The organism is Streptomyces sp. Y20 (assembly GCF_043195475.1).
Classification (GTDB): domain Bacteria; phylum Actinomycetota; class Actinomycetes; order Streptomycetales; family Streptomycetaceae; genus Streptomyces.
Window position 1 is genome coordinate 170,804 of record NZ_JBIDDP010000006.1, and the last position, 55,852, is coordinate 226,655.

Annotated in this window: 54 protein-coding genes (2 of these 54 cut by a window edge); 29 read left to right on the forward strand and 25 right to left on the reverse strand. The window is 72.9% G+C overall.

All coding sequences use genetic code 11. The annotated features are described in order from the left end of the window. Positions 1–27 carry the 3' end of an FAD-binding oxidoreductase gene (locus ACGFT1_RS17490; RefSeq protein ID WP_373909847.1) on the forward strand. Its footprint begins 1,566 nt before the window's first position, so 27 of the gene's 1,593 nt are visible here — the last part of the coding sequence; its start codon lies beyond the left edge, outside the window; the stop codon is at positions 25–27. Positions 28–65: 38 nt separating this feature from the next. Next, positions 66–947: a YegS/Rv2252/BmrU family lipid kinase gene (locus tag ACGFT1_RS17495; RefSeq protein WP_373909848.1), complete on the forward strand. Its 882-nt coding sequence runs from the start codon at positions 66–68 to the stop codon at positions 945–947. 113 nt (positions 948–1,060) lie between these two features. On the opposite strand, the gene ACGFT1_RS17500 is transcribed toward ACGFT1_RS17495, so the two are convergent. Beyond that, positions 1,061–1,423 (reverse strand): STAS domain-containing protein, encoded by a 363-nt coding sequence (locus ACGFT1_RS17500; protein ID WP_373909849.1) that lies wholly within the window; start codon positions 1,421–1,423, stop codon positions 1,061–1,063. A gap of 215 nt (positions 1,424–1,638) precedes the next feature. Here ACGFT1_RS17500 and ACGFT1_RS17505 point away from each other — a divergent pair, with 215 nt between their 5' ends. Then, positions 1,639–2,025, forward strand: a complete 387-nt coding sequence (locus tag ACGFT1_RS17505; RefSeq protein ID WP_373909850.1) for a CARDB domain-containing protein — start codon at positions 1,639–1,641, stop codon at positions 2,023–2,025. A gap of 218 nt (positions 2,026–2,243) precedes the next feature. Next, complete coding sequence (locus tag ACGFT1_RS17510) at positions 2,244–3,929, forward strand: LCP family protein (protein WP_373909851.1); 1,686 nt, start codon at positions 2,244–2,246, stop codon at positions 3,927–3,929. A gap of 82 nt (positions 3,930–4,011) precedes the next feature. On the opposite strand, the gene ACGFT1_RS17515 is transcribed toward ACGFT1_RS17510, so the two are convergent. Continuing rightward, positions 4,012–4,857 (reverse strand): DUF1206 domain-containing protein, encoded by an 846-nt coding sequence (locus tag ACGFT1_RS17515; protein WP_373909852.1) that lies wholly within the window; start codon positions 4,855–4,857, stop codon positions 4,012–4,014. A gap of 65 nt (positions 4,858–4,922) precedes the next feature. Continuing rightward, positions 4,923–5,792, reverse strand: a complete 870-nt coding sequence (locus ACGFT1_RS17520; protein WP_373909853.1) for a class II glutamine amidotransferase — start codon at positions 5,790–5,792, stop codon at positions 4,923–4,925. A 207-nt stretch (positions 5,793–5,999) separates the two neighbouring features. On the opposite strand from ACGFT1_RS17520, the gene ACGFT1_RS17525 reads away from it, so the two are divergent. The 6 genes from ACGFT1_RS17525 to ACGFT1_RS17550 all read left to right on the forward strand — a co-directional run bounded on the left by ACGFT1_RS17525 (position 6,000) and on the right by ACGFT1_RS17550 (position 13,718). Then, positions 6,000–6,845 (forward strand): RNA polymerase sigma factor SigF, encoded by an 846-nt coding sequence (locus ACGFT1_RS17525; RefSeq protein ID WP_373909854.1) that lies wholly within the window; start codon positions 6,000–6,002, stop codon positions 6,843–6,845. Between the two features lie 279 nt (positions 6,846–7,124). Then, positions 7,125–7,787: a ScbR family autoregulator-binding transcription factor gene (locus ACGFT1_RS17530; protein ID WP_373909855.1), complete on the forward strand. Its 663-nt coding sequence runs from the start codon at positions 7,125–7,127 to the stop codon at positions 7,785–7,787. A gap of 438 nt (positions 7,788–8,225) precedes the next feature. Continuing rightward, a complete protein-coding gene (locus tag ACGFT1_RS17535; protein WP_373909856.1) occupies positions 8,226–10,409 on the forward strand; it encodes an MMPL family transporter in 2,184 nt (727 codons plus the stop codon). A gap of 391 nt (positions 10,410–10,800) precedes the next feature. Next, positions 10,801–11,550: an FAD binding domain-containing protein gene (locus tag ACGFT1_RS17540; protein ID WP_373909857.1), complete on the forward strand. Its 750-nt coding sequence runs from the start codon at positions 10,801–10,803 to the stop codon at positions 11,548–11,550. A gap of 197 nt (positions 11,551–11,747) precedes the next feature. After that, positions 11,748–13,187 carry an MFS transporter gene (locus tag ACGFT1_RS17545; protein ID WP_373909858.1) on the forward strand — a complete coding sequence of 480 codons (1,440 nt, stop codon included), beginning with the start codon at positions 11,748–11,750 and terminating at the stop codon, positions 13,185–13,187. Between the two features lie 66 nt (positions 13,188–13,253). Beyond that, the gene (locus ACGFT1_RS17550) at positions 13,254–13,718 is read left to right on the forward strand and encodes an AAA family ATPase (RefSeq protein WP_373909859.1); all 465 of its coding nucleotides are present in this window, start codon (positions 13,254–13,256) and stop codon (positions 13,716–13,718) included. Between the two features lie 141 nt (positions 13,719–13,859). Here the strand turns inward: ACGFT1_RS17550 and ACGFT1_RS17555 are convergent, their stop codons facing one another. The 3 genes from ACGFT1_RS17555 to helR all read right to left on the reverse strand — a co-directional run bounded on the left by ACGFT1_RS17555 (position 13,860) and on the right by helR (position 19,208). After that, the gene (locus ACGFT1_RS17555; protein WP_373909860.1) at positions 13,860–15,896 is read right to left on the reverse strand and encodes a cellulase family glycosylhydrolase; all 2,037 of its coding nucleotides are present in this window, start codon (positions 15,894–15,896) and stop codon (positions 13,860–13,862) included. A gap of 130 nt (positions 15,897–16,026) precedes the next feature. After that, complete coding sequence (locus ACGFT1_RS17560; RefSeq protein ID WP_373909861.1) at positions 16,027–16,455, reverse strand: septal ring lytic transglycosylase RlpA family protein; 429 nt, start codon at positions 16,453–16,455, stop codon at positions 16,027–16,029. A 605-nt stretch (positions 16,456–17,060) separates the two neighbouring features. Further along, entirely contained in the window at positions 17,061–19,208 is a 2,148-nt protein-coding gene (gene helR, locus ACGFT1_RS17565) for an RNA polymerase recycling motor ATPase HelR (protein WP_373909862.1), read from the reverse strand. Positions 19,209–19,655: 447 nt separating this feature from the next. On the opposite strand from helR, the gene ACGFT1_RS17570 reads away from it, so the two are divergent. From ACGFT1_RS17570 to ACGFT1_RS17590, 5 genes are all read left to right on the forward strand, one after another. Continuing rightward, positions 19,656–20,108, forward strand: a complete 453-nt coding sequence (locus tag ACGFT1_RS17570; RefSeq protein ID WP_373909863.1) for an SRPBCC family protein — start codon at positions 19,656–19,658, stop codon at positions 20,106–20,108. A 153-nt stretch (positions 20,109–20,261) separates the two neighbouring features. Next, a complete protein-coding gene (locus ACGFT1_RS17575) occupies positions 20,262–20,546 on the forward strand; it encodes a hypothetical protein (RefSeq protein WP_373909864.1) in 285 nt (94 codons plus the stop codon). Positions 20,547–20,709: 163 nt separating this feature from the next. After that, complete coding sequence (locus tag ACGFT1_RS17580; protein ID WP_373909865.1) at positions 20,710–21,138, forward strand: phage holin family protein; 429 nt, start codon at positions 20,710–20,712, stop codon at positions 21,136–21,138. Next, positions 21,135–21,617 carry a DUF3618 domain-containing protein gene (locus ACGFT1_RS17585; protein WP_373909866.1) on the forward strand — a complete coding sequence of 161 codons (483 nt, stop codon included), beginning with the start codon at positions 21,135–21,137 and terminating at the stop codon, positions 21,615–21,617. Before ACGFT1_RS17580 ends, ACGFT1_RS17585 begins: the two co-directional genes overlap by 4 nt. A gap of 406 nt (positions 21,618–22,023) precedes the next feature. Further along, the gene (locus ACGFT1_RS17590; RefSeq protein WP_373909868.1) at positions 22,024–22,884 is read left to right on the forward strand and encodes an oxygenase MpaB family protein; all 861 of its coding nucleotides are present in this window, start codon (positions 22,024–22,026) and stop codon (positions 22,882–22,884) included. Positions 22,885–22,905: 21 nt separating this feature from the next. On the opposite strand, the gene ACGFT1_RS17595 is transcribed toward ACGFT1_RS17590, so the two are convergent. The 5 genes from ACGFT1_RS17595 to ACGFT1_RS17615 form a co-directional block, all read right to left on the reverse strand. Beyond that, positions 22,906–23,079, reverse strand: a complete 174-nt coding sequence (locus tag ACGFT1_RS17595; RefSeq protein ID WP_373909869.1) for a hypothetical protein — start codon at positions 23,077–23,079, stop codon at positions 22,906–22,908. 24 nt (positions 23,080–23,103) lie between these two features. Continuing rightward, positions 23,104–23,460 carry a PRC-barrel domain-containing protein gene (locus tag ACGFT1_RS17600; RefSeq protein WP_373910103.1) on the reverse strand — a complete coding sequence of 119 codons (357 nt, stop codon included), beginning with the start codon at positions 23,458–23,460 and terminating at the stop codon, positions 23,104–23,106. Between the two features lie 77 nt (positions 23,461–23,537). After that, a complete protein-coding gene (locus ACGFT1_RS17605; protein WP_373909870.1) occupies positions 23,538–24,758 on the reverse strand; it encodes a spore photoproduct lyase family protein in 1,221 nt (406 codons plus the stop codon). A gap of 73 nt (positions 24,759–24,831) precedes the next feature. Then, entirely contained in the window at positions 24,832–25,173 is a 342-nt protein-coding gene (locus ACGFT1_RS17610) for a DUF3140 domain-containing protein (protein WP_373909871.1), read from the reverse strand. A gap of 7 nt (positions 25,174–25,180) precedes the next feature. After that, entirely contained in the window at positions 25,181–25,420 is a 240-nt protein-coding gene (locus ACGFT1_RS17615) for a DUF2945 domain-containing protein (protein WP_373909872.1), read from the reverse strand. A 309-nt stretch (positions 25,421–25,729) separates the two neighbouring features. Between ACGFT1_RS17615 and ACGFT1_RS17620 the strand changes: the two genes are divergently transcribed. The 3 genes from ACGFT1_RS17620 (at position 25,730) to ACGFT1_RS17630 (ending at position 31,143) form a co-directional block, all read left to right on the forward strand. Further along, complete coding sequence (locus ACGFT1_RS17620; protein ID WP_373909873.1) at positions 25,730–26,926, forward strand: glutamate--cysteine ligase; 1,197 nt, start codon at positions 25,730–25,732, stop codon at positions 26,924–26,926. Positions 26,927–27,091: 165 nt separating this feature from the next. Then, positions 27,092–28,873, forward strand: coding sequence for an N-acetylglutaminylglutamine amidotransferase (locus ACGFT1_RS17625; protein WP_373909874.1), 1,782 nt, complete (start codon positions 27,092–27,094; stop codon positions 28,871–28,873). Next, positions 28,849–31,143 (forward strand): prolyl oligopeptidase family serine peptidase, encoded by a 2,295-nt coding sequence (locus ACGFT1_RS17630; RefSeq protein WP_373909875.1) that lies wholly within the window; start codon positions 28,849–28,851, stop codon positions 31,141–31,143. The genes ACGFT1_RS17625 and ACGFT1_RS17630 overlap by 25 nt, the downstream gene beginning before the upstream one ends. A gap of 216 nt (positions 31,144–31,359) precedes the next feature. On the opposite strand, the gene ACGFT1_RS17635 is transcribed toward ACGFT1_RS17630, so the two are convergent. Next, on the reverse strand, positions 31,360–31,932 hold the full coding sequence (locus ACGFT1_RS17635; protein ID WP_373909876.1) for a Dps family protein: 573 nt from the start codon (positions 31,930–31,932) through the stop codon (positions 31,360–31,362). Between the two features lie 151 nt (positions 31,933–32,083). On the opposite strand from ACGFT1_RS17635, the gene ACGFT1_RS17640 reads away from it, so the two are divergent. Together ACGFT1_RS17640 and ACGFT1_RS17645 are read left to right on the forward strand one after the other, a co-directional pair. Beyond that, positions 32,084–34,321 carry an FUSC family protein gene (locus ACGFT1_RS17640; RefSeq protein WP_373909877.1) on the forward strand — a complete coding sequence of 746 codons (2,238 nt, stop codon included), beginning with the start codon at positions 32,084–32,086 and terminating at the stop codon, positions 34,319–34,321. Positions 34,322–34,453: 132 nt separating this feature from the next. Beyond that, entirely contained in the window at positions 34,454–34,600 is a 147-nt protein-coding gene (locus tag ACGFT1_RS17645) for a hypothetical protein (RefSeq protein ID WP_373909878.1), read from the forward strand. Positions 34,601–34,706: 106 nt separating this feature from the next. Here the strand turns inward: ACGFT1_RS17645 and ACGFT1_RS17650 are convergent, their stop codons facing one another. Continuing rightward, positions 34,707–36,083 (reverse strand): hypothetical protein, encoded by a 1,377-nt coding sequence (locus ACGFT1_RS17650; RefSeq protein ID WP_373909879.1) that lies wholly within the window; start codon positions 36,081–36,083, stop codon positions 34,707–34,709. Positions 36,084–36,197: 114 nt separating this feature from the next. On the opposite strand from ACGFT1_RS17650, the gene ACGFT1_RS17655 reads away from it, so the two are divergent. Further along, positions 36,198–37,427, forward strand: a complete 1,230-nt coding sequence (locus ACGFT1_RS17655; RefSeq protein WP_373909880.1) for a molybdopterin-dependent oxidoreductase — start codon at positions 36,198–36,200, stop codon at positions 37,425–37,427. 310 nt (positions 37,428–37,737) lie between these two features. Here ACGFT1_RS17655 and ACGFT1_RS17660 read toward each other — a convergent pair whose 3' ends face one another. From ACGFT1_RS17660 to ACGFT1_RS17670, 3 genes are read right to left on the reverse strand one after another with little or no spacing between them, the layout of a single operon-like run. Next, complete coding sequence (locus ACGFT1_RS17660) at positions 37,738–38,484, reverse strand: class I SAM-dependent methyltransferase (protein ID WP_373909881.1); 747 nt, start codon at positions 38,482–38,484, stop codon at positions 37,738–37,740. After that, on the reverse strand, positions 38,481–39,098 hold the full coding sequence (locus tag ACGFT1_RS17665; protein WP_373909882.1) for a DUF2064 domain-containing protein: 618 nt from the start codon (positions 39,096–39,098) through the stop codon (positions 38,481–38,483). The genes ACGFT1_RS17660 and ACGFT1_RS17665 overlap by 4 nt, the downstream gene beginning before the upstream one ends. Beyond that, positions 39,095–39,838, reverse strand: a complete 744-nt coding sequence (locus ACGFT1_RS17670; protein ID WP_373909883.1) for a glycosyltransferase family 2 protein — start codon at positions 39,836–39,838, stop codon at positions 39,095–39,097. The genes ACGFT1_RS17665 and ACGFT1_RS17670 overlap by 4 nt, the downstream gene beginning before the upstream one ends. A gap of 114 nt (positions 39,839–39,952) precedes the next feature. Between ACGFT1_RS17670 and ACGFT1_RS17675 the strand changes: the two genes are divergently transcribed. Both ACGFT1_RS17675 and ACGFT1_RS17680 read left to right on the forward strand, forming a co-directional pair. Next, entirely contained in the window at positions 39,953–40,693 is a 741-nt protein-coding gene (locus ACGFT1_RS17675) for a response regulator transcription factor (RefSeq protein ID WP_373909884.1), read from the forward strand. Positions 40,694–40,695: 2 nt separating this feature from the next. Beyond that, positions 40,696–41,805, forward strand: a complete 1,110-nt coding sequence (locus ACGFT1_RS17680; protein ID WP_373909885.1) for a sensor histidine kinase — start codon at positions 40,696–40,698, stop codon at positions 41,803–41,805. A gap of 6 nt (positions 41,806–41,811) precedes the next feature. On the opposite strand, the gene ACGFT1_RS17685 is transcribed toward ACGFT1_RS17680, so the two are convergent. From ACGFT1_RS17685 to ACGFT1_RS17700, 4 genes are all read right to left on the reverse strand, one after another. After that, positions 41,812–42,813 (reverse strand): NAD-dependent epimerase/dehydratase family protein, encoded by a 1,002-nt coding sequence (locus ACGFT1_RS17685; RefSeq protein WP_373909886.1) that lies wholly within the window; start codon positions 42,811–42,813, stop codon positions 41,812–41,814. A gap of 90 nt (positions 42,814–42,903) precedes the next feature. Continuing rightward, entirely contained in the window at positions 42,904–44,067 is a 1,164-nt protein-coding gene (locus tag ACGFT1_RS17690) for an oxygenase MpaB family protein (RefSeq protein WP_373909887.1), read from the reverse strand. Positions 44,068–44,104: 37 nt separating this feature from the next. Then, positions 44,105–45,160, reverse strand: coding sequence for a polyprenyl synthetase family protein (locus ACGFT1_RS17695; protein ID WP_373909888.1), 1,056 nt, complete (start codon positions 45,158–45,160; stop codon positions 44,105–44,107). Continuing rightward, a complete protein-coding gene (locus ACGFT1_RS17700; protein WP_356945649.1) occupies positions 45,150–45,428 on the reverse strand; it encodes a polyprenyl synthetase in 279 nt (92 codons plus the stop codon). The genes ACGFT1_RS17695 and ACGFT1_RS17700 overlap by 11 nt, the downstream gene beginning before the upstream one ends. 356 nt (positions 45,429–45,784) lie before the next feature. Here ACGFT1_RS17700 and rpmG point away from each other — a divergent pair, with 356 nt between their 5' ends. From rpmG to ykgO, 3 genes are read left to right on the forward strand one after another with little or no spacing between them, the layout of a single operon-like run. Beyond that, positions 45,785–45,949 carry a 50S ribosomal protein L33 gene (rpmG, locus tag ACGFT1_RS17705; protein ID WP_373909889.1) on the forward strand — a complete coding sequence of 55 codons (165 nt, stop codon included), beginning with the start codon at positions 45,785–45,787 and terminating at the stop codon, positions 45,947–45,949. 47 nt (positions 45,950–45,996) lie between these two features. Continuing rightward, a complete protein-coding gene (locus ACGFT1_RS17710; RefSeq protein WP_373909890.1) occupies positions 45,997–46,257 on the forward strand; it encodes a type B 50S ribosomal protein L31 in 261 nt (86 codons plus the stop codon). 35 nt (positions 46,258–46,292) lie between these two features. After that, positions 46,293–46,415, forward strand: a complete 123-nt coding sequence (ykgO, locus tag ACGFT1_RS17715) for a type B 50S ribosomal protein L36 (RefSeq protein ID WP_373909891.1) — start codon at positions 46,293–46,295, stop codon at positions 46,413–46,415. A 184-nt stretch (positions 46,416–46,599) separates the two neighbouring features. Here the strand turns inward: ykgO and ACGFT1_RS17720 are convergent, their stop codons facing one another. The 4 genes from ACGFT1_RS17720 to ACGFT1_RS17735 form a co-directional block, all read right to left on the reverse strand. Then, positions 46,600–46,749, reverse strand: coding sequence for a hypothetical protein (locus ACGFT1_RS17720; RefSeq protein WP_373909892.1), 150 nt, complete (start codon positions 46,747–46,749; stop codon positions 46,600–46,602). A 167-nt stretch (positions 46,750–46,916) separates the two neighbouring features. Continuing rightward, on the reverse strand, positions 46,917–47,759 hold the full coding sequence (locus tag ACGFT1_RS17725) for a carbohydrate ABC transporter permease (protein ID WP_373909893.1): 843 nt from the start codon (positions 47,757–47,759) through the stop codon (positions 46,917–46,919). Further along, positions 47,756–48,715 (reverse strand): carbohydrate ABC transporter permease, encoded by a 960-nt coding sequence (locus ACGFT1_RS17730; protein ID WP_373909894.1) that lies wholly within the window; start codon positions 48,713–48,715, stop codon positions 47,756–47,758. Before ACGFT1_RS17730 ends, ACGFT1_RS17725 begins: the two co-directional genes overlap by 4 nt. Before the next feature lie 102 nt (positions 48,716–48,817). Then, the gene (locus tag ACGFT1_RS17735) at positions 48,818–50,137 is read right to left on the reverse strand and encodes an extracellular solute-binding protein (RefSeq protein ID WP_373909895.1); all 1,320 of its coding nucleotides are present in this window, start codon (positions 50,135–50,137) and stop codon (positions 48,818–48,820) included. 270 nt (positions 50,138–50,407) lie between these two features. On the opposite strand from ACGFT1_RS17735, the gene ACGFT1_RS17740 reads away from it, so the two are divergent. After that, positions 50,408–52,828: a glycoside hydrolase family 2 protein gene (locus tag ACGFT1_RS17740; protein ID WP_373909896.1), complete on the forward strand. Its 2,421-nt coding sequence runs from the start codon at positions 50,408–50,410 to the stop codon at positions 52,826–52,828. Further along, positions 52,825–53,862 (forward strand): LacI family DNA-binding transcriptional regulator, encoded by a 1,038-nt coding sequence (locus tag ACGFT1_RS17745; protein ID WP_373909897.1) that lies wholly within the window; start codon positions 52,825–52,827, stop codon positions 53,860–53,862. The genes ACGFT1_RS17740 and ACGFT1_RS17745 overlap by 4 nt, the downstream gene beginning before the upstream one ends. A 60-nt stretch (positions 53,863–53,922) precedes the next feature. Here ACGFT1_RS17745 and ACGFT1_RS17750 read toward each other — a convergent pair whose 3' ends face one another. Next, positions 53,923–55,257 (reverse strand): cellulase family glycosylhydrolase, encoded by a 1,335-nt coding sequence (locus tag ACGFT1_RS17750; protein WP_373909898.1) that lies wholly within the window; start codon positions 55,255–55,257, stop codon positions 53,923–53,925. Positions 55,258–55,842: 585 nt separating this feature from the next. Here ACGFT1_RS17750 and ACGFT1_RS17755 point away from each other — a divergent pair. After that, on the forward strand, positions 55,843–55,852 hold the beginning of the coding sequence (locus ACGFT1_RS17755; RefSeq protein ID WP_373909899.1) for an EF-hand domain-containing protein. It continues 497 nt past the right edge of the window; only the first 10 of its 507 coding nucleotides appear in the window; its start codon is at positions 55,843–55,845; the stop codon falls past the right edge of the window.

The window sequence follows — 55,852 nt, forward strand, 5'->3', positions numbered from 1 at the left end:
CCGGGTGTCCTGCTGCCCACCGACTGACCCCACCGATCCGACCGCCTGCCTCGAAAGGCACACCGATGCGACAGTTCACCGCCGTCGTCAATCCCACCGCCGGCGGCTCCACCGGGGCGGCGACCCTGCTCCACCTGGCCCGGCTGCTGCGCGAGGCCGGCGCCGGCCTGGACACCGAGTACAGCCACAGCCTGGGCCACGCCCAGGACATCGCCCGCACCGCCGGCGAGCGGGGACGCGTCGTCCTCGCCGTCGGCGGTGACGGCATCGCCGGCGGCATCGGCGGCGCGCTCAGCGGCACCGGCACCGTACTGGGGCTCGTCCCCGCAGGACGCGGCAACGACTTCGCCCGCGCGCTGCGCCTGCCCGCCGACCCGGCCGCACTCGCCGGCATCCTGCTGCGCGCCGAACCCCGGCCCGTCGACACCATCGAGGTGGAGTCGGCCGTCCATCCGCGCACCGTCGTCCTGGGCAGCGTGTACGCCGGGGTCGACGCCGAGGCCAACCGGCACGCGAACAACGCCCGGCTGCTGCGCGGCGCCGCCTCCTACTACGCCGGAGGCCTGCGTGCCGTCACCACCTGGCGGCCGGCCGGCTTCCGCGTCACCGTCGACGGCACCGAGCACACCCACCGCGGTTACACCGTCGTCGCCGCCAACTCCCCCTACTACGGCTCCGGCCGGCTCATCGCGCCGGACGCACGGGTCGACGACGGGCTGCTCGACATCGTCATGATCCGCGACGCGCCACGCCGGCTCTTCTTCACGCTCATGAACGAACTCAGGACGGGCGCCCACGTGAACCGTCCCGAAGTGCGCGTCCTGCGCGGCCGGGAACTGCGTATCGAGGCCGACCGGCCCGTCCCCTACGGCGCCGACGGCGAGGTGGAGGCCGCCCTCCCGGTGACGCTGCGGGTACGCCCCGCGGACCTGCGGGTGCTGTACTGACTCCGTCCCCGCCGGCTTGCGCGCGACCGGCGCCGTGCGGGCCGCGGGGCGTGCCGCAGGCGACCGTCTCCGGCCCGGCCGGCGCCCCGCCGGTCCCGGGGTGCCGGCGCCGTTCAGTCCTGCAGGGCGTCGCCGACGCTCGGGTAGCACGGGATGAGGGTGGTCAGGCCCACGATCTCCAGGGTGCGCAGGACGGTACTGCGGACGCCGGCCAGGCGGAGCCAGCCGACCGGTTCATGGGCCTGGTGGGCGGCGATGAGGACGTTGATCCCACTGGAGTCCATGAACGCCACGCCGCTGAAGTCCGCGACGGTACGCGCCGGCTCGGCGGGGTCCTCGGGCAGCAGGGCCCGGCGGAGCACGCCCGAGGTGTGATGGTCGACCTCGCCACTCACCGTGACCACGGTGACACCGCCGACGGTGGCCTGATCGACCGACAACCGGTCCGCTTCCGTCTCTTCGTTCGTGTCTGCCACGTGTTCCTCGTCCACGCTCGCCGATCCTTGCCCAGAGCTTTTCTCTCCGGGAGGCTGCCCAGGATCGCGCAGAGGATGCGGGCCGGCCCTCGACCGTCCGGCGCCGAGGTGCCGAGTCCCCTACAACCTCGGGAGTCCCTGGTGTGTCCAGTACACGACGACCGGGCCCGCGCGGCCCGGTCACCGCCTTTTCCCGTCCTGACGAGAGGTCCACCGTGCGCTCACCCCTGCGCCCCGCGGCCGCGGTGATGGCCGCCGCGATCGCCATCGGCGTCCCCGCCCTCGCCGCCCCCCTGGCGCACGCCGACGACCTCGCCCCCGACCTGGTGGTCTCCTCCCTGCCGGCCGCTTCTCCCGAGCCCGGCGAGGTGTACGACCGGAACGTCACCGTCACCAACCAGGGCACGGCCCCCGCGGACGGCGTCACCTTCCGGATCCGGCTCACCCGCGGACTCGACTTCCCGGAGCACGCCGACGGCTGCACGTACTACATGGACGACCCGAACGCGGCGATCCTCGTCCGGGCCATGCTGGGCCAGCTCACCGCGCGCCCGCGGCCCCCCGCCGCCCCGGTGCCCCGCCTGCGCCGCACCGGCGGCTGACCATCCCGCCCGTCGCCGGATGCGGCGGTGCCATGAGATGCCTCACCTGTGAGTTGCGTGTGGATCTGTGCGGTTCCGGCCACGGCTTTGTTAGATTGCGCAACTACGCAACCGAGAGGTCACAGCACCTCTCGCCTGCCCGTACACCGCCGCGCACGCCCGGCCGTCCCTGCGACGGACCGGCCCGCGACAGGCCCGACCGTTCAGGGGAGTGGGAAATGAGCGACCCGTGGGACGGGCCGGCCGGCCAGGCCACGCGCCGCCGTAGCGACAGGGTGCCCGGGCAGCGCACCGCCGGACCCGACGAGCCGGGCGGCCGGGCCGCGGTCCGGGCGGCCTCCGGCACGCGCGAGGGCGGCCGCTCCCGCCGCGCCCGCCCACTGCGCCGCGGCCTACGGGCCTTGAAGATCCTCGGCGTCTGCCTGTCCACCCTCATCCTGATCACCGCCGGCGCCGGCTGGTGGTTCTACCAGCACCTGAACGGCAACATCCACAGCCTCGCCCTGGACGGCAAGGGTGGCGCGGAGCAGGCAGACGCCTTCGGCCGGACGCCCATCAACATCCTCGTCATGGGCTCCGACGGCCGCACCAGCAAGACCGACTGCTCCCTGGGCGGCGGCTGCTCCCGAACGGGAGTGCAGAGCGGCAGCAACGCCGACGTGGAGATGGTGCTGCACATATCGGCCGACCGCTCCAACGCCACCGTGATGAGCATTCCCCGGGACACCATGACCAGGGTCCCGGCCTGCGAGGACGGCGAGACCGGCAAGTCCACGTCCGGCTACTACGGGCAGGTCAACAGCGCGCTCCAGTACGGCCCCGCCTGCCAGGTGGCCACCGTCCACCGGCTCACCGGCATCCCCGTCGACCACTTCGTGAAGCTCGACTTCTCCGGCGTGGTGAAGATGTCCGACGCGGTCGGCGGCGTGTCCGTCTGCGTCAACGCCGACGTCTACGACACGTACTCCCACCTGAAGCTCTCCCGGGGCACCCACACCCTCAAGGGCGTCGCGGCCCTGGAGTTCGTCCGCTCCCGGCACGGCTTCGGGGACGGCAGCGACCTCGGCCGTACGATCTCCCAGCACATCTTCCTCAGCGCGATGATCCGCAAGTTCAAGAGCGCGGGCACGCTCACCGACCCCAGCGCGGTGTACGGGCTCGCCGACGCCGCCACCAAGGCACTGACCGTGGACGACGGCCTGGGCTCCGTGAAGAAGCTGATCGCGCTCGCGGGCGACGTCAACAAGGTCCCGGCCAAGCGGATCACCTTCGCCACGATGCAGACGGCACCCGACCCGGACGACGACAACCGGGTGGTGGTCGGCCCGGGCGCGAAATCCCTGTTCTCCACCATCGCCCACGACCAGTCCCTCAGTACCGGCTCCGGCGGCAAGTCCGCGGTGGCGTCCGCGACCGCCACGGCCACCGCCGTACCCGCGTCCGAGATCGCCGTGACGGTGGAGAACGGCACGCGCGTCACCGGCCGCGCCTCCGCCGTGGCGGACGCCCTCACGGAACAGGGCTTCGGCACCGGTACCACCACGGGCAACGCCCCGACCCCCGCCACCAGGACCACCCTCACCTACGGAGCCGGCCGGAAGGCCGCCGCGCAGACCGTGGCGAAGGCGCTCGGCCTGCCCGCCTCCCACCTGAAGCAGGGGACGGGCAGCGGACTGACCCTGGTCGTGGGGGGCGACTGGACCAGCGGCAAGGATTACCCCGGCGGCTCCTCCGCGCACGCCGAAACCGGCGCCGCCGTCTCCCACGCCCACGCCTCCACCGCCGACCAGGCCAAGACCTGCGCCAAGGTCAGCCCCTACAAGACGGTCACCCTGCACGGCGTCTCCATGACACCGTCCCAGGCGTACGCGGCGGCCCGGAACGAACCCGACTCCGACGGCTGAGCGGCACATAAGGGCGCGTCGCGGTCGTGGTAGGTCTGTTCCGGGCCGACGGGAATGTGCGGCCGGGCAGGGGCCGGCAGGGTCAGATCCTGCGCCAGCGGGCCATGAACCAGGAGAAGACGCCGAAGGCGGCCAGACCGAGCGCGATCAGGGCGAGCAGCCACGGCCCGGCCGGCAGATCCCGGAAGGAGCGCAGGGTGTCGTCCATGCCCTTGGCCTTGCCGGGCTGGTGCTGGACGGCCGCGACGATCGCGAACACCCCGGCGACGGCGAAGACGATGCCGCGTGCCACGCCGCCCGTGACCCCCAGGACGTCGGTCACCCGCTCGGTCCGCTGCGACATCTCACCGGTCCGCAGCCGCTTGCGGAACTTCTTCCGCACGGCCTGGACGCCGATCCACACTCCGGCGATCACCACGCCGACGCCCGCGATCCCGACGAGCCACTCACCGGCCGGCCACTTCAGCACCATCGCGGTGACGTCGTCGGTGTGCTGGTCGGAGGAGCCGCTGCCGCTGCCCTTGTCGCCCGCCGCGTAGGACAGCACGGAGTAGGACACGAACGCGTAGAAGACGAACCGGCCAGCGGACGCCGCCCGCTTCGTCAGCTTCGTGCCGTCCGGACCCGCCGCGCCGACCACCGCCTCCGACAGCCGCCACAGCGCCATGCCGGCGAGCGCGATGCCCACGATCCACAGCATCGCCGAACCGAGCGGCTTGTCCGCCAGTTCCGTGAGGGCACCCCCGCGGTCGGCCTGTTTCCCGCCGCTCCCACCGCCGAAGGCGATCTGGAGCGAGATGATGCCCACCAGAACGTAGATGAGCCCACGGGCGGCGAAGCCCGCCCGGCCCGCCATGGCCATCGCCTTGCTGTCGGCCGCGCGCCGGGCCCCGAACCGTCCTTGCACTGCCCACGAGTGTGTCCCCATACATCGCCGATGCCCCCGCGTCCCGGTACGACACCTGGCCGATGCCCCGGCCCTCGGGGGCGACGCTACTTCGACCGCTGCGAGGCGGCGGCGGCGGGCCGCAGGTCGGCGAGAGTGAGGGGACGGGCCGGAGGGTCGGACAGCGCGGTACGGGACGTGATCCGGCCCTGCCCGTCGACGTGCAGCAGTTCGCCGGGGTCCATGAGCCGCCAGTGCGGGTTCTCGTCCATGGGCTCGCTGGCCACGACGACGGCGGGCCGTTCGCTCAGGGCCGCCGAGTGCACGCGCAGCCGGCCGTGGCGGCCGGAGTGGTCGAGATGCCGCGATCCGTGGCGCCCGCCGGCCGGACGGGGAAGGACGTACAGCTCGTGCGTGGCCGGATAGCGCAGGGCCCACAGCTCGTCAGCGGTGGCGACGATGATGTTGAGGGCGTACAGGGGGAGGTGCTCGGCCGCCCAGCGCGCCGCGGAGACGATGCCGGCGGAGACGTCCCCCCCGTGCGCCGCGGTCTCCCGGGTCACCAGCGCGAAGAAGCGCTCGGAGTCGGTGTCGCCGTGCACCAGCGAGCGGTCCTCGCCCAGGTGCCGGTCGAGTGCGTCGAGGCCCTCGATCACGCCGTTGTGCGCGAACAGCCGCCCGTCCTGTGCGAAGGGGTGGGTGTTGCGCACGTCCAGGCCCCCGGTCGAGGCGAAACGGATGTGGGCGAGGAAGGTGGCCGACTCCACCTGTCGGGCCTCGTGGGCGAAGACCCGGTCCTCGTAGGCGGCGATCGGCGCCTTGTGCACCTTCGGGGTGCCGTCCCCGGTGAAGTAGCCCAGGCCGGTGCCGTCGGGTTCCCGGTGGCTCTGCGCGTCGAGGCTGTCCGGCGCGTCCAGCAGCCAGAACGTGGCGTTCGTGCGCGCGGGGGAACTGCTCAGCCCGAAAAGGCGGCACACGGCACCCTCCTTGGTCTCGGTCCCCGGCCGGGAGATCCACGGCCGGACGGCCATGGTCCCGCGCCCGGCGCCGCCGCGCACGCGCGCGCGGCGGGCGGTTGGCCGACATCCGGCGAAAAAAACAGGTGTGTTTGTCGAGCGGCCGGGTAGACGCGGCTTCGTCGACCGGTGACCAGCACCTATGGAACGATTCGGGAGGGGAACACCATGACGACGCTCACCGTGGCCCAGGACACGAAGACGGCGGTCGGGCTGCCGGAGGTCGCGGATCCCGCGGCTGTGGCTCCTCGGGATGCGCGGGAGTTGTCGAAGGTGTTCTTCGATCAGCTGGCGGTGCTGGAGGAGGGTACGGCGGAGTTCCAGTACGCGCGGAACACGTTGATCGAGATGAACATGTCCTTGGTGCGGTTCGCCGCCGCGCGGTTCCGCAGTCGTGGGCCGGAGGAGATGGAGGACATTGTCCAGGTCGGGATGATCGGCTTGATCAAGGCGATCGACCGGTTCGAGTTGACGCGTGAGGTGGAGTTCACGTCGTTCGCGGTGCCGTACATCGTGGGGGAGATCAAGCGGTTCTTCCGGGACACGTCGTGGGCGGTGCATGTGCCGCGGCGTCTTCAGGAGGCGCGGGTGGCGTTGGCGCGGGCGACGGAGGAGTTGCGCAGCCGGTTGGGTCGGACGCCGACGGTGCGTGAGCTGTCGGAGTTGATGTGTCTGTCGGAGGAGGAGGTCGTGGAGGCGCGGTTGGCGGCCAACGGCTACAACTCGGCTTCGCTGGACGCGGCGATCGGTGGCAGTGAGGACGGGGAGAGCGCGCTTCAGGACTTCATCGGTACGGAGGACGCGGCGCTGGGGTTGGTGGAGGACTTCCACGCGTTGGCTCCGATGATCGCGGAGTTGGAGGAGCGGGACCGGGTGATCCTGCATCTGCGGTTCGTGGAGGAGCTGACGCAGGCGCAGATCGGTGAGCGTCTGGGTGTCTCCCAGATGCACGTCTCGCGGCTGCTGTCCCGCACCCTCAAGCGCCTTCGGGAAGGCATGCTGACCACCCGCTGACCACCGCCTGACGGTCACGGCCTCGTGCGGCGCCCCTGATCTCAGGGGTGCCGCGGCCGCGTTCATCTCCCGTCCGGTCCCTGGCCCTTCGCGGCACGCATACCCGCAGCCCCCCACCTGGGGGGCTTTTGCGTCTTTCACCGTCGCCGACAGGCAAGTCCAGTCTCCCCCGCCCCCGTTCGCCACCTCTTCGCCCAACGTCCCTGGCCCGACCTCTTGTTGAACGGCCTGCGATAAGGTACGACCTGTTTGGTTCGATTCTCGGCCGGGGGAGGGTCCATGGCTCAGCAGGAGCGAGCTGTCCGGACCCGGCGCGCTGTTCTCGAGGCCGCCGCCGGCGTCTTCGCGGAACGCGGATACGCGGCCGCCACCATCGCCGAGATCCTCCAGCGGGCCGGTGTGACCAAGGGCGCCCTTTACTTCCACTTCGGCTCCAAGGCCGCCCTCGCCCGGGGGGTGCTCCAGGAGCAGATGAGGACCGAATACCACCTGCCCCGGGAGCTGAAGCTGCAGGAATGGGTGGACGCGGGCATGACGCTGGCCAACCGCCTGCCTCAGGAACCGATGCTGCTCGCCGGTGTCCGGCTCTCCGCCGATCTCCAGGGCCATGACATCCTCGGCAGCACCTGGCCGGCCTGGGCCCGTCTGACCTCGTGCGTCCTGTCGGAGGCCAAGCGACGCGGTGAGGTCCTCCCGCACGTGTCGCCCGAGGAGACCGCCCAGGTCTTCCTCGGCGCGTGGATCGGCGTGCAGTTCGTCTCGCAGGCGGTGGCCGGCTGGGCGGACCTCGACGACCGTATGGCGGCGCTGTACGACCACCTCCTCCCCTCGATCGCGGCCCCCGCCGTCCTGGTCCGGCTGGACACCGCACCGGACCGCGGCGCCCGCGTGATCGCGGAGACCCACGAGAAGTCGGCAGCCCTCGCCGGAGCCTCCGCCTGACCCGGCCTTCGCGCCGCAACCTCCCGCTGCCGTGCCATGCCCGTACGACGGGCAGCCATTTCCTCGCCGTCCGACGGGCGCACGCGCGGGCCCGTAACAAACCGCCGTACCGGTTTTCCCGGGTCGGGCCCGCACGGCGTGACGGTCGTCCGAAATACCCGTGTCACCTACCCGGCCAGGCGGGTGGCGGGACCCTGCCCGCCTTCGGACGACTTCCCAACCCCTCCCAGGCCCAGCGGCGTTGGCGAGCCGTTCATCTCTGAACGGCGTCGGCCCGGCGCAGCGCGTCCGATGCGTGAACACGTGCGCGCGGTCACTAGGATGTGCAACCAAGACAACCATGCGACCGGCCCGTGACCTGCGTGCCGGTCGGGGTCGCCGATGCCAGGGACCGCTCCCCGGGCTGCGGTGATCTTCCTTCCCAGGAGGACCCTCCGCATGTTCCGACGTATAGGCAACACTGTCGTCCGTCATCCCATTTGGACGATCGTGGCGTGGCTGATCGCCGCGGTCGCCATTGTGGCCACCGCGCCGAGTCTGCCCTCCAACAGTGATGAGAGCAGTTTCCTGCCGAAGAGTTACGAATCCATCAAAGCGGCACAACTCCAGGAGAGGGCGTTCCCCAGCGCCTTCACCCCGTCCGCGATCGCGCTCTACCAGCGCACCGACGGCGGCAAGCTGACCGCCGCCGACCAGAAGGACGTCGCCCGGATCACCTCGGATCTGGGCAAGAAGCACATAGACCAGGTGCAGAAGGTCGTCCCCGGCCAGCCGTCCAAGGACGGCAGGTATGACCTGACCCTGGTGCAGATGGACAGCAAGAACGCCGGCCAGCCCAAACAGGTCGACGCCGCCAGGGACTTGCGCGCGGAGGTCAGGAAACTGACCAAGGGCACGCATCTCGACGTCAAACTCGGCGGCTCCGCCGCCCAGGCGCTCGACCAGGAGGACTCCTCCAAGCGCGGCCAGGCGCTGATCGGTATCGGCACCTTCGTGATCATCCTGGTGACACTGCTGATCATCTTCCGGGCGCCGATCCTGGCCGTCCTGCCACTGCTGCTGATCGGCCTCGTGTCCGCCATCGCCAACGGCCTGATCGCCTACGCCACCAAGCTCTTCGACCTCCAGGCCAACAGCTCGATCTCGTCCATCCTGATCGTCGTCCTCTTCGGCGTCGGCACGGACTACTTCCTGTTCCTGATCTTCCGGTACCGCGAAAGGCTGCGCGCGGGTGACGAGCCCAAGGAGGCCATGATCAACGCGGTCGCCCGGGTCGGCGAGGCCATCGCCTCGGCAGCCGGAGCGGTCATCATCGCCTTCCTCGCCCTCGTGCTGTCCACGCTGGGCTTCCTCAAGCAGATGGGCCCGGCGCTGGCCATCGCGGTCGCCGCCACCCTGGTCGCGGGCCTGACCCTGATCCCGGCCGTGGTCTCGCTCATCGGGCCCAAGGTGTTCTGGCCCTCCAAGTCCTGGCAGAAGGAGCCGGAGAACGCCCGCTTCGCCGCCCTCGGCCGCGGCGTGCGGCGCCGCCCGGCGCTGACCGCCGTAGTGTCCGGTCTCATCCTGCTCGCCCTGTCGCTCGGCACGCTCGGCTACAAGGCCACCTTCGACCTGGCCTCGGGCTCCATGCCCAAGACCAAGGAGTCCATGGTCGTCCAGGACGAGATGCAGAAGGCGTACTCGGCGGGCGCCGCGGCACCCACCGACGTCTACCTCTCCTCCACCGACGGCAAGCCGCTGGACAGGTCCGCCTTCGACGCGTACGCGCGCAAGCTCGGCGCCGTGGACGGCGTCGCCAACGCCCGCATGACCCAGGTGAACAAGCAGGGCACCACCGCCGACTTCACCGTCACGCTCAAGTACGAGGCGTCCACGGACAAGGCCATCGACGCCGTGGGCCGGGTCCGCGACGTCGCGCACTCCGCCGCGCCCGGCGGTACCGAGGCGCTCGTCGGCGGCATGTCCTCCATCTTCAAGGACATCAACGCCGCGGTGAACCACGACTACCGCACGGTGTTCCCCGTCGCCGCCCTCCTCATCATGATCATCCTGGGGCTGCTGCTGCGCAGTGTGGTCGCGCCCTGGTACCTGATGGCCTCGGTGGGTCTCGGCTTCGGTGCGACCCTCGGCGCCACCGTGTGGATCTTCCAGGACGGGCAGGGCCACTCGGGACTGATGTTCATGCTCCCGGTGATCATGTACCTGTTCGTGGTCGCGATCGGCACCGACTACAACATCCTCATGATCGCCCGACTCCGCGAGGAGGCCCGGGAGGGCCGTGACCCCCGCGAGGCGGCGGGCATGGCACTGCGGCACGCCGGACCGACCGTGGCCGCGGCGGGCTTCATCCTGGCGGCGACCTTCGCCACCATGATGCTGGCGGGCAACTCGCTGCTCATGGAGATGGGCTTCGCCGTCTCCTTCGGCATCGCGGTCGCCGCGTTCATCATGGCGATGTTCTTCACCCCGAGCCTCACGGCGCTCATAGGCCACGCGGCCTGGTGGCCGGGCCACGGGGACCGGGCGACGGTGCCGGCCACCGGCGCAACCGTCGGCTCCGCACCCGTCCACGGAGACGAGGACCGGGACGCCACCCACGACCCGGCGGGCCGCCGCGGCTGACCGCGTCACCCACCGAAGTCCTGCCGGGCCGTGCGGCCCGGCAGGACTTTTCGCGTTCCGCGGGCAATCCGCCGGTGCCCGCCGGTGCCCTGCCGTGCCCGGCCAGCCGACGGACGCGACCGCTACGGCACGCGGCGGCCGCGGCCGGCCGTCGCCCGGCCCGCCAGGCACCGACGCGGACGCCGGCGTCCCGCACCGGGCACGGCCGTGCGCGGTGCGCCCGCGCCGGGGGCCGCGCGATCTGTGGCCGTAGCCGGTCGGTGCGCACCGCACGCTCGTGTGAGCCCTGTACGCGCCCCCGTCCGCGCGACAAGACTGCGCTGCCGGCGGGCAGCCGGGCCGTCGTGCCGGCCGCCGGTCGTTCCCGTGACCAGGAAGGCAGGTCGGCGCCGTGCTGTTGTGTCTGCCCACGTCCGTGACGGAAGCCCAGGAGTGCCTGGCCGAGGGGGCCGTGCCCATCGGCGGGGCGACCCTCGTGTGGGCGACGTGGCAACGGGACGGTTTCCCCGGCCTCGCCATGTCCCTGCGCGAGGTGCCGGAGGCCAATGTCCTGGGACGCGAGACCGTCGGCGGCGCCGTGGTCCTGCACCGGATCGACGCCGAGCAGCCGGACGTCCTGCGGCTGGCCGCCGCCACCATCGGCACCGGAGCCGTGCGGCGGACCGCGACGGTCGGGGGCAACCTCGTCGGCAGCACGCTGCGCTGCCTGCTCCCCGCCGCCCTCGTCCTGGACGCCCGCGCCACGGTCCTGGAATCCGACGGGGTCCGTGAGGCGGACCTGACCGAGGTCGTCGCCGAACGGCCCGTTCTGCTCAGCCTGCGCTGGCGTGCGCCGGTCGCCTCCGCCTACCGCAAACTGCCCGGCGAGGCAGGCGGGCCGCCCCCTCTGGTCGTGGCCTCGGCCTTGAGCGCCGGTGACGGCGCGCGCCGGCGCCTGCGCGTCGCCGTACGCGACGGCTACGACGTGCTCAGCGGGGACACCGCCGGAGACACCGACGCCGAAGAGGCCCTCGGCGCACTGCGCGGCACGGCCCTGGGTGACCTGTCGGCCGTCGCCTGGGAAGTGATCCGCCCCCAGGTCACCGGCCTGCTGCGTGAGAACGCCGGGAACGGGGACGGCCCGAGCACGCCGCATCGGTGACCGCGCCGCCGCGCGCCCCGCAAGCGGGCACGCTTGCGCACGATCACGGCGCGAACGGGCGGTGGCGTACGTCCGCCGGGGCAGAGGTCCGCCCTCGGACCGACCGGCCGTTTGCCGTACCGGCAAAGACGCTGGCCGCCGGCCGTCACCTTGACCGAGCCTGACCGGGCACCGCTCCTGTACCCGGAAGGCAGACCGTGACCGCGACGACGCTCGCCCCGAACCCACCGCTCCCGCTGAGCACCCGCAGACGCTGGACGGTACTGGCCGTCTGCTGTCTGAGCATGTTCCTGGTCGGCCTGGACACGACCATCGTCAACGTGGGCCTGCCCGCCATCGGCCGCGGCCTGGACGTGGGGACCCGCAGTCTCGAGTGGACCGTGGACGCGTACACCGTCGTCCTGGCCGGTCTGCTGATCTCCTCCGGCGCGCTGGCGGACCGCTTCGGGCGCCGGCGGGTGTTCCAGTGGGGGCTGACGGTGTTCGGCGCGGCCTCGCTGGCCTGCGCGCTCGCCCCGTCGGTGGGTGCGCTGATCGCGGCACGCGCGGTGCAGGGGGTCGGCGCCTCCATGCTGAGCCCCGTGGCACTCGCCATCGTGGTCAACGCGATGCCCGACCCGCGGGAGCGAGCGCGGGCCATCGGCGTGTGGGCGGCGGTGTTCGGGCTCAGCATGGCCGCGGGCCCGGTCACCGGCGGCGCCCTCGTCGCGGGACTCGGCTGGCGGTCGCTGTTCTGGATGAACGCCCCGGTCATCGTGGCCGCCCTCGTGCTCAGCGCGCTGTTCGTACCCGAGTCCCGGGCGGCGAAGGCCCGGCGGCCCGACGTTCCGGGGCAGCTCCTGCTGACCGTGACGATCGGACTCTGGGTCGGCATCCTCATCGAGGGGCCGCGCATCGGCTGGACGTCCTTCGCGGCGCTGACCGCCTACGCCCTCGCCGTCGCGGCGACGGCGGGATTCGTGTGGGCGCAGGCCCGCCGGACCGAACCGCTGGTGGACCCCGGCCTGTTCCGCGGGCCCGTGTTCAGCGGCGCCGTCCTGGGCGCCGTGGCGGTGTTCGCCGCGCTGAACGTGACGCTGCTGCTCAACACCCTCTACCTCCAGCACGCCCGCGGCTTCACCCCGCTGGCCGCCGGTACGGCGACCCTGCCCATGGCGTTCGGCGCCACCGTCTGCGCACCGTGGTCCGGCCGCCTGGTCGGCCGTACCGGCCCGGGGCTGCCGCTGCGCCTGGCGGGCGGCTTCCTCACCGCCGGCGGGCTGTGCCTGACCGGACTCGACCGGCACACCAGCGTGTACCTGCTGCTGTTCGCCTACCTGCTCATCGGCATCGGCTTCGGTTTCGCCAACGCGCCGATCACCAACACCGCGGTGAGTGGACTGCCTCCCGCCCGGGCGGGGGTGGCGGGCGCCGTCACGTCCACCGCGCGACAGCTGGGCTCCGCCGTCGGCATCGCCGTCGCCGGCGGCCTGGTCGCGGGCACCGCCCCCGCGGGCCTGGCCCGCGCCTCCCGCCCGGGCTGGCTGCTGGTCGCCGCCTGCGGGCTCCTGCTGCTCCTCGTGGCCCGCGCCTCCCGGCCCGCGCGAGGCCACCAAGACCCGGGGCCCGGCACGCCGGACCCCGCGCGGGCCCGCTGACCGACGCGCCACCGGCCCCCCGCGGGTGTGTCGTACGGCCCGCGGTGACGTGTCATCGTGGCCGGTATGACGGCAGAGGCGGACGTGGCCGTGCTGGTCGGCCTGCAGGCGTCGGGGAAGTCGGCCTTCTACGCACGGTGCCTGTCCGACCGGTACGAGCTGGTCAGCAAGGACCTGTTCCCACGGAAGGCCAGGAACAAGCAGGGCCGGCAGATGCGGCTGCTGGCCGATCACCTGGCGGCCGGACGGGCGGTGGCCGTGGACAACACCAACCCGTCGCCGCGGGAGTGGGCTCCGCTGGTGGAGCTGGCCCACGCGCACGGCGCGACGGCGACGGCCTACTGGTTCCCCCCGGACGTGACCGGCGCCCTGCGGCGCAACGCCGCACGCGAGGGCCGCGACCGGGTCCCGGACGTCGGTGTCCTGGCCACCCTGAAGAAGCTGCGCAGACCCTCGCCCGCGGACGGGTTCGACGCGGTCCACGAGGTACGGTTCGACGGCCGGGGCGGCTTCGAGGTGCGGGCCGCCTGAGCAGTGTGCGCCCGGCCGGCGCGGCCGCGCGCCGACCGGGGGCCGTCGGCCCGGCGCTGTGATGCCCCGGTGGTCCCGTGTCCGGTCTCCCGTGCTCCGTGCGGAGTGCCCGTGGACGGTCCCCGGGCCCGGGTCCGGCCGTCAGGGCAGGGTGCGGCACAGCAGGGCCGCGGGGCCGGGCCGGCTGCCCACCCGGGTGGTGAAGGCGATCCCGGCGGCGTACTTGGTCGCCGCGCACTGTCCCTTGAGGCTGCCGTACGCGAAGTCCCCGCCGGCCGCGTCGGCGGGACGGCCGTCGGACCGGTCGAACCACACGGTCCGTCCGGCGCCCGGCAGCGCGCCGCGCGCCGGGACGCACAGCGCCGTCGACACACGCTCGCCGCGCAGCGCGTAACCGATGAGGAACTCATCCTGCGGACACTGGTACTTGGTGTAGCCGGACGCCCAGTCCCCGCCGGCCGGCACGTACCGCTCGTCGGTGACCACCGTCCGGCGCGCGTCCCCCGCGCGCAGGTCCGCCGTGCCCGTGTCGGTGCACAGACCGCGCCCACCGGTGTGGCCCAGCCCGAGGAGCCGGGTGCCGTCGGGGCAGGCGGCCTTGTACGCTCCCGGGTCCCAGTCTCCCGCGGCGCGCACCCGCAGTGACGCCACCGCGTCCCCGTGATCGGTGCTGAGCATGCGCCAGACGGGGACCGGGGCCACGGGACCGGCCTTGCCCGGCGTGGTCATCAGGCGCTGCCATGCCGCGCCGCGCCAGTCGCCGGGGTCGAGGATGCCGGAGCGGTGCCCGGTGTCGTCGTAGCGCAGCAGTGCCCAGTCGTCGTGGCCCGCGAGGCCGACCAGGGGCCAGAACGCGAAGTCGGCGTCGTGCTCGGCGAGGTAGCCGGTGAGGCTGCCGAACCAGGCCCGGGCCGCCGGGTTCGTCTCGCCCGAACCGATGCCGAACTCGCTCACCCACAGCGGTGCGGTGTAGTGCCGGCCGCTCTCCTCCACGAAGAAGGCCTCGTCGTCGAGGGCCGTGGCCAGCTCGGCGGGTGACAGGTCCTGGTAGCGGGCGTCGTGGGTCTCGCCGACGCCGGTGGCTCCGCTGTGGTGCGGGCCGGTGTAGCCGTAGAAGTGGGCGGAGTAGACGAGTTTGCGGGCGTCCACGAGCGTGTGGGACAGCGTGCGCGCGGGAGTGAGCACCGGCCGGCCGTGCGGGAGTCCGTCCACGGGTACCCCGGTCCAGTTGATCCCCTCGATGACGATGAGGAGGCGCGGGTCTCCCTCGGTGAGGATGCGGTCGGCGGCCAGCTGGGCCGCGGCGTACCAGTCGTGGGCGTCGCCCATGCCCCAATTGGGGTCGTCCAGTACATCGCGCCGGACCTCGTTGTACAGATCGGCGCCGACCACGCGTGGGACGGAGGCGTAGCGGCGGGCCATGAAGACCCAGTCGTCCGCCCACTGCCCGGTGGACTGCCCGCTGTTCCACCGCTCGTTGCCGTCGACGCCGCAGCACCAGCGGGAGGTGTTGGTGTGGTTGTTGAGGACGACCGCGAAGCCGTACCGGCTGAGCGCGTCCACCACGGCGTCGTACACCTCCAGCGGTGTCCTGCCGCGCAACTGGGGATTGGCCGCGACGGCGCTGTCCGGGACGGCGGTCGTACGGTGGATCATCTCGTTGGAGAACGGCAGCCGGATGGTGTTGATGCCCGACTGGCGGAAGTCGGTGAGGAGCCGGGCCAGCGGTGCGCGGTCCAGGCCGAGGGGGATGCCGTGGGAGTCCTGCCCGGCGTGATGGTTGGCGGGGTCGGCGGCACTGCCGACGCCGGTCCAGGAACCCTGTGCGCCGTCCCAGTTGGCGCCCTTCAGCCGGAAGCGGTCGCCGTGTGCGTCGACGATGTACCGGCCGCGGGTCGACAGCGGTGCTTCCCAGGCGGCGGTGTCCGCCCTGCCGGCGGTGGTCCGGGCGGCGGCGGAGTGCGGTGGTAAGCACTTGCCGAGCGCCCGCAGGGTGCCGTCGCCCGGGTTGGACCAGCGCTGCGCGGCGGTGCCGTTGCAGTCGTGGAGCTGTACGGCGGTGCCGTTGGCGTTCGCGGCGCCCGCCACGTCGGCGCGCTTGCCGGCGAGGCCGGTGATCCGGCCGTCCGCGGCCTGGGCGGGCGTGACGGCGAACAGGACGGCGAAGGACGCGGCCATGAGAGCGGCCGCGAGCCTCCCGGGACCTACGCGGGGGGAGGGCGACCGCCTGGTGCACGGGATAGGCATGGAGAGACCACTCCAGTTCACGGAACAGCTGGGGTACGGGCCAAGCAGTCTGGCACGGGCCTCAGTTGAGGACCTTCTGCGTGACCACGATGTGTCCGGCGTCGGGGTTCAGGCTGCCGCCCAGCCGGCCGAACGCCCCGTCGGTGAGGTCGAGGCACTTGGGTTCCTGAGGGGTCTGCGCGAACGTGCCCCGGTCGTTGATCCGGACCACCAGTGACCTGCCGTTGGCGAGGTTCGTCACCTGCACCCGGGTCCCGAACGGCAGTTGGGGCTGACGGGTGAGCGAAGTGGCGGCCGTGTCGGCGTTGTTGTCGAAGACCTCGCCGCTGGCGGTCAGCGCGCCGGGCGGCTGGGGGCCGTAGTGCGTCGCCCAGCACTGCTCGGCGGCGGCCTGGGCCGGGGAGGTGGCGAGCAGACCGGCCGGCACGGCGAGGGCGACGGCGAGTGCGGCCTGTAACAGGGTGCAACGTATGGGGGGTTGTGCGGCCACGGAGGAGATCACAGCCTTTCGCGGTCGGCGGATGGCGGGGCGGGCCGTACAAAGCCGCGTGCCCGCGGAAGAAGGCCGCCCGGCATCGGAACGTAAAAGGTCTGAACCACAGCCGTCAAGGGGTGAACAGGCCTTCAGGGCAGACCAGTTGGGGTGCCCGGAACACGAAGGCACCGTCCCGGTGGCGGCGAGGCGGTCGTTCGGATGGTGAACGTCCGCTGAGGCCGCTCACCTGACGACTCGGCCGGGGGAGGCTCCCCGCCCCCACGGCCGCTCACGCGCGCCTCGCCCACGAGGCCCGGGGAAGCCGGCGTGCGCCGCGAAGTCCTGCCCCGGGCCGGCTGGGTGGGCGGATCCTGCCCCGCGCCGTGACCGCCGGCCGGACACGACCGACGCCGATCCCTACCCCGGGGTCGCCCCGGCGGGGGGCCGCCCGCTGCCGCGCCCGGACCCCTGCCGTGGGGCTCCATGGCATCGATCGGACGCTCGCGGACTTCCGTGACCGGACCTCACCCGGCTCCCGCGGCCCGCCGTGACCAGGGGACCGGCCGGCAGCACGCGCACGTGCTGCCGGCCGTCCGTCGCGGGTCTCCCGGCCGGCGGCGTCAGCCGCTCGTGAGGACGACGAGCTTCCGGGTCGCCCGGGTCATCGCCACATAGCGGTCCACCGCTCCCTCGACCCCTTCGCCGAACTTCTCCGGATCGACGAGGACGACGAGGTCGAACTCGAGTCCCTTCGACAGTTCCGGTGTCAGGGACCGGACACGGGGCGTCGCCCGGAACGTGGGGTCGCCGATGACGCAGGCGATCCCGTCGGCATGCGCGGCGAGCCAGTCGTCGAGGATCGGGTGCAGGTCGGCGGTCGATCCGTGGACGACGGGCGTGCCCCCGCCGCGGATGGACACCGGCACGTTGGCATCCGGCAGGACGGCCCGGATGACGGGCTCGGCCTCCGTCATGATCTCCTCCGGCGTCCGGTAGTTGATGCTCAGGGGAGCCACGGTGACCCGGCCGAGCCCGACCCGTGCCAGCCGCTCCTGCCACGACTCCGTGAACCCGTGCCGGGCCTGGGCGCGGTCACCGACGACGGTGAAGCTCCGGGACGGGCACCGCAGCAGCAGCATCTGCCATTCGGCGTCGGTCAGTTCCTGCGCCTCGTCCACGACGATGTGCGCGAAGGGACCGGCCAGCGAGTCCGGGTCGGCGGTGGGCAGGCCGCTCTCGTCGACGAGGCTGTCCTGCAGGTCCTTGCCGTGCAGCATCGTCACCGCGCCCTCACCGTCGTCGTCCGCCCTGAGCAGGCCCTCGATCACGGCGGACATGCGCTCGCGTTCGGCGGCCACGGCCGCCTCGTGCCGGCGCCTGCGCCGCGACGCCTCCGGGTCACCGAGCCGCTGCCGTGCCGCGTCCAGGAGCGGCAGGTCGGACACCGTCCACGCCTGGGCGTCCGCGCGCTGGAGCCGCCGTACGTCGTCCCGGTCGAGCCAGGGAGCGCACATCCGCAGGTAGGCGGGCACCGTCCACAGGTCGCCGACGAGGTCGGCGGCCTCCAGCAGCGGCCACGCGCGGCCGAACGTCGTGAGCAGCTCCCTGTTCTGACGCAGCGCCCTGCGCAGCAGCGTCTCCGAGACGTCACCGGGGTGCTTGTCCACCAGCATCGTCAGCAGCTCCTCCCAGACCTGGTGACGGGCGTCGTTGTGCGGCGTACCGGGCTCCGCCGCGTCGAACGCCACGGCCCAGTCCTCGGCGGTCAGCGGGATGTCCGACCAGGGGGTGATGACCTTCATGCCCTCGGTGGGCGGTTCCTCGTAGAACCGGACGGCCTTCTCGATCGCCTTCACCATGGCCGCGGACGACTTCAGCCGGGCCACGTCCGGGTCGGCCTCGACCGTCGCCGACGCTCCCTCGGCGACGAGGTCCCGCAGGATGCAGGTCTGCACGCCCTCCTCCCCGAGGCTGGGCAGGACATCGGCGACGTAGTCCAGGTAAGGCCGGTGCGGGCCGACGAACAGCACACCGCCCCGGCGGTGCCCCAGCCGGGGGTCGGAGTACAGGAGGTAGGCGGAGCGGTGCAGCGCGACGACGGTCTTCCCCGTACCCGGACCGCCGTCCACGACGAGAGCACCGCGGGACCCCGCGCGGATGATGGCGTCCTGGTCGGCCTGGATGGTGGCGAGCACGTCCCGCATCCGGGCCGACCGGTCGCCGTCGAGGCTGGCGATGAAGGCCGACTGGTCGTCGAGAGCGGCGTGGCCCTCCAGCCCGTCGGCGGCGAACACCTCGTCCCAGTAGTCGCTGATCCGGCCGCGGGTCCAGCGGTAGCGGCGGCGGCTCGTCAGTCCCATCGGGTTGGCGTGGGTGGCCCCGAAGAACGGCTCCGCCGCGGGCGAACGCCAGTCGACCAGCAGCCGGCGTCCGGAGCTGTCGGTGAGGCCGAGCCGTCCGACGTACACGGGCTCGGGGTGGTCGGCGCTCACCATGTGCCCGAGGCACAGGTCCAGGCCGAAGCGGCGCAGGGTGCGCAGGCGAGCCGTCAACCGGTGGATCTCCGCGTCCCGGTCCATCGCCTGCCGGCCCTTGCCGCCGGGCGCCTTCCGCTCGGCCTCCAGACGGCCGGACAGTTCGGCGACCGACTGCTCGAGGCACCGCGCGATCGCGGCGAAGTGCTCCTCGTCGCCGCCGATCAGCGCGGGGTCGGCCTTGGAGGACAGGCGGTCGGGAAGGTCGAACGCGCCGAGGGCCAAGGGGTTCACGCATCAGCTCCGATATGAGATCTCTTGCGGCCATGACGGCACCCGGTGCCGTGAGAAGCCGGTTCAGGCCGGTCATTCTGCGGTACGGCAGGGGCCTTGCCGCAAGGCCCCTGATCGGCTATATGTTGAGAGTGGCAAGGAGTGGGTGACCTCCTTGCCTTCTTGTTTTTGCCGCCGCGTCCGTCCGGAGTCCGAAACCCGGTGCCTCATGCAGGGTACCGAGTGCTCCTTCGAACGATCTTGGTGTACGGGCCCGGCTTCGGGATACCCGCGTCACACACCCCGCCCGCCGCGGCACCGTCTCACGAGCACCGGCTCCGGCCGGCGGATACGGAGCGCCGTACGCGTACGGGCGCACCGGGTGTCCGCCCGGCCTCCCGACGCGGGCAGAACCCGGGAAGAACGCCGAGCGGAACCCGAGAAGGACCCGAGAGAAGGAGCACACGCATGTCGCAGGTGGAAGAGTCCATCGAGGTCGCCGTCCCGGTCAGCACCGCCTACAACCAGTGGACCCAGTTCGAGACCTTCCCCCAGTTCATGGACGGCGTCGAGCGCATCGAGCAGCGCACGCCGACTCTCACGCACTGGGTGACCAGGATCGACGGTGCCACCCGCGAGTTCGACGCCGAGATCACCGAGCAGATCCCCGACGAGCGCGTCGCCTGGACCACCGTGAGCGGCGAGACCAAGCAGGCGGGGGTCGTCACCTTCCACCGTCTGGACGAGACCCGCACCAAGGTCATGTTGCAGCTGGACTACGAACCCCACGGCCTGGCCGAGACCGTCGGTGACAAGCTCGGCGTCGTCAAGCGGCAGGTCACCGGTGATCTGGCGCGGTTCAAGAAGTTCATCGAGGCTCGCGGCGGCGACGAGACCGGCGCCTGGCGAGGCCAGGTCTGAACCCGCACGTGACGGCCGGTGCGCCGCACGCCGCCGCACGGCGGGCGTGGGAACCGGCCCCACGTCCGGCTGCCGCACGGGCATAACCCCGGCCGGCCGGGCAACACGCGGTGGCAACGGCGGGTAACCGCGCGACGAGGAGGGGACAGGACCATGGCGGTCAGGCGGCACGAGGCGTTCGCGATCAGCTGTGCGGCGATGGCAGGAGCGGGGACGGCCGTCGCGGCCGTCCGTTGGTGGAACCGCCGCCGGCCGCGGCTCTGCCCCGACCTGCCGGTCGAGGACCGGGTGGAGGAACTGCACCTGGCCTTCCAGGACCCGTCGGTCCCGCCGTCCGCCGCACCGGAGGAGGCACTGCACCGGTACTGGAGCCGGTTGCAGCCGCTGGACCTGGCAGCCGAGAGGGCGGACGCGTTGCCCGCGCTGCCGCCCGAATGACAACGCAGGGAGCGTCGAGGCACCGCTTCACCACCGTCGGCCGGATGAAGCCGGGGCAGTTGCCCTGCACCGCTCTGTACGGGGTACTCGCACGCTCTCCGGGGGCCGGGAGCGCCGACGGCGCCCTCGGCCCGGACACAACGAGTGACGGGAGGTGATCGTCATGTCGGACACACAGTTCCACCACGAAGCAGGCCGACAGGCGCCGGGTTCGGAGCCGGTGGGCGAACTGGTGCAGCGCGCGTCGCAGCAGCTGACGGAGCTGGTGCGGGGCGAACTGCGCCTGGCGCAGGCGGAGATGAAGGACAAGGGCAAGCGGTACGGCAAGGGGGGCGGACTGTTCGGCGGCGCCGGACTGGTCGGGTTCCTCATGCTCCAGGCCCTGGTGGCGACCGCGATCGCCGCGCTGGCGGTACCTCTGCCGGTGTGGGCCGCGGCCCTCATCGTCACCGCGGTCCTCGGCGTGATCGCCGCGGTGATGGCGCTCAAGGGGAAGAAGGAAGTCGCCCAGGCCGCGCCGCCCGCGCCCCAGCAGACGATCGAGAACGTGAAGGCCGATGTGGCCGAGATCAAGGAGAGTGCGCACCGATGACCCAGCCGCCGCATGACGAACCGACCGCTTCCAGCCAGGAGGAGCTGCGCGAGCAGGTCGAGCACACCCGTCAGGAGTTGGGGGAGACCGTGGAGGCGCTCGCGGCCAAGGCCGATGTCAAGGCGCGCGCCCAGGAGAAGACCGCGGAGGTCAAGGAGCAGGCCGTCGCGAAGGCCGGTGAGCTGAAGGAGCAGGCCGCGGTCAAGGCCGGGGAGGTCAAGGCCCGGGCCGCCGAGGCGGCGGCCCGGGTGCAGGACAAGCTCCCCGAGCCGGTCAAGGAGAAGGCCTCGTCGGCCGCCCAGCAGGCCCGCGCGAAGGCCGCCGAGGCGGGCCGGCTGTGGGAGGAGAAGGCGCCGCAGCCGGTGCGGGAGAAGGCCGCCCAGGGCGCCCGGATGGCGCGGGAGAACCGTACCTTGCTGGTGGCAGCCGTCGGGGCGGTCGTCGTGCTGGGGCTCGTCTGCCGCCGCCGCAAGGACTGAACCCGTGACGGCGGCGACGGCGTGCCGGCCCGCCGCGGGCCGCCACGCCGTCGCCGTCACCCGCGGCCCGGCCGGACACCGGCCGGGCCGCCCCGCCCCGCGAGGGGTCTCCGCCGACATCAGGGAGACCATCGCCCCGGCGTTCCCTACCGCGAGGACCGGCGCCCCGGCGTCCCCGACCGTGGGTTGACCGGCGCCTCAGGCGCTCCCGGCGTGTCCGGGCCCCCGCCGCTCCCGGCATTCCCGGCGTCCCTCAGTCTTCACGGCGCCCCGCACAGCAGACCGGCGAACCAGCGGCACCGGCGGGTTCCCGGTCCGCCCGCAAAGGGGAACACATACCCGGCGACCGACCGGCACGGTTGTGCGCTGTCGTGCCGGACACTGAAGAGGACACGGGAGGTGGCGGATGCTGGCGGACGCGCGTGCGCAACTGGGCCGGGCCCTGTTCCATCGGGTCGCGGGTCCCGACGGGCCGGTCACCCGCGCCCGGATCCACCGGACGCCGGGCCCGCGCTGGTTCGGCCCCGACCGTCCGATCCGGACCGTGCACGGCGACGCCTCGATGTTCATCGGCGGGATCAGCGCCCTGCTGCTCCAGTCGCTGCACCCGCGCGCCATGGCGGCCGTCGCCGCCCACTCCGGTTACCGCGGCGACCCGTGGGGCCGGCTGCAACGTACGAGCACCTTCCTGGCCGTGACGACCTACGGCACCGCCGGGGACGCCCAGCGCGCGGTCGACCATGTCCGCGCCATCCACGAACGGATCCGCGGCACGACGTCCGACGGGCTCGCCTACCACGCCGCCGACCCGCACCTGCTCGGCTGGGTGCACGCGGCTGAGACGTACAGCTTCCTGCGCGCCCACGCGCGCTACGGGGCCCGCCCGCTCGACGCCGCCGGATACGACGCCTACGTCGCCGACACCGCCCGCGTCGCCGAGGCACTCGGAGTCACCGACCCGCCCCGTGACCGCCGTGCCCTGTCCGAGCGCCTCGCCGCCTACCGGCCCGAACTGCGAGCGGCCTCCGAGGCCCGCGCCGCCGCCCGCTTCCTGCTGCTGCGGCCCCCGCTGCCCCTGGCGGCCCGGCCGTTCTACGCGGGACTGGCCGCGAACGGCGTCGCGCTGCTCCCGCCCTGGGCCCGGAACATGTTGTGGCTGCCCAGGCTTCCCGTCGTGGAGGACATCGCCGTACGCCCCACGGGCCATGTGCTGACCCGGACCATCCGCTGGGCCATGATGCCGCCGCCGCGCTCCCGCACGGACTGATCCGGCCGGCCCCGGGCCGCCTCAGCGGCGGATGCGGTGCTTCCTGCCGCCCCGGCGGAAGCGGAGCGCGGCATAGACGAGAGCGACGACGAGCACGACGGCGCCGATGATCAGGAGATAGAACAGGCCGTGCGCCGCGACTCCGATGATGCCCAGCACGACGGCCACGAGGATCAGGAACAGGAACACGCTCATCGGGTCTCCCGGCGGCTCGGTGCGTCAGCGGCGGGCCAGGCGCCGCTCGCCGCCGGCGCCCGGTGCGTAGGGCAGTTCGTAGTGGGCGAAGACACCCGGTTCCTCGACGGCGGACAGTTCACCGTCGGTGTCGATCGCCGGGGCCTTCCTGACGGTGTCCTTGCTGTGGGCGACCTTCAGATATCCCGGGCCGACCGTCGCACCGGTGAGGGGGACGAACGCCAGCCGGCGCCGGGTGGGCAGGCCCACGGTGACGGTGGCGAAGAAGGGCTGATCGGTGCCGGTGTCCACGTAGACGGACTCCAGTACGCCGATCTTGTGCCCGCCCGGGTCGACCACGTCGTGGCCGCGCCATTCACGGATATCGGATGCCTCGAACATCAGAGCCTCCTCTGCGGGGGTACCCACGATGCCGCCGGTGATGTCGTGGCCGCCATCGGCCGCCGCCATCGCGGTGATCAGAAGGCGTACCGGATACGGAGCCAGGGCGCGTGGGCGGCCACCAGACCACGCAGGGCATGCACGGCCTCCGCTTTGACGTGGTTGGTGTAGCGGACGTTCGACGCTCCGTTCTCGGAGCGTTTGCCCTGTTGCAGGGCGGGCTGCCAGAGCACCTCCTCCGCGCGGGGATGCCAGCCGAGGTTGACCTCGTGCAGGTCCCGGTTGTGCGTCAGCATGATCACTTCTGCGGCCGCCTGCCGTTTCACCCGGTCCGGCAGGACGTCGTCCAGCTGCCGGAGCAATTCGGTCCAGGCGTCCTGCCAGCCGGGGCGCAGGACCACCGGGGAGAGGTTGAAGTGGACCTCGTATCCCGCGTCGAGGAAGTCCGCCGCGGCGGCGATCCGGTCGGCCACCGGCGAGGTCCGCAGGTCCAGCAGCCGCGAGTCCGCCGCGGGCATCAGCGAGAAGCGGATCCGGGTCCGGCCGCGCGGGTCCAGCGCCAGCAGGTCGGGGTTGACGAACTTGGTGGCGAACGACGCCTTGGCCGTGGGCCACTGCCGGAAGGACCGCACGAGATCCGCGGTGTTGTCGCAGATCAGCGCATCCACCGAACAGTCGCCGTTCTCCCCGATGTCGTAGACCCAGGCCGACTCGTCGCACTGGTTGGGTTCCGGTTTGCGGCCCTGGCGGGCGATGTGCCGGGCCAGGTGGGTGATGATGCCGTCGATGTTGGTGAAGACGGTGATGGGGTTGGCGTACCCCTTGCGGCGCGGCACGTAGCAGTACGCGCAGGCCAGCGCGCACCCGTTGGACGGGCCGGGGGCGATCCAGTCGGCCGACCGGCCGTTGGGCCGCGTGGTCAGTGTCTTCCGCTCGCCCAGGACCAGCGTCTCGCCCTTCACCCGCACCCAGCGCTCGACGTTGCCCTCGTTGCCGTGCAAGCCCGGGATCCGCCAGTGGGACCGCACCTCGATGACTTCGGCGGCCGGGAAGCGGGCGAGGATCTGGCGGCCTCGCGGGGAGGCGGCGGCCGCCGGCTCCGCGTAGACGGCGCGCACGGGCAGGAGACGGCGGGCCGCGGGGGAGTCGCGGAACAGGGGGCCGTCGTGCCGCCCGCCACCGGGAGCCGTGCCGCCGTACCCGGCCGTGGCGTCCCCGCCCGGCGTCGCCGGGGCGTCCAGCGCGTCGAGACCGAACAGGGCGTCCGAGCCGTCGTCCGGCGCGGAGGGGTGGTTCATGTGCGCTCCGCTCGGGATGTGGGGGTGGCGGCCTCATTCCACTGTAGGCACGCACGGCCACGGCCGACCGGTCTCAGCCGTCGTCGAGAGGATCGTGGCCCCAGTTCATCAGCGAGTGGCGCCAGCGCGTGTCGCGCACGTCACCGGCGGGGCGCTGCGCGAGGTGGCGGCGGATGTAGCCGGTCACCTTGCGCATGTGCGCGTAGTCCGCGTCCGAGAGCGCGTGCTCCTTCCTGCGGAGGATGGCCACGATGGCACGGCCGGAGGCGTGCCCGGTGGACTCGCCCCCGTCCTTGTGCTGTCCGGCCGCCTGGGATTCCTCGGTCGCCAGCCACTCCTCCAGCGCGGCGGGCGACATGTTCACCAGCTCGCGGAAGGAGTCCCGGGTCTCGCGGTGCTCGTCCTCGCCCGCCACGCCGGACCTACTTCTTCTTCTTCTTGAGAGCCGACGGCTTGTGCACGGCCGTACGGCCGGACTTGTCGCTGCGCACCTCGTACTGCGGGTCGTCCGGTGAGGCGTCCACGGTGCGGCCGGCCGCCTCGGTCCGCTCCGTGATCTTCTTCTCCACGGTGCCCGAGGCCTCACTGCCGTGACTGCGCCAGGCGACCTTGTCACCCTTGGACGGCTCGTTCTTCCCGGAAGAGCCCTTCGCCTTCGCCATGGTCGTACTCCCGCCGTGATGGGTCCGTTGTCCGGCAGTACCACCTTGCGGGCGGGCGCCGCGCTCCGCACGCGCAGGCGGCCACCGGCGTCGGGACCGCTGCCTTCCACCGGCCCACGGCCCGCCGCTCATCATCGCGGCTGGGCCGCTCATCTGCGTTGCAGCCGTCTCCGGGGAGCATTCGGTTGCTTATTGCCGAGCCAACTGGGAAGTCGGAGGGGCACAGCCCGCCGCCCGCACAGCCGGCCAGGCGGGGCCGGTTTCGGGGCGAGGGCGGCAAGCGCCCCGCCCGTCACCTCAAGGAGTACCGTGACCGTTCGCATCGGAGTGGAAGAGGAGTTCCACATCGTCGAGGTGGAGACGGGCCTGCTCGTGCCACGGGCCGACACGGTGCTGGAAGATCTTCCCAGACAGGTCTTCACGACCGAGTTGCAGCAGGCGACCGTGGAGTCGAACAGCGGCGTGCACACGTCTCTGGACGACCTGTACGGCGATGTCCTCGGCACCCGGCGCCGGCTCGACGCCGCCGCGACCTCGCACGGCCTGGCCGTGGTGGCCGCGGGTACCGTGCCGCTGGCCCGCACCGCGGACATCCACCCCACCGCCGGCTACCGCTACCGCCACATGATCGACGAGTACCGGATGGTCGCCGACGAGCAGCTGATCTGCGGAGCCCACGTCCACGTCGACGCCCCCGACCGCGACCTGACCGTACGCCTCATGTGCGAGGTCGCGCCGTGGCTGCACGTCCTGCTGGCCCTGTCCGCCAGCTCCCCGTTCTGGCTGGGCGCCGACACCGGTTACGCCAGCTGGCGGACCATGCTGTGGCAGCGCTGGCCCACCGCGGGACCGGCCGGCTGCTATGCCGACGCCGCCGAGTACGACACGGCCGTGCAGGACCTCATCGGCTCGGGCGTCATCAGCGACGCGAAGATGATCTACCACGACATCCGGCCCTCGGCGCACCAGAAGACCATCGAGCTGCGTATCTGCGACGCCTGCCCGCGCGCCGAGACGGTCGTGCTGATCGCCGGCCTGTTCCGGGCCCTCGTGACCGAGGCCCGTGAGCGGCTGGAGCGGACCGGGGTCCCGCCCTGCCAGGGCCGCCACGAGTGGCTGCGCGCCGCCGCGTGGCGGGCCGCGCGCTCCGGCCTCGAAGGCGTCCTCGTCGACCCCGGCACCCGGCAGGAAGCTCCCGCGGCCGAGGTCGTCCGCGGCCTGCTGCGCCGGGTCCGCCCGGCCCTAGAGGCCGCCGGCGACTGGCAGACGGTCCGGGAACTCGCGGAGCGGGCGCTCGCGGACGGCAGCGCCGCGCACCGCCTGCGCCGCACGGCCGCGGACCAGGACCTGCTGGCCTGCACCGACCTGGCGATCGCGGAGACCCGGGGCGCCTCCGGCCTGCGCCGCCGCCCCGCCACCCGGCCGGCCCGGCCCGTTGCACGTATCGGCCTGCCCGCCGAGGACGACGTTCCCGGTCCCCACCCGGCGCCGCTCGCCGGCGGCTGACGCGGACGCAGCCCACCGCCGCAACAGCCGGCCACACCGTACGCACCCCCGTTCCCGAAGGAGATGCACCACCATGTCAACCAGCCCCGACCAGATACCGACGGGCGGGTGCGCGCACACCCCACCACCGCGCGACCCGGACGCGCACCGGGGAGGTGGTGCCTGATGTGCGGTCTGAGCGGAGAGATGCGCTTCGACGGCGGGCGGCCCGACGTCGCGGCCGTACAGCGCATGAGCGACCGGCTCGCCGCCCGCGGTCCCGACGGTCACGGGATCTGGTCACGGGGCGCCGTGGCGCTGGGACACCGGCGGCTGAAGATCATCGACCTGTCGGATCTCGGGGCCCAGCCGATGACCGACGCGCAGCAGGAGATCACCGGCGTCTTCAACGGCTGCATCTACAACTACGAGGAGCTGCGCTCGCAGCTCATGGACCTCGGCCACCGGTTCCGGTCGACCTCCGACACCGAGGTCATCCTGAAGGCGTACCAGCAGTGGGGCACCGCCTGCGTCGACCGCTTCCACGGCATGTTCGCCTTCGCCCTCGTCGAGCACCGCACCGGCCGCCTGATCCTGGGACGCGACCGGCTCGGCATCAAGCCCCTGTACCTGGCGCAGACCGCCGGACGCCTGCGCTTCGCCTCGTCGCTCCCGGCGCTCCTCGCGGGCGGCGACATCGACACCTCGCTGGACCCGGCCGCTGTCCACCAGTACCTCAGCTGGCACGCCACCGTGGCCGCGCCCCGCACCATACTGAACGGGGTGCGCAAGCTGCCCCCGGCCACCGTGCGGGTCGTCGAGCCGGACGGCACCCACCGCGACCACCGCTACTGGCAGCCGTCGTACACGCGCCGCCCCGAGCACGAGGGTATGAGCGCGAGCGAGTGGCGCGACGCCGTGCTCGACGCCCTGCGCACCGCCGTGCGCAGGCGGATGGTCGCGGACGTACCCGTGGGCGTCCTGCTCTCGGGCGGTCTGGACTCCAGCCTGATCGTGGCCCTGCTGGCCGACGAGGGACAGCGTGACCTGGCCACGTTCAGCGTGGGCTTCGAGTCGGAGGGCGGCGACGAGGGGGACGAGTTCGCGTACTCCGACCTGATCGCCCGGGAGTTCGCCACCGATCACCACCAGCTGGTGGTTCCCTCGGAGCGCGTGTCGACCGCCCTGGACGGGGCCATCGCCGCGATGAGCGAGCCGATGATGAGCCACGACGTGGTCGCCTTCCACCTGCTGTCCGAGCAGGTCGCCAAGGAGGTGAAGGTCGTCCAGAGCGGGCAGGGCGCGGACGAGGTCTTCGCCGGCTACCACTGGTACCCGGACCTGGCCTCCGTGGCCCGCGAACAGGAACCGGACAGGTACGCCGAGACGTACTTCGACCGCACGCACGCCGACCTCGCCGCGATGCTCCAGCCGCACATGCTGCCCCGGGAGGACGTCTCCGGCCGGTTCGTGCACGAGCACATGGCCGCGCCGGGCGCCGAGACCGCGCTGGACGCCGCGCTGCGCCTCGACACCCATGTCATGCTCGTGGACGACCCGGTCAAGCGGGTCGACAACATGACCATGGACTGGGGCCTGGAGGCCCGTGTGCCCTTCCTGGACCACGAACTGGTGGAGCTGGCCGCCGCCTGCCCGCCGGAGCTGAAGCTGGCCGACGGCGGCAAGGGCGTCCTGAAGGAGGCCGGCCGCAAGCTGCTGCCCCACGAGGTGGTCGACCGTCCCAAGGGCTACTTCCCGGTCCCGGCGATCACCCACATGGCCGGGCCCGTCCTGGAGCGGGTCCGCGAGGCGCTCAACGCCCCCGAGGCCAAGCGGCGCGGCCTCTTCAAGGACGACTACCTCGCCGGGCTCCTGGCGGCCCCCGACCGACACCGCACCAAGCGCGGAGCGAACGCGCTGTGGCAGGTGGCTTTGCTGGAGATATGGCTTCAGACGCACGGAATCTGACCGAGCGGCGCGCCGCGGACGCCACGGCCGGCACGGTCACCGCCGCGGCCGGGCAGCCCACCGTCGCCCACCGGGCACGGGAGGCGAGCCCGGCCCCGCCGGCCCCCGACGGCCGTACCCGCGACCCCCGCCGCGACCCCCCTACCCGCGACGGCCGTACCCCCGCCTTCGCCGCGCCCGCCCGCGTCCCTTTGCCGGACGCCTCCGGACCGCGCGACGCCACGACCCGGCTCGTCGCGCACGGCTGCTGGTACCCCTCGGCGGACCCCGCCGGCACACAGGTGGCCTTCATCTGCGACCGCGGCGGCGTGCCCCAGCTGTGGGCCGGGTCCGTCGACGGCGACGACGTGCGGCTGCTCGACTCCGAACCGGACCCCGTCCGGGAGGTGTCCTGGTCGCCCGACGGCCGCTGGATCGCCTACACCACGGCCCCCGGCGGCGGTGAGCACTCCCGGGTGCTGTGCGTACGCCCGGACGGCACCGACCGCCACATCCTGGCCGGATCCGAGCCGGGCAGCTCCGCTCACCTGGGATGCTGGGCGCACGACGGATCGGCCGTCGCCGTCACCGTCGCCGTCCCCACCGGGCCGCCCGCACTGGACACCGCGGCGGAGCCCGCCGCGACCGGCTTCGGACCGCCCGCCGGCCACGCCCCGGCCGGCTGGCCGGGCCGGGACGGCGATGCCGTGCTCCTCGGCGCGCCGCCCCACACCGGGACGGTGCGCGGACTGCTGCTGCCCGCCCAGACCGGCGCCGCCATGGCCGCCGGGGACCCGCACGACCGGCACGCCGCCCCCACGGCGGGCTTCGGTGACGGGCTGTCGGCCTATCTGATCGACCCCGACGGCGTGACCGCCCCCGTCCTGCTCGCCAGCGAGAAGGACGCGGCGACGCTCCGCGTGTGCGACCTCAGCCGCGACGGCGCCCTGGCACTGCTGCGCCGGGGACCACGCGGACGGCGCGAGGCGGTCGTGCTGCGCACCACCGACCTCGCGACGACCTGCGTGGTGCCGGTGGCGGACGGCGACCCGTGGATCGGCAGGTTCTCGCCGCACGCGGACACCCTCTGGCTGCGCAGCAACGCCCACCGGGAGTTCGCGGTGTTGCTCGCCGCCGACCTCGACCCGCGAGGCGAGCCCCGCGGCTGGTCGGTCGCCGCCGCGCGCGAGGACACCGACCTCGAACTTCTCCAGGTCGCCCATGACGGCAGTACCGCCGTGCTGGCCTGGAACGTCCGGGGCGCGAGCGACGTGGAGATCCTCGACCTCCACCCCTCCGGTGCCGCCGGTGCCGCCGCGGGACCGCCCCGGCCCGTGCCGCTGCCCCACGAAGTGGTCACCCGTGTCGTGGGTGCCGGGACGCGGCGGCTGGTGCTGGCCCTGTCCGGGTCCCAGCGCCGGCCCGGTGTGTGGTGGCTGCCGGAGGGCGTGGCCCTGGTCCGCACCCACTGGTCGTCCCGGGACGAGGACGCCGTTCCCCCCGGGCGTCCGCCCGTACGACCGGTCCAGCTGCGGCTGACCGCGCGGGACGGGCTGCCGCTGAACGGCTGGTACTACCGTGCGCCGGGCCGCGGCTCGGCGGAACCGGCACCCTGCGTGATCCATCTCCACGGCGGCCCGGAGGAGCAGGAACGCCCCGTCCTGAGCCCGCTCTACCACGAGATCCTGGGGCGGGGACTGGACATCTTCGCCCCCGACGTGCGCGGGTCCTCCGGGTACGGCCGGTCGTTCGTCGACGCCGACCTGGGCAGGGGCCGGTTCGCCGCGCTGGACGACGTGGCCGACTGCGCCGCCCACGCGGTACTCGCCGGCCCGGCCGATCCGTCCCGGCTGGCCGTCATGGGCCGCTCGTACGGCGGCTACCTCACGTTCGCGTCGCTGGTCTGGCACCCGGACCTCTTCCGTACCGGGGTGGCGGTGTGCGGCATGTCGGACTTCGCGACGTTCTTCGAGGGCACGGAACCCTGGATCGCCCAGTCGGCGGCCCACAAGTACGGCCATCCCGAACACGACCGCGAACTGCTGCACGCGCTGTCACCGATGAGCCGTATCGACGCGCTGCGCGCGCCGGTGCTCGCCGTGCACGGGGAACACGACACCAATGTGCCGCCGGGGGAGTCGGAGCAGTTCGTACGGGCCGCACGCGAACGCGGCCTCACCGCCGAGCTGCTCACGCTGCGCGACGAGGGACACGACTTCCTGCGCGCCGACAACCGGCGGCTCTTCCGCCGCTCCGCCGCCGACTGGCTCGAACGCCGTCTGACCGGATGACCGGGGCGACCGTCCGCCTGGATCAACGGGCGTCACAGGGCTTGCCGGGCCGACCGGCTCCGCTCCGTCCGGGCCGCGCGGGACCGGGGCCCGGACGGGACCGCAGTTCGAGCAGGGCCGCAGGCCGCTCGGCGGCACGCTCGCCAGCCCGCGCGCTCGTCCCGCCGCGGTATGCGGACGCGCCGGTGCCGCTGGAACGGGTTCGCCCCGGCGGGTTCAACTGAGCTCGGCTCCCTTGGCCGCCGCCTCCTCCTCGGAGTGCGCGTCGCCGGTGGCGAGGGTGCCGCGCGAGCTCTCCAGGTGCGCCCGCACGAACCACTGGAACTGCTCCAGGTCGCGCAGCTGGCCGATCAGGAGGTCCTCGGTGGCGGGGTCGATCTCGCCCGCCTCCTTGACCGCCGCCCGGACACCCTCGATCAGGCCGGTGTAGACGACGTCGAGCGCGCCGAGGTGCGCGATGGCGTCCGCCCGCCCGATGGAGTAGTCGTCCCAGGTGCGCTCCTTCACCAGCGCGCCCGGCGTGCCCTGGGCGATCCCGCCCAGCGCGGCGATCCGCTCCGCGACGTCGTCGGCCATCTCGCGCACCTGGTCGACCTGGGGGTCGATCATCTCGTGCACGGCGATGAAGTGCGGCCCGACCACGTTCCAGTGCACGTGCTTCAGCGTCAGGTGAAGGTCGTTGAGCGCGTGCAGGCGCAGCCGCAGCAGACCGATCAGCCGGCCGGCCGCCTCCCGCTCGATGCCCGGAACGGTGTACTTGGGGGTCAGGTCGTTGGGCTGAGTGGTCATGTGCTCACCTCTGTGTCGATGGGGGTGAAGTTCCTGCGTCAGCACAGGTGCCCCCGTCCGACGCTGTCAGACCCGTGGGCCGCCCGCACCTCGTGAGGGCGGGAGGGGTGGCGCGCGGCGACGGCCCGTACGAGGTGCCCGGTCCGGGGCGGTGGGTGATCCTGTAGGGGTGTGGGGTGCCCTGGTCGGTCGTCTGCCGACGGCCTACGCCGTCTCCGCCCGCCATGCGCTGACCGTGACGCTGGCCGCCGCGGCCGGCTTCTACCTCTTCCGCTACGGCCTGGGCCGCCCCGTGGCGGCGACCTACGCGCTGTTCGCCGCCGTGGCACTGGGCGGACTGTCCAGGATCCCCGGCACCGGACGCGGGCGCTCCGTGACACTCCTGCGCCTGCTCCCGGTGTGCTGGGCGCTCGTGACCATCGGCACCTGTCTGTCGGTGCGGACGTGGAGCGCGGTGGCCGGCATGCTCGTGGTCGGCTTCATGCTCGCCTTCGCCGCCGTGGGCGGCCCGCGTCCGGCGGGCGCCGCGCCGGGACTCCAGCTCCTCTACATCCTGCCGTCGTTCCCGCCGTACGATCCCGCTTCGCTCGGCGACCGGCTGACCGGAACGACCACCGGCGTGGTGGTGCTGGCCGCCGCCGAGGCGCTCCTGTGCGCCGAACCCGGCCCGACGACATACCGGGAACTGACGGCCCGGGGCGCCCTGGCCGCCCGGCGCTGCGCGGCGCTGCTCGCCGCGCCTCCCTACGCCCTGACCGGTACGGACATCCAGGCCGCCCAGCAGGCCGGGCAGGCGCTGCGGCCCGTCACCGTGCCGGAGGCGGAGCGTCCGGCGGGCCCGGGCCTGCGGGACCGCGCACTCACCCACACCGGTCTGGCCACCCGAGCGGTGCTCAGCAGGCTGGTCCAGCTGCCGTCCGCGCCCGGCCGGGATCCGGGCCCGGACGAGGCCGCCGTGCTGCGCGCGGTGGCCCGGCTGGCCACGGCCACCGCGGGCTGCCTGCGGTCGGGTCCGCCGCCCACTGCACAGATGAAGCAGTTGATCGCGGCACGCGCACGTCTGTCCGCCCTGTCCGCGGGCCCTCCGCCCGGCACGGCCGGTGTCTGCGGCCCGCCCGACGCGGCCGCGCCGGCCTTCCCGCCCGCCGTACTGCGCCGGCACGCCGCCCTGCTGGAGATCGCCGACGCGGCGCTGGCGTTGGGCACGGCGGCCGACCTCGCGGTGCGCGGCCGGCACGCCACGGCGCAGGCGCCGCTCGGGCGTTTCTGGTACGCCTCCCGGCGGACCCCGGCGCTGTGGTGGCACCGGCTGCGCGGCCATGCCGGACGACGGTCGGTGTTCTTCCAGAACGCGGTGCGTATCGCCCTGGCGCTGACGGCGGTCCGCCTCGTGGCCGGGTTGGACACACTGCCCCACGGATTCTGGGCCATGCTGGCGACGCTCACCATCACCCGTACCACCGTGAACCAGACCTGGAGCACCGTCCGCCTGGCGCTGGTGGGCACCCTGGCCGGGGCCCTGCTGAGCGCCGGGACACTGCTGGCGGTGGGCTCCGACACCGCCGTCTACGCCGCCGTACTGCCGGTGTGGATGCTGTTCGGCTTCACGGTCGGGCCGGTCAAGGGGGTCGGCTGGGCGCAGGGCCTGTTCACCGTCCTCGTGGCCCTGGTCTTCGCCCAGCTGGCGCCGCCGACGTGGCGACTGGCGGAGGTCCGGCTGCTGGACGTGCTGGTCGGCAGCGCCATCGGTGCCGTCTTCGGCGTGCTGGCCTGGCCCCGCGGCGCCCACGACGAGCTGCGGTACGCGGCGGCCGAACTGCTGCGCAGGGCGGCGGAGATCGTCGTGGCGACCAGCGCCTCGGTGGCCGGACCCGATGGCACGGCGGTGGCCGTGCGGACAGGCGTGCCCGGTCACCGGTCACTGCAGCGCGCCGTCATCCTCGCGGAGTCGGCCTACGCGCAGTTCCTGAGCGAGCCGACGCCGTTCCAGCTCAGCAGGCGCAGGGCGGAGCTGCCCGACCTGGACTGGCAGGCCACGCTGATGGCCGGCCATCACACCCTGTGGGGCTCGGACCGGCTGCTGGAGCCGCCGCTCACCGCGCTGAACCCGGCGGCGGCCACGTCGGCCGGCGCGCTGGGGGAGCGGGTGGCGGGACGGATGCTGCTGGTCTCCGCGGCACTGGACCCGGGGGACGACACCCCGGCATCCGTACCGGTGGTCTCTCCCGGCGCGGCGGCGCTGGCGGCCTTCCGGGCCGAGCCGCCCGGCGCTCCCCGGCGGTACTACGCGACCGCGTCCTGGCTGGCCTCCCTCATGACCGACCTGGCACGGATCGCGCACACCGGGCCCGTGCCCGCGGCCGGCAAGGAAGCCACCGGTCGGCGCTGAACGATCCTGCGCGGCACCGCTTGCCGAGCGGGCGTCAGGACGGACGGGCTGGATCGCCGGTCACCGGGTAAGGGGAACGGCACAGCACCTGAAGACAGCGGGGCACCCCGGTGCCCCGGCGGAAGGAGAGTCGTGTCCTCAGTCGTCGAACGGATCAAGCAGTTCGCGCGCAGCCCGCAGGGCCGTCGCGCGATCGAACAGGCACGCCGCACCGCCTCCGACCCACGCCGCCGCGCCCAGGCCCAGCGGCTCTTCGAAAAACTGCGTACCCGCCGGTGACAGGAGGGTGCGCCCCCTCCCCACGGACGACGGGACAGCGGGCAGCACCACCGTCACCCGCCGGGCGTCACACCCTCGCGAGTGACGAGACGGAATGACGCGTGCCTCACCACCCGGTGCGGAGCAGGTGGTTGAGGAGCAGGGCCAGGACCGCCTGGGCCGCGAGCCAGGCGCGGGGGTGGCTGAGGAACGCGCCGCAGGGCAGGAGCCACAGCGCGAAGGGCAGCCAGATGCGTTCCGTCTCGGCCTTGCTCATGCCGGACAGGTCCGCGCACAGCAGGGCGAGCAGGGCGGCGGACACCAGCAGCGCGAGCCGGGCCTCGGCCCCGGGACGGCCGGGGAGGGACAGGATGTCGCGGCGGCGCCGGACGAGCAGCGCACCGGTGTGGCGCAGGCCCGCCGCCGTCGCCACACCGGTGATCAGGACCGTGCAGGCCAGGTTGGCCCATACCCAGTAGCCGTACGGCCTCGTCCCGCCGACGCCCTGGTGATAGCGGGTGACCAGCAGCCGGTACGCCTCCCACCAGTCGAACCCGGCGAGCGTGAACAGCACGGGGACGACGGCCGCCCCGGCGGCCAGCAGCACCGGGATCGACCGGCGTTCGCGGACCCGGTGCCGCCCCGGCACCAGCACCGCCGCCGCGATCAGCACGAACAGCGTCAGGCCGTACGACAGATAGCAGGTCAGGCCGAAGAGCAGCCCGGACAGGGCCGCCCACCCCACGGACCGGCCGGTGACCGCGAGCGCGAGCAGGGCGACGGACCACGCGGCGACCGCCATGAAGTAGCCGTCGGCGGAGGCGCCCACCCACACGGCGGCCGGAGCCAGCACCAGAAAGGGCGCCGCCCGCCGGGCCAGCCGCTCGTCGGCCAGCGCCCGGATCGTCACCAGCGCGGCCACGCAGGCCGTCGCACCCACGGTGACGCACCAGGCGCCCGCCCAGCCGCCGCCTCGCAGACCGGCCCGGTCGAGCAGGACGAAGGTGAGCGTGGCGGCCGGGGGATGGCCGGCGATGTGGGCCGGCCAGGCGCCGGGCGGCCCCGCGACGATGTGCTGGGTGAAGTCCCGCAGGGCGGCCGGGATGTGGTCGAAGCGGCCGATGACCGTCAAGTACTCGTTGGCGGTGGTGAGCCGCCCGGCGACGCCCCGCTGCCACCCGTCGACCAGGGCCAGCGACCACGTCCACACCAGGGCCGCGGCCCAGGAGGCGGCCAGGAGCCCGCGCCAGGGCAGCCGCAGGGCCACCGCCGGTCCGTACAGCACCGCGGCGAGCGCCACCAGCACGGCGGCCGGCGTCCCCGGCCCCGTATGCGGATCCCAGTCGGCGAACAACGGCGGCCAGTGGACGAAGAGGGTGTGGTGGGCGTCCTGGACGCGGCGTCCGACCAGCACGGCCGCCAGCACGAGCAGGACGGCGGCCAGGGCGGCGTACAGGTCCGCGTACAGGTCGGCGGTGCGGCCACGAGGGCAGAAGCGGATCACACCGGGAACGCTAGGCCGCGCGGCCGGTTCCGTACCGCCGTCCGGTCCCGACGTCAGCGTTTCGTCATCAGCGGCACACCCCGCACGGCGAACCCGCGGGCCTACCGTCGAGTCATGCGGCTCCCTCTCCCACCCAGCTCACCCGCCTTCTGGCGCAGCCCGCTGCGCGGCACCCGGCTCACCTCGGTGCTCGGCGTCGTCCTCCTCGTCGGCATCACCGTGCTGTTCCTGACGGGCCTGGCGTCGTACGCCGCCTACAACCCCGACCTGTCGCCCGTGAACGACCAGACACCCGGCAAGGGCCTCCTGGGCTTCTACCTCTTCTCCTGGCCGACCGATCCGCACTGGCTGTACCGCCTCGACCAGGGCGTCCACGTCACCCTCGGCATCACCCTGATCCCGATCCTGCTCGCCAAGCTGTGGTCGGTGGTGCCCAGGCTGTTCGCGCTGCCGCCGGCCCGCTCGCTCACCCACGCGCTCGAGCGGATCTCCCTGCTGCTCCTCGTCGGCGGCGCGCTGTTCGAGTTCGTGACCGGTGTGCTCAACGTCCAGCTCGACTACGTCTTCCCGGGCTCCTTCTACCCGCTGCACTTCTACGGCGCGTGGGTGTTCTTCGCCGCGTTCCTCGCCCACGTCGTCCTCAAGACGCCCGCGGCCGTCCGCGCTCTGCGCCGACGGGGGGAACACGACGGCGAGTTGGCCTCCCCGCTGCCGGATCCGCCGACCGTCTCGCGGCGCGGCGCACTCCGGTTCGCCGGCGGCGGGTCGCTGCTGCTGTTCGCCACGACGGTGGGGCAGGACTTCGACGGGCTGCGGCGCACTGCCCTGCTCGCGCCGCACGGCGGCGCCGACCCCGGCACCGGCCCGAACGGCTTCCAGATCAACAAGACGGCGGCCTACGCCGGGATCCGGACGGCGGACACGCACGAGGACGCGTGGCGGCTCGTCGTCACGGGCCCGGCGGGCACCGTCCGCCTGGGCCGGGCCGACCTGCTGCGGCTCCCGCTGCACAGCGCCGCCCTGCCCATCGCCTGCGTGGAGGGCTGGTCCACCTCGGACCAGTGGTGGCGCGGGGTGCGGCTGCGTGACCTCGCGGAACTGGCCGGGTACGACGGCGATCCGCCGGACGTGCTCGTCGAGTCCCTCCAGCGGCACGGGGCCTTCCGTAAGGCGGCGCTGCGCGCCAACCAGGTGGCCGACCCGCGGTCGCTGCTCGCGCTGTACGTCAACGGCGAGGAACTGTCCCCCGACCACGGCCACCCGGCGCGCGTGATCGTCCCCGCCGCGCCCGGCGTGCTGAACACCAAGTGGGTGGCCCGGCTGACCTTCGGAGACCTGCGATGAGGCGTCCGCTGCCGCTGGGCAGCCCCTTCCACCTGCTCGTGCTGGCGTGCTCGTTCGCGCTGGCCGCCTACGCGGGGGTGCGGTTGTTCGCGGGCGACTGGTTCGGCGTGGCGCTGTGGTGGGTGGGCCTGGCCCTCCTGCACGACCTGGTCCTGCTGCCCCTGTACGCGGTCGCGGACCGGGCTGTCGTGCGGGGGCTGGGCGCGGCCGGCCGCCGGGAGTGGACGATGTACGTACGCGTCCCGGCAGCCCTGTCCGGGCTGCTCCTCCTCGTCTGGTTCCCGCTCATCAGCGGCATGGCGGACCGGCGTTACCGGCTCGCCACCGGGTTGTCCCCGGACGGCTTCCTCGCCCGCTGGCTGCTGATCACCGCGGTACTCTTCGGCGGCTCCGCCCTGCTGCTGGCGTTGCGGCTGCGCAGGGCGACGAAGGACCGGCCGCCGGCCGACCACCGGCCGGCCCGCCCCCAGCCCCGCGCGTGACGCAGCAGCGCCGGCGTCCCCACCCGCGCCCACGGGAAGGGGGCGCCGGCCGCACGGGTGCCCGGGGCGTCCACGACCCGTACGTGGGCGCGTTCGTCCACGTCCACCGGGGCGGTCTCGGCGATCAGCAGGCCGCCGGGGCGGAGCAGTCCGGCCACCCGGTCCAGGAGGACGCGCGGGTCGCCGCCGATGCCCACGTTGCCGTCCATGAGCAGGACGGTGCCCCAGCGGCCCTCGCCGGGCAGCGGCTCGAACACCGAGCGCCGCAGGGCCTGGCCGCCGAGCCGTACGGCGTGCCCGACGGCGGCCTCGCTGACGTCGATGCCGAGGGCGGCCCGCCCCCGCGCGGCGAGTTCCGCCACCAGTCGTCCCGGGCCGCACCCCACGTCCAGCACGGTGCCCTCGCATCGGTCCAGGACGTCGAGGTCGGCCGCGTCGGGCCGGGCGCACCACCGTTCCACCTCCAGCGGCAGCAGCCAGCCGTCCTCCCGGCGCAGGAACAGCGGCCCGCGTCCGGAGCGCAGGGCCGCGGTGTAGGAGTCCGCGGCGGCCCACGCGGGCACGGCGGTGCTCACCGGGCCGCCCTTGCCGCGTACCGGGCCAGCCGCGCGGCGAACCGGCCGTGCGGGACCAGGGCGGCGACGGCACGGGCGTCGGCCGCCGTGTCGACGTCCCGCAGCACGGGCAGGTCACGCACCCGCAGCCCGGCGTCCACGAGCCGCTCGCGCTGCACCTCACCCGTCACCGGTGTCGACATCGGTACGCCGCGCAGCAGATCCGGGTCGGGCTCCGCCAGGCCCAGGGCCCAGAAGCCGCCGTCGGCCGACGGCCCGAAGTACGCGTCGCAGCCGGCGAAGTCCACGGTCAGCAGCCCGGGTGTCACCTGCGGGGTGTCCATGCCGATCAGGAGCGCCGGCCCCGGACAGCCGGCGAAGGCGTCCGCCAGCCGCGCGTCGAGGCCGCCCGCGCACTGCGGGACGACGTCGAAGCCGGGCGGCAGCCAAGGCCCGGGAGCGCCGTCCAGGACGAGGACGCGGCGGGCGGCCGGGGTGGCCGCCACCACGTCGAGGGTGTCCGCGAGGCACGCCTCGGCCAGCGCGGCCGCTTCCCGGGGCGTGAACTGCGGGGTGAGGCGGGTCTTGACCCGTCCGGGCCGCGGTTCCTTGGCGATGACGAGAAGCGTGGTCACCGTACGGTCCTCCGCCCACCGTGAGCCGCGCCCGGCGCCGACGCCGGGGCACCGGCCGGCCGCTCGGCCAGGACCCGGCTCATGTCCCGGACCGCCTGCCAGGTCCCGCGCCACGTGCCGGTCACCTTGGACGCGCCCGTGCGGGGCCGGTACGGCACGTCGTGCTCGGTGACGCGCCAGCCGGCGTCGGCGGCCCGCACGACCATCTGGAGCGGGTAGCCGCTGCGGCGGTCGGTCAGCTCCAGGGAGAGCAGCGCCTCACGGCGGGCGGCGCGCAGCGGGCCCAGGTCGTGCAGGCGCAGACCGGTGCGCCGGCGCAGCATCCACGTCACCGCGACATTCCCGGCGCGGGCGTGCGCGGGCCAGGCGCCCCGGCCCTGCGGACGCCGCCGGCCCAGCACCAGGTCGGCGGCGCCCGCCTGTACGTCGCGTACGAACGGCTCCAGCAGCGACGGGTCCAGTGAGGCGTCGCAGTCGCAGAAGCAGACGGTGCCGGCGGTGGCGGCGCTCAGACCGGCGTGGCAGGCCGCGCCGAAACCGCGGCGCGGCTCGTGCACCACGGTGGCGCCGAGCGCCCGGGCGACCTCGGCGGAACCGTCGGACGACCCGTTGTCCACGACGACGGCACGCCAGCCGGCCGGGATGCGGGCGAGCACCCAGGGCAGGGCCTCGGCCTCGTTCAGACAGGGCAGGACGACGTCGACGTCGTGTGGTGGCGGTGAGATGGTCACGGCGTTCACCCTACGGACGCGAACTGCGCATTTCGGATCCCCGTTCCTTACGAAACGAGGACGTGAGAGGCCGCGCGGCGGCCGGGCGCGACGCCGGGCGTGAGGCGGTGCCACGCTGGGGTCATGCAACAACAGTACGAGCCAGTCGAGGCCCGAACATCCGGTCGGCCCGCCCGGATCCTGGTCGTGGACGACGATCCGACCGTGGCGGAGGTCGTCGCCGGCTACCTGGACCGCGCCGGCCACCTCGTCGACCGCGCCGACGACGGCCCCACGGCCCTCACCCGCGCCGACGCGCACCGGCCCGACCTGGTGGTGCTCGACCTGATGCTGCCCGGTATGGACGGCCTGGAGGTGTGCCGCCGGCTGCGCGCCCGCGGCCCGGTCCCGGTCGTCATGCTCACCGCCCGCGGCGACGAGGAGGACCGGATCCTCGGCCTGGAGGTCGGCGCCGACGACTACGTCACCAAGCCCTTCAGCCCCCGCGAACTGGTCCTGCGCGTGGAGTCGGTGCTGCGCCGCACCCGCCCGCAGGCGGCCTCGCCGGCCCGTACGATCGGCGCGGCCGGACTGACCCTCGACCCCGCCGCCCGGCGTGCCGCCAAACACGGCGCCGAACTCGCGCTCACCTTGCGCGAGTTCGACCTGCTCTCCTTCTTCCTGCGCCATCCCGGGCGGGCGTTCAGCCGCGAGGACCTGATGCGCGAGGTGTGGGGCTGGGACTTCGGTGACCTGTCCACCGTCACCGTCCACGTCCGCCGGCTGCGCGGCAAGGTCGAGGACGACCCGGCCCGGCCGCGCCTGATCCAGACCGTGTGGGGCGTGGGCTACCGCTTCGGGACCGACGCCGGGGAGACGGGCTGACCATGCGCGACACCCTCCTCATCGCCCTGTACGCCTTCGCCGGCGCCGCGGCGGCCGGCCTCGCCGGAGCGGGTGCGCTGCGACTCATCCGGCGCCGCTCGCTCACCGCCTCGCTCGCCGTGGTGGCGGCGGTCGGCGTGCTGGCCATGCTCGCGGGCACCCTCGCCGTCGCCTGGGCGATGTTCCTCTCCCCGCACGACCTGACCGTCGTCACGACCGTCGTCGCCATGGCGGCCGTCGTCTCCCTGGCCACCGCCCTGCTGCTGGGCCGCTGGGTGGTGGCCCGCAGCCACGAACTCGCCGTCGCCGCCCGTTCGTTCGGCGACGCCGGCGCCTTCCGTGCCCCCACCGCGCCCGCCACCGCCGAACTGGACGCGCTGAGCCGGGAGCTGGCGGCCACCAGCGCCCGCCTGGCCGAGTCCCGGCAGCGCGAGAGGGCGCTGGAGACCTCCCGGCGGGAACTCGTCGCCTGGATCTCCCACGACCTGCGCACCCCGCTCGCCGGACTGCGCGCCATGGCCGAGGCCCTGGAGGACGGGGTCGCCGCCGATCCGGACCGCTACCTGAAGCAGATCCGCACCGAGGTCGAGCGCCTCGACGCGATGGTCGGCGATCTCTTCGAACTCTCCCGGATCCACGCCGGCACACTCTCGCTGTCCCTGTCCAGGATGTCCCTGTACGACCTGGTCGGCGACGCCCTGGCGGGCGCCGACCCCCTCGCCCGCGAACACGGGGTGCGGCTGGTCGGCGCCCATGTCGAACCGGTGCCGGTGGAGATCGACGGCCGGGAGATGAGCAGGGTCCTGGGCAACCTGCTGGTCAACGCGATCCGCCGGACACCCGCCGACGGCACGGTGGCCGTCGCCGCCGAGCGCGGGCCCGACGGCGTGGTCGTGTCGGTGTCGGACGGCTGCGGCGGCATCCCCGAGGAGGACCTGCCCCGCGTCTTCGACACCGGCTGGCGCGGCACCGACGCCCGCACGCCCCCGGCCGGCGCGGGCCTGGGCCTGGCCATCGTCCGGGGGATCGTCGAGGCGCACCGGGGGCGGACCGCCGTACGCAACATCCCCGGCGGCTGCCGCTTCGAGGTGACGCTGCCACTGCCGTCGTAGCGGCGTTCACCGCCCGCCGGGAGCCGCCCGCGCGAACTCCCGCATGCCGTCAGCGAATCGCACCGCGGGCCGCCACCCCAGTTCGTCGCGCAGCCGTGAGGAGTCCGCGGTGATGTGCCGGACGTCGCCGAGCCGGTACTCGCCGGTGACCACGGGCTCGGGCCCGCCGTGCGCCCCGGCCAGCGCCCGCGCCATCTCGCCGACCGAGCGCGGATCACCGCTGCCGGTGTTGTACGCCCGCAGCACCCCCGCGGCGGCGTCCGCCTCCAGCGCGACCGCGTTGGCCGCCGCCACGTCCCGGACGTGCACGAAGTCCCGTCGCTGCCGCCCGTCCTCGAAGACCCGCGGGGCCTCGCCCCGGGCGAGCGCCGAACGGAAGAAGGAGGCGACGCCCGCGTACGGGGTGTCGCGGGGCATCCGCGGGCCGTACACGTTGTGGTAGCGCAGCGACACCGCGGACCCGCCCGTCACCCGGGCCCAGGCGGCGGCGAGATGCTCCTGCGCCAGCTTGGTCGTCGCGTAGACGTTGCGCGGATCGGCCGGCGCGTCCTCGCCGACCAGCCCGGGGGAGAGGTCCTGCCCGCACACCGGGCAGTGCGGCTCGAACCGGCCCGCCTCCAGGTCGGCGACGGCTCGCGGCCCCGGCCGCACCACCCCGTGCGCCCGGCACTCGTACCGGCCCTCCCCGTACACCACCATCGATCCGGCCAGCACCAGCCGGCGTACGCCTGCCCGGGCCATCGCGGCCAGCAGGACCGCGGTGCCCAGATCGTTCCGGGAGACGTACTCCGCCGCGTCGGCGAACCCGGCACCCAGCCCCACCATCGCCGCCTGATGGCACACGGCGTCGACACCGGCCAGCGCGCGGGCCACCGCCACCGGGTCGCGTACGTCGGCGGCGGGATCGTCCCGGACGTCGTACACCACCGGCTCGTGCCCGCGCTCCCGCAGCGCCTCGACGACATGGGACCCGATGAACCCGGCACCGCCGGTGACCAGTACACGCATACGGCCACGCTAGGCGCGCGACCACGCCGGGACGGGCGACCGGCTCGGCACGTCACCGCTCCGTAAGACCTCGCCGGCTCGCCGGACCGGTCACGGGGAGACGGTGGCGCCGGGCGGGATCCACCGGTGGGTGCGGGGCACCATGCCGTCGACGCCGTAGTCCTTGCGCAGGTGTTCGGGGATGGCGTAGTGCATGACGCGTCCGCGGGTGAGGGAGGACAGTTCGAGGATCGTCGTCAGGTGGCCGAGGCGGTCCAGGGCCCAGGCACCGAGCGGTGAGCGGTCCTCGATGGTCTCCAGCACGCCCAGCAGATGCGGAACGGCCTTGACCAGGACGTCCCAGCGGGTGCGGGGCACCCGCAGCCAGTCGGCGCAGGTGTCACCGACGAGATGGCGGATGAGCGCGGAGACGATCGGGTCGAAGAAGGTGCCGGGCACGACCTCCTCGTACAGGTCGATGAGCTGCCGCGTCAGCTGCGCGCCCTCCTCCGAGGGGCCCATGTGCCGGATCATGTACAGGTCGAGGAACGCCCGTGCGTCCTCCAGGGTCTTCGGTACGGCGTCCTGGTCGACGCCGAGCATCGCGCCGACCACCCGCCACGCGTAGTAATAGGCCTCCGCGCCCTCGGTGCTCATGTGGACACCGAGGCGGTGCAGGCTGTCCAGGACCAGCAGGGAGAAGAACAACTGCCCGCCGATCAGGTCCTCCTGACAGATCGGCGTTCCCCACGCCTGCGTGTCCCAGCGGTTCTCGCGCTCCAGGTGATGGCGGATGGACGCGTGCAGCAGCCGGACCTTCTGTGCGGCCGGGACGAACCGGCTGCCGGCCTCGAAGGCGTCGGGCTGCATCAGATAGACGGTGAACTGGCCGGTCTCGGCCATCCGCTTGGCGGGGTACTTCAAGGAGTGGGTCGCCGACAGCAGCCGCGCCACGTTGGGGACGACGTAGCAGGCGGGCATGGAGGCGAAGGACAGGGCCGTGGAGATGTGCACGTTGTTGTCGATGAAGAACAGCCGCGCCCGTTCCATCTCCTCCCAGTCCACCCAGGCCGGCGGGATGCTCGTGGCCGCGAGGTACTCCCGGGCGACCTCCGGCAGCCCGTCCGGCAGCGGGGCGCCGGCGGTGGAGACGTAGCGCATCAGCGTGTTGAACGTGCCGACCTCCCCGCGTGCGAAGAGCGTGGCGACGGTGGCGTCGGCGAGTTCGTCGCCACTTCGGCGCAGAGCGTCCAGCGACGCCTCGGTGTAGGTCATGACAGGGCTCCTTGGGTGCCGGCCGCCGGGCGGCCGGTCAGTACGGGCGCACCGTGGCCGAGTGCGCCAGGGCGCGCAGGGTGTCGTCCGCGGGCGTGGGCAGGCGCAGTCCGTCCAGCGCGGCGAGGGCCTCGTCGACGCGTTCGGTGATCATGGCCTCGATCCGGTCCGGGGCCTTGAGCCGGCCCATCAGCTCCCGTACCGCGCGCAGGCCCTCCCCGTCCGGATCCGGGCGTCCCAGCAGCGCACGCAACCGCTCCCGCTCGGCCGGACCGGCCAGCCGCCAGGTCTCCGCGAGCAGCGCGGTCGGGCGGTTGCCACGCACGTCGTCCGCGCCGGCCTTGCCGGTGACCCGCTCGTCGCCGAACAGCCCGAGCAGATCGTCCCGCAGCTGGAAGGCCTCGCCCAGGGGCACTCCGTAGGAGGAGTAGCCCCCGCACAGCCCGTCCCCGGCCCCGGCCAGGACCCCACCGATCAGCAGGGGCTGCTCGACGGTGTACTTGGCCGTCTTGTAGCGGATCACCTTCAGCGAGGCCGGCAGGTCCGGGACACCCGCGGTCTGCAAGATCTCCAGGCACTCGCCCGCGATCAGCTCCCGGGCCAGCGTCCCCCACAGCGGGCGGGCCCGGGCGAGGTAGGCGGCCGGCAGACCACTGGTCGCGAACAGCTGCCCCGCCAGTGACATCAGCAGGTCTCCCACCAGCATTGCCAGCGCCTGCGCCGCCTGCGCGCTTCCGGGCCGGTGGGCCACGGCGGGCCGCAGCGCGAGATGGACGGTGGGCCGTCCGTGCCGCAACGGGCTGTCGTCGATCAGGTCGTCCTGGACGACCGCCGCGGCGTGCACCAGCTCCATGGAAGCCGCTGCCCGCACCATGGCGGCACTGTCCGGCTGACCCGCCGCCCGCCAGCCCCAGTAGCAGAACGCCGCCCGCAGCCGCTTGCCCCGCGCCACCGCGGCCTCCAGCTGCCCGGCGACCGGATCCAGCGCGGGGTCGATGGCTGCGAGCCGGTCGGCCTCCGCGCTCACGAAACCGCGCAGCACCTCGTCGACGCGGGCTCTGAAGGCGGCCCCGTTCCAGCGGTCAGCCGCCATCGCCGGCCCGCCGGGCCACCACGTGCCGGGCGAGGACCTCCAGATGCGCCGGCGGCACCACCGCGTACCGGTCCAGGGCCAGCCGTCCGCGCGCCCTCAGGTCCTGCTCGGCCTGCGCCGCCAGGTGCGCCGTGTCCGACCGGCGCAACAGCCCGCGCACCGCTCCCGCGGCCGACATCAGGGTGCTCACCGCGAGATCCGCGAGCCCCGCCGCGAGCAGCACCGCCTGTTCGTCCAGACCCCCTCGGCGCCCGGCATCCCCAGCCACGACTTCTCCCCTCGCCCGACCGCGGGGCGCCGCAGGTCCGCACGCCACCACCGCCAGCATCGCCCGCGCGGCCGGCGGGAGGCCCGCGGAACTCACCAACGAGTGATCGCTTCACACACCCGTACGCACCGGCCCGCCTCCCGGCCGAGCGGGAAGGGGGCCGTAGCGGCCGGGCAGGGCGCGACCCCCTCGTCCGGAAGATCGCCCGGCAACCCCGCACGGTGACTGTGCCGGACGGGAACGTCCCGGCGGGAATGCCCGGGCGGCCTGCTCCGTTGACACCCATGTGACTGACATGCACGGACCAAAAGAGATCGGTCGGCAACGTGGATGTCGGTCCGTGAAAGGAGGACCTCATGGCACGCAGCACCGTGCGTCCCGTCGTCCGGCTGAACTCGGAGGCCGGAACGGGCGCCACCTATGTGACGCGCAAGAACCGGCTCAACGACCCCGACCGGCTGGTCCTGCGCAAGTACGACCCGGTGGCCGGGCGGCACGTCCTCTTCCGTGAGGCGCGCTGACCCGGGCCCGCGTCGGCCCCAGGACCGCTGAGAGAAAGGACAACCCCATGAGGCCCGGAATCCATCCCGTATCCCGCCCGGTCGTCTTCCGCGACCGTGCCGCGGACGTGGCGTTCCTGACCCGCTCCACCGCCGGCTCGGACCGGACGCTGGAGTGGGAGGACGGCGTCACCTACCCGGTGATCGACGTCGAGATCTCCTCGGCCAGCCACCCGTTCTACACCGGCACGTCCCGCGTGCTGGACACCGAGGGCCGCGTCGAGCGCTTCCAGCGCCGCTACGGCCGTACCGCGCCGGCCCGCAGCTGAAGAGCCGGCACCCGTGACGAAGGGAGAGGACGCGGATGAAGGTGCGTAAGTCCCTGCACGCGCTGAAGTCCCGGCCCGGCGCCCAGGTGGTGCGCCGGCGGGGAGTGACCTACGTGCTCAACAAGAAGGAACCGCGCTTCAAGGCCCGCCAGGGCTGAGCGGACGACCGCACACGCCGACGGGCCCGGCCCCCAGGGGACCGGGCCCGCCCCTGTCCCGGCGCACGGTCGGACACCCCTCACCGCGCCCCGGGCAGCCGCCGCAGCTCACCGGCCTACGTGCTCACGCTCTCCGGGCTCCGACCGCCGGCCCCCGCACCGGCCGTCGCCCCGCGCGTCGGGATCAGGCCGGGTGCGGCGGCAGGAGCCGCTGGCCGGGCTCGGTCACGTCGACCGACGTGCCGGTCAGCCCGGCCGCGTGGAGGCGCAGGGCGCCTGTGCCCGTGTCACCGTCCGCGACGCGGGCGCGCGGGCTGTCCGGCGCACTCGGCACGACCCCCGACACCTTCCGCACCGCACCGGACGGCGGCGGACGCGCTGGTCGCCGAGGTCTGCGGACGGCTCACCTCCGGCCGGCGGTCCCGCCGAGGGCCGCCGGGGCGCCGGCAGGCGTGCCGGGGCTCCCGGTCGGCGAGGACGTCGGTCGCGGGGGCGCGGAGGTCACTTGGTCGCGCCCTGGGCGAAGCCGTTGTAGATGTACCGCTGGAGGAAGAGGAAGACGAGGAGGGTCGGCAGGATCACCAGGATCGTGCCGGCGGAGATGTCCTCCCAGTGCGCGCCGAACGGCCCCTTGAAGCGGAACAGCGCGGTGGAGATGGTGCCCAGGTCCTCGGACGGCATGTAGAGGAACGGTATGTAGAAGTCGTTGTAGACGGTGATGCCCTTGATGATGACGACCGTGGCGATCGCCGGTTTCAGCAGCGGCAGGATGATCTTCCAGTAGATGGTGAAGGTGCTTGCCCCGTCCAGGCGTGCGGCCTCGTCGAGGGAGACCGGGATGCCCCGGACGAACTGGAGGAAGATGTAGATCGAGACGATGTCCGTCCCCATGTACAGCAGGATCGGCGCCCAGATGCTGTTGAACAGCCCGAAGCTGTTGACCACCTGGAAGGTCGCGACCTGTGTGGTGACGCCGGGTACCAGAGTGGCGACCAGGAACAGTCCCATGATCGGCTTCTTCGCCCGGAAGTCGAAGCGGTCGATGGCGTACGCGGTCATCGAGCCGATGATCACCGTGCCGGTGATCGAGAACAGCAGGATGAACGTCGTGTTGGCGAAGGCGGACAGCATCTTGCCGTCGCGGAACGCCGTCGCGTAGTTGCCGAAGTTCAGCCAGTCGCCCGGCAACGACAGCGCACCGCCGTCGGAGACCTCCTTGGAGGTCTTGAGGGAGGTGAGGAGGACGACGGCGAGCGGTACCAGCACGACCAGGGAGGCGAGGATCAGGGACAGGTAGGTCAGTGCGGGTGCGATCCGGCGGCGGGCGGGCAGGGGCGTGGTCATACGAGGTCCACCTTCTCGTCGGGCACGAGGCGGCGCTGGATCCAGGTGATCACCAGGATGATCAGAAGCAGGACGACGGCGGCCGCCGAGGCCAGGCCGGTCTTGTTGAACTGGAAGGCGAGTTTGACCGTCTGGATGACGAAGGTCGTCGTACCGGTCGCGCCGCCGGTCATGATGTAAGGGATCTCGAACACGGACAGGGATCCGGAGACCGCCAGGATGACGCTCAGGCTGACCACCGGCCGGATGCCCGGGGCGATGATGTGCCGGAACTGCTGCCAGCGCGTGGCCCCGTCCAGCTGGGCCGCCTCGTACAGCTCGCCGGGGATCGACTGGATCGCGCCGAGGAACAGGACGAAGTTCAGCCCGGTGAAGCGCCAGACGGACACTCCCGCCAGGGAGGTGTTCGCCGAGGAGGGGGCGCCGAGCCAGGCGTGCCCGGAGCCGGCGCCGAACCAGGACAGCACCGAGTCGAGCGTGCCGCCGTCCTGGAAGAAGTACAGGAAGACGAAGCCGATGGCCACGCCGTTGATCAGGTAGGGGAAGAACAGGATCCCCTTGAACAGGTTGCGGAACCGCAGATCGAAGCTGAGCACGGTCGCGAAGTACAGGGAGATCACGATCTGCACGGCGGACGCGGCCAGGTAGTAGAAGCTGACGAAGAACACCCGGAAGAGCTCGGGACGGGTGAAGATCTGCTCGTAGTTGTCGACGCCGGTGAAACGCCGGTCGGGGCTGACGCCGTCCCAGTCGGTGAAGCTGTAGTAGAGCATGTTGCCCACGGGCACGTAGGTGAACGTGACCAGCAGGACGAGGGGGACGGCCAGGAAGAGCCACGGGGTGAGCCGGCGCAGGACGCGCCCGCCCCGGTGTCCCCCGCCGCCGGCGGGCGTGCCGCGGGGCGGCGGGGCGGTACCCGGCACCTTCGCGGGCGCCGTGCGGGTCGTCTCGGTCATGTCGGGCCTTTCGTCTTGGCGGATGGGCGACGGGCGGTGGCCCCGTCCGGTGCGGACGGGGCCGGTACCGGCGTCCGGCCGGGCCGGGAGCACCGGCGCCGCTCAGGAACCGGCCGTCCTGGCCGCCTCGTTCCACCGCTTGTCGAGGTCCGCGAGGTAGCCGTCGAGGCTGCCGTGCTGCGCGCCGCGGGCGAGGTCGACCAGCTTCTGGCGGTAGTCCGGCTTGTTCAGGCCGATCTCGGCGGCGTTGTCGATCCTGTTGACCTCGCCGGTCTTCGCCTCGGAACGCTCCAGGAAGGTGACATCGTTGTCAACGAAGTCCTTCAGGGTGCCGGGCAGGGGAGCGGACTTCACGGCCGGCACGGCGCCCTCCTTCGCCGAGTAGCCGGACTTCCCGGTGAACCAGTCGATCCAGGCCCGGGCGGCGGCCTTGTGCGAGGAGTGGATGTTCACCGCCTGCTGGTAGTCGCTGGCGAGGACGGCGCAGTACTTGCCGCCCTTCTGCGCGGGGAAGGGCATGAAGCCGATGTCGCCGGGGTCGGTGCCGGCCTTCTTCGCCGCGTCCCGCATCTGCGTGATCGCCCACGAGCCGAGCTGCATGGTGGCGACCTTGCCCTGCGCGATCAGCCCTTTGGACGCCTCCCAGTTGGTCGTGCTGGGGTCCTTCTCGGACAGGCCGCCCTTGACGATGTCGTACAGCAGGGAGTCGATCGTGTTCAGTTCACCGCCCCGCTTCCACGGGGAGACGGCGCCGGCGAGCTTGTCGCCGGCCCGGGCGTCACAGGTGACGGAGCCGACGTTGTTGGTCCAGGCGGTCAGCGGCCAGCCGTCCTTGAAGTTCGTGTAGTAAGGCAGGGCGTCCGTCTTCGTCCTGACGGCCTTCAGGTCGGTGAGGAACTCCCGCGGGGTGGTGGGCCACTTGGTGATGCCGGCCTTGTTCCAGACGGCCTTGTTGTAGAGGAAGCCGTTGGCCGTGCCGAACTGGGCGATGCCGTAGACCTTGCCCCCGGCATCGGTCTTGTCGCTGAACCGGTACGTGGCGCTCAGGTCGGCCGTGGTGCCCAGCGGGGCGAAGAACTTCGGGTAGTCGTCCTTGGCCACGGCGGCCGGGATCATGAGGACGTCGCCGTAGTCCTCGGTGTTCATCCGGATCTTGACCTCGCCCTCGTAGTCGGTGAGGGCCTCGAACTTCACCTTGACCTTGGGGTAGGTCTTGTTGAACTCGTCGGCATACCTGGCCATCGTCCCGTTCTGGACGAGGTCGGTCCGGGCCGTCAGCACCTTGATCGTGCCCGACGCGCCGGCCGGGTCCGCAGGCGCCTCGGCGGTCTCGGTGGAGGCCGTGCCCCCGCCACCGCAGCCCGCGGCGGTCAGTATCGCGGTCGCCACAAGCGCCCCGGTGAGTGCCTTCTTGTTCCCCATGTGCCCAGCTCCTTCAGGTTTGCGGCTCAGCTCCGCGGGTGGGATGTCGGCACTATGTCAGCCCTTGGTTAACCGGTAAAGCTGAAGTTTCGAGCACGATGCGCAATTGTTACCGTCGGGTGGATCATGCCCCCGGCGACGTGGCACTTTCGCATACGAGTTCCCTCAGGGGTGCGACTAGACCGGTTTATGGACAGTGTGCAGATCAGCGCGTTAGGTTGTGCGCCGTTGTCCCTCGAAAGGCCTGAGTCAGGCGATTGGAGCCGCACCATGAAGGACGTCACCCCGCTCACCGGGGGCTGGAGCCTGCGCCACGGGGAGGACCTGCTGGACGCGCAGGTGCCCGGCTGCGTCCACACCGACCTGCTGGCGGCCCGGGCCATCCCGGATCCCTTCCTCGGCCGCAACGAGGCCGACGTCGCCTGGGTGGGCCGCCGCGCCTGGACCTATGTCCGCCACCTCGGCCACGACAGCGTCCACGAGCGCACCGATCTCGTCTTCGAGGGGCTCGACACGGCCGCGTACATCACCCTCGGCGGCCGCCCCGTCGGCGCGACGCGCAACATGCACCGCGGTTACCGGTTCGACGTCACCGGACGCGCCGGTGAGCTGGAGGTCCGCTTCGCCTCCGCCTACGACGAGGCGGCGGCCGTCCGCGCGGTCACGGGGGAGCGGCCCAACGTGTACCCCGAGCCCTCGCAGTACATCCGGAAGATGGCGTGCAACTTCGGCTGGGACTGGGGCCCGACCCTGGTGACCGCGGGCATCTGGCGGCCGGTCCGGCTGGAGCACTGGTCCACCGCGCGCATCGCCCGGGTGCGCCCCCTGGTCACCGTCGACGACGGCACCGGCCGGGTCGAGGTGCGGCTGGAACTGGAGCGCACCCCCCAGGGGCGGGGACGCCCACTGCGCGTCGAGGCCCGGGTGGCCGGTGCCCGCGCCGGGGCCACCGTCACCGCCGACACGGCGGTGCTGCGCCTCGACGTCCCCGACCCGCGCCTGTGGTGGCCCCGCGGTCACGGCGAACAGCCCCTGTACGACCTCGACATCACCCTCGGCGACGAGGCCGGCCCGCTCGACACCTGGCACCGCCGGATCGGCTTCCGCACCGTCGAGGTCGACCACTCGGTCGACGAGCACGGCACCGGCTTCACCCTCGTCGTCAACGGTGTACGGATCTTCGCCCGCGGCGTCAACTGGATCCCCGACGACGCCTTCCCCTCCCGGATCACCCCCGAGCGCTACCGCACCCGCCTCACCCAGGCCGCCGGCGCCAACGTCGACCTGGTGCGCGTGTGGGGCGGCGGCATCTACGAGGACGACGCCTTCTACGACGCCTGCGACGAACTGGGCCTCATGGTCTGGCAGGACTTCCTCTTCGCCTGCTCCGCCTATCCGGAGGAGCAGCCGCTGCGCGGGGAGATCGAGGCCGAGGCTCGCGACAACGTTGTCCGGCTCATGCCACACGCTTCGCTGGTGCTGTGGAACGGCAACAACGAGAACCTCTGGGGGTTCCGCGACTGGGACTGGGAGGAACCGCTGGCCGGCGACTCCTGGGGCGAGGGCTACTACCTCGGGCTGCTTCCGCGCGTCGTCGCCGAACTCGACCCCACCCGCCCCTACACCGCCGGCAGCCCCTGGTCCGGCTCCTGGGACCACCACCCCAACGACCCGGCCCACGGCACGCACCACTCGTGGGAGGTGTGGAACCGCCAGGACTACGCCGAGTACCGGGCGAACGTGCCCCGCTTCGTCGCGGAGTTCGGCTGGCAGGCGCCGCCCGCGCTGACGACCCTGCGCCGTGCCCTGCCCGGCGAGGAACTCGCCCCCGGCTCCCCGGGCATGCTCCACCACCAGAAGGCCGAGGACGGCAACGGCAAGCTGAACCGTGGCGTCGCCCGCCACTTCCCGCTGCCCGAGGGCGACTTCGACCGGTGGCACTACCTGACCCAGCTCGTCCAGGCCCGTGCGGTCGCCGCGGGCGTCGAGCACTGGCGCGCCCACTGGCCGGTGTGCGCGGGAACGATCGTCTGGCAGCTCAACGACTGCTGGCCGGTCACGTCCTGGGCCGCCATCGACGGCGACGGACGCCCCAAGCCCCTCTACCACGAGCTGCGCCGCGTCTACGCCGACCGGCTCCTCACCCTCCAGCCGGACCCCGGCGGCCTCGTGCTCGCCGCGGTCAACCAGTCCGGCGGACCCTGGCGTACGACGGTGACGCTGCGGCGGGTGGAGGCGGACGGCACCGTGGTGGCCGAGACCCTCCTCGACCTCACCGTGGACCCCCGTTCCGTCACCCGGACCGCGGTGCCCGCGGCCCTCGTACCGGACGAGCAGTCCGCCAAGGAGTTCCTGGTCGCCGACGCGGGGGAGCAGGCCGGGAGCGGGGAAGGGCTGCGCGCCCTGCACTTCCCCGTCCCGGACAAGGACTTCGCCTACCCCCGGCCGCGCTACGACGTCACGCTGCGGCCCGTGCCCGACCAGGGGGATAGAGTCGACGTCGTGGTGAGCGCCCGTACTCTCGTCAGAGACCTCCTGCTCCAGCCCGACCGGCTCGGTCCGGCAGCCGTCTGCGACCGCGGCCGGCAGACCCTGCTGCCCGGCGAGCGGACGCGCATCCGGGTCCAGGGCTGCGGCCCCGTCACCGCCGACGCCGTCAGGGCCGCCCTGTTCTGCGTGGACGTGGTGTGAGCGCCTCCCCCCAGCGCGTCACCATCAAGGACGTCGCGGCCCGGGCCGGGGTGTCCAAAGGGGCGGTGTCGCTCGCGTTCAACCACAAGCCCGGCGTCTCGCAGGCCACCCGCGAGCGCATCTTCGCGGCGGCCCAGGAACTGGGCTGGGCCCCCAGCGCCACCGCCCGCAGCCTGTCCAGCCGGCGGGTCGACATCGTCGGGCTGGCCCTGTGCCGGCCCGCCCGGCTGCTCGGCCTCGAACCCTTCTACATGGACTTCATCTCGGGCATCGAGAGCGTCCTGGCGGAACGGTCCTGCTCACTGCTGCTGCGCCTGGTGCGTGACCTCGACGAGGAGATCGAGGTCTACCGGGAGTGGTGGCGCGGCCGGATGATCGCCGGCGCGATCCTGGTGGACTTCCGCGAGGACGACCCCCGGGTGCCCTCCCTCCATGGCCTCGGCCTGCCCGCGGTCGCGGTCGGCCACCCCTCCCTCACGGGCTCCTTCCCCGCGGTGTGGACGGACGACGCGTCCGCGGTCACCGAGGCCGTCCGCTACCTGGCGGCCCTGGGCCACCGGCGCATCGCCCGCGTCGGTGGGCCGGCCGACCTCGGGCACAGCGCCATCCGGGCCCGCGCCTTCGCCGCCACGATCCGGGAACTGGGTCTGGAGGAGGGCCGGCAGATCGCCACCGGTTTCGACGAGAAGGAGGGCGCCCGAGCCACCCGCACCCTGCTGCTCGCCGCCGACCGGCCCACCGCGGTCGTCTACGACAACGACATCATGGCGGTCGCGGGAGCGGGCGTCGCGGCGGAGATGGGGTTCACCGTCCCCGACGATCTGTCGCTGCTGGCGTGGGACGACTCACAGCTGTGCCGGATCACCCACCCGGCGATGACGGCCATGAGCCACGACGTGCACCACTTCGGTGCCGAGGTGGCCCGCGTGCTCTTCGACGTGGTCAACGGCACGCACACCGGCGGCCTTCAGGTGCCGACGCCGTCCCTGACCCCGCGCGGCTCCACCGCGCTGGCGCCGGGAACGGACGCCTGACGATGCCGGAGGGCCGCGTCCGGTGCGGACGCGGCCCTTTGGCGCACCGGGGGAGCGGTGTCAGCTCTTGGTGCAGGTGCTGCCGTTGAGGGTGAAGGCGGCAGGGACGCCGTTGGCACCGGTGGAGGAGCCGTTGAACCCGAAGCTCACCGTGGAGCCGGCCGGGATCGTCTCCGTCCAGGACTCGTTGCTCGCCCGGACCTCGCTGCCCTGCTGGACGGCCTTGGCGTTCCACACCGAACTCAGCCGCTGGGCGCCCGGGAAGGCGAAGGCGAGCTGCCAGCCCTTGACGGCCGTCGTACCGGTGTTGCGGATGGTGACGTCGGCGTTGAACCAGTTGCCCCAGTCGCTGAGGCTGTAACTGACCGCGCAGCTCCCGGTGGCCGGACCGCCGCCGGTGAACACGCCGGCTTCCTCGGCGGTCTGCTTGATGCCGTCGGCGCCGGAGAAGACGCGCCGTCCCCAGGCGGTGAGCTGGGATGCGTCGAAGCCGGTGGCCATGTCCAGGTACTCGACGCCACCGCCGTTGCCGCTCCAGGACCAGCCGAGGTAGCCCACACCGAGCTGCTGGGCGGTGGACATGATGGCGTCCTCGTCGGGGTCGCCGTCGGAGTGCATGTTGCCGAACTCGCCGACGACTATGGGCAGATGCTGGGAGGTGAACCGCTCGAGGTAGCTCTTGACCTTGTCGGCGGTGTTGAACACGCCGTACATGTGGATCGAGAACACGGTGTTGCGGTCGGGGTCCGCCGCGAACACCTCCGCGGCGTGGTCGCGCATCGTGAACGACCAGTCCTGGCCCCAGTTGGGGGCGTCGACCATGAGCGTGTGCCGGAACCCGGCGGCGCGCATGCGGGCCACGGCGTTCTCGGTGTCGGACGTCCACGACGCGTAGCCGGTGTTGCCGTAGGGCTCGTTCCCGATGTTCAGCACGACGTACTTCTCCTGGCCCTGCACCGCGGCCTTGACGCTGGTCCAGTAGTCGACGGCGCGGGAGAGCGACACGGCTCCGGCCTGTTCGCCGTAGCCGGTGGTGTCGTGCGCCTCCAGGACGCAGATCAGCCGGTTCGCCTTGCACTGCGCGACGACGGACGCGACGTCGGCGGTGTCGTTCTTCGTCCAGCGGTCACCGGTGGCGAGCACGACGCGCACCGAGTTGGCGCCCAGTGCCTTGACGTCTTTCAGGGCTTGCGCCGTCCTGGCGGGATACCAGGCGTGGGCGTGGTTCACACCCCGCAGGACGAAGTCCTTGCCGGTCGCGTCGAGCAGCCGCCCGTCGGCGACGTGGAAGCCCGGCGCGGCTTGTGTGTCCGCCTGCGCGGGGTTCGGCGCGGCCAGTATCGAGGCGGCGAGGGCCAGCAACGCTCCCGCCGCGGTGGCCAGTGACTTTCTCATGACTGCTCCCAGGATGGTGGCGCGTGCGGCCGGAGGACGGGGAACGCCTCCGGCGCGTACGGCACTGCCGTTCACTGCATGGCTGTGCGCCCGGCTCGTCCGTCCGGTCCGGCGGGGCGCCGGCGATCCGGGAACGCGAGGAGCGAGCCGGTTGGAATCCCGCTGCCCGGGCATGGGTTCGCGGCTCGCACCGGGCAGCGGGAGGGCAGGCCGTCGAAGGGGGACACCCATGAGACTTCGCCAGGAATGGGCGGCTTGGAATCCCCTTCGTCGACGGCTGGGAGAGAGGCTAGAACGAGACTGTCGCGGAGACAACCACCCGGACCAAACCGGTTCAGTTTAGTTGTCGTTCAGTTGACCTCGTTTGTTCGTACCGACAGGCGTCCAACTGATCGGCTTTACGAAACCGGTTTAGTTGACGAAGCCCGGCCATCTCACCACATCGCCGCCACGCCGAGAGCGGTCACCGGGTTTTCCGGCGCCCCAATCTCCGGTCCACCCCAGACTGTCATCACCTTCCGCGTTCGCTCGCACGCTTATAGTGACTGCCTGGATCGTCTTCGTGACCTGGGAGAAGAGAGCCGTATGGACGTCA

Coding starts and splice junctions, on each gene's coding strand:
- ACGFT1_RS17495 (WP_373909848.1), top strand. CDS start 66: ATGCGACAGTTCACCGCCGTCGTCAATCCCACCGCCGGCGGCTCCACC.
- ACGFT1_RS17510 (WP_373909851.1), top strand. CDS start 2,244: ATGAGCGACCCGTGGGACGGGCCGGCCGGCCAGGCCACGCGCCGCCGT.
- ACGFT1_RS17515 (WP_373909852.1), bottom strand. CDS start 4,857: ATGGGGACACACTCGTGGGCAGTGCAAGGACGGTTCGGGGCCCGGCGC.
- ACGFT1_RS17525 (WP_373909854.1), top strand. CDS start 6,000: ATGACGACGCTCACCGTGGCCCAGGACACGAAGACGGCGGTCGGGCTG.
- ACGFT1_RS17530 (WP_373909855.1), top strand. CDS start 7,125: ATGGCTCAGCAGGAGCGAGCTGTCCGGACCCGGCGCGCTGTTCTCGAG.
- ACGFT1_RS17535 (WP_373909856.1), top strand. CDS start 8,226: ATGTTCCGACGTATAGGCAACACTGTCGTCCGTCATCCCATTTGGACG.
- ACGFT1_RS17550 (WP_373909859.1), top strand. CDS start 13,254: ATGACGGCAGAGGCGGACGTGGCCGTGCTGGTCGGCCTGCAGGCGTCG.
- ACGFT1_RS17555 (WP_373909860.1), bottom strand. CDS start 15,896: ATGGCCGCGTCCTTCGCCGTCCTGTTCGCCGTCACGCCCGCCCAGGCC.
- ACGFT1_RS17570 (WP_373909863.1), top strand. CDS start 19,656: ATGTCGCAGGTGGAAGAGTCCATCGAGGTCGCCGTCCCGGTCAGCACC.
- ACGFT1_RS17575 (WP_373909864.1), top strand. CDS start 20,262: ATGGCGGTCAGGCGGCACGAGGCGTTCGCGATCAGCTGTGCGGCGATG.
- ACGFT1_RS17580 (WP_373909865.1), top strand. CDS start 20,710: ATGTCGGACACACAGTTCCACCACGAAGCAGGCCGACAGGCGCCGGGT.
- ACGFT1_RS17585 (WP_373909866.1), top strand. CDS start 21,135: ATGACCCAGCCGCCGCATGACGAACCGACCGCTTCCAGCCAGGAGGAG.
- ACGFT1_RS17590 (WP_373909868.1), top strand. CDS start 22,024: ATGCTGGCGGACGCGCGTGCGCAACTGGGCCGGGCCCTGTTCCATCGG.
- ACGFT1_RS17595 (WP_373909869.1), bottom strand. CDS start 23,079: ATGAGCGTGTTCCTGTTCCTGATCCTCGTGGCCGTCGTGCTGGGCATC.
- ACGFT1_RS17600 (WP_373910103.1), bottom strand. CDS start 23,460: ATGTTCGAGGCATCCGATATCCGTGAATGGCGCGGCCACGACGTGGTC.
- ACGFT1_RS17605 (WP_373909870.1), bottom strand. CDS start 24,758: ATGAACCACCCCTCCGCGCCGGACGACGGCTCGGACGCCCTGTTCGGT.
- ACGFT1_RS17615 (WP_373909872.1), bottom strand. CDS start 25,420: ATGGCGAAGGCGAAGGGCTCTTCCGGGAAGAACGAGCCGTCCAAGGGT.
- ACGFT1_RS17625 (WP_373909874.1), top strand. CDS start 27,092: ATGTGCGGTCTGAGCGGAGAGATGCGCTTCGACGGCGGGCGGCCCGAC.
- ACGFT1_RS17630 (WP_373909875.1), top strand. CDS start 28,849: ATGGCTTCAGACGCACGGAATCTGACCGAGCGGCGCGCCGCGGACGCC.
- ACGFT1_RS17635 (WP_373909876.1), bottom strand. CDS start 31,932: ATGACCACTCAGCCCAACGACCTGACCCCCAAGTACACCGTTCCGGGC.
- ACGFT1_RS17655 (WP_373909880.1), top strand. CDS start 36,198: ATGCGGCTCCCTCTCCCACCCAGCTCACCCGCCTTCTGGCGCAGCCCG.
- ACGFT1_RS17675 (WP_373909884.1), top strand. CDS start 39,953: ATGCAACAACAGTACGAGCCAGTCGAGGCCCGAACATCCGGTCGGCCC.
- ACGFT1_RS17680 (WP_373909885.1), top strand. CDS start 40,696: ATGCGCGACACCCTCCTCATCGCCCTGTACGCCTTCGCCGGCGCCGCG.
- ACGFT1_RS17685 (WP_373909886.1), bottom strand. CDS start 42,813: ATGCGTGTACTGGTCACCGGCGGTGCCGGGTTCATCGGGTCCCATGTC.
- ACGFT1_RS17690 (WP_373909887.1), bottom strand. CDS start 44,067: ATGACCTACACCGAGGCGTCGCTGGACGCTCTGCGCCGAAGTGGCGAC.
- ACGFT1_RS17695 (WP_373909888.1), bottom strand. CDS start 45,160: ATGGCGGCTGACCGCTGGAACGGGGCCGCCTTCAGAGCCCGCGTCGAC.
- rpmG (WP_373909889.1), top strand. CDS start 45,785: ATGGCACGCAGCACCGTGCGTCCCGTCGTCCGGCTGAACTCGGAGGCC.
- ACGFT1_RS17710 (WP_373909890.1), top strand. CDS start 45,997: ATGAGGCCCGGAATCCATCCCGTATCCCGCCCGGTCGTCTTCCGCGAC.
- ykgO (WP_373909891.1), top strand. CDS start 46,293: ATGAAGGTGCGTAAGTCCCTGCACGCGCTGAAGTCCCGGCCCGGCGCC.
- ACGFT1_RS17725 (WP_373909893.1), bottom strand. CDS start 47,759: ATGACCACGCCCCTGCCCGCCCGCCGCCGGATCGCACCCGCACTGACC.
- ACGFT1_RS17730 (WP_373909894.1), bottom strand. CDS start 48,715: ATGACCGAGACGACCCGCACGGCGCCCGCGAAGGTGCCGGGTACCGCC.
- ACGFT1_RS17735 (WP_373909895.1), bottom strand. CDS start 50,137: ATGGGGAACAAGAAGGCACTCACCGGGGCGCTTGTGGCGACCGCGATA.
- ACGFT1_RS17740 (WP_373909896.1), top strand. CDS start 50,408: ATGAAGGACGTCACCCCGCTCACCGGGGGCTGGAGCCTGCGCCACGGG.
- ACGFT1_RS17750 (WP_373909898.1), bottom strand. CDS start 55,257: ATGAGAAAGTCACTGGCCACCGCGGCGGGAGCGTTGCTGGCCCTCGCC.